Origin of the sequence: Prosthecobacter sp., from assembly GCF_029946185.1 — a bacterium.
In the GTDB taxonomy this organism is placed as follows: Bacteria; Verrucomicrobiota; Verrucomicrobiia; order Verrucomicrobiales; family Verrucomicrobiaceae; genus Prosthecobacter.
Window position 1 is genome coordinate 1 of sequence record NZ_JAQSEA010000294.1, and the last position, 57671, is coordinate 57671.

Annotated in this window: 49 protein-coding genes and 1 tRNA gene (1 of these 50 running past the window's edge); 23 read left to right on the top strand and 27 right to left on the bottom strand. The window is 58.3% G+C overall.

The genetic code is table 11. The features are described from left to right. Window positions 1-132: 132 nt before the first annotated feature. Entirely contained in the window at window positions 133-1284 is a 1152-nt protein-coding gene (locus tag PSV43_RS23800; RefSeq protein ID WP_300203613.1) for an LLM class flavin-dependent oxidoreductase, read from the bottom strand. A 68-nt stretch (window positions 1285-1352) separates the two neighbouring features. On the opposite strand from PSV43_RS23800, the gene PSV43_RS23805 reads away from it, so the two are divergent. Continuing rightward, window positions 1353-2486: an ROK family protein gene (locus PSV43_RS23805; RefSeq protein ID WP_300203615.1), complete on the top strand. Its 1134-nt coding sequence runs from the start codon at window positions 1353-1355 to the stop codon at window positions 2484-2486. A gap of 79 nt (window positions 2487-2565) precedes the next feature. Here the strand turns inward: PSV43_RS23805 and PSV43_RS23810 are convergent, their stop codons facing one another. From PSV43_RS23810 to PSV43_RS23840, 7 genes are all read right to left on the bottom strand, one after another. Then, a complete protein-coding gene (locus PSV43_RS23810; protein WP_300203617.1) occupies window positions 2566-2943 on the bottom strand; it encodes a rhodanese-like domain-containing protein in 378 nt (125 codons plus the stop codon). Window positions 2944-3225: 282 nt separating this feature from the next. Next, window positions 3226-4671: a cardiolipin synthase gene (gene cls / locus PSV43_RS23815; RefSeq protein ID WP_300203619.1), complete on the bottom strand. Its 1446-nt coding sequence runs from the start codon at window positions 4669-4671 to the stop codon at window positions 3226-3228. A 57-nt stretch (window positions 4672-4728) separates the two neighbouring features. Then, the gene (locus PSV43_RS23820; RefSeq protein ID WP_300203622.1) at window positions 4729-6357 is read right to left on the bottom strand and encodes a PrsW family glutamic-type intramembrane protease; all 1629 of its coding nucleotides are present in this window, start codon (window positions 6355-6357) and stop codon (window positions 4729-4731) included. A 7-nt stretch (window positions 6358-6364) separates the two neighbouring features. Further along, the gene (locus PSV43_RS23825) at window positions 6365-6547 is read right to left on the bottom strand and encodes a hypothetical protein (RefSeq protein WP_300203624.1); all 183 of its coding nucleotides are present in this window, start codon (window positions 6545-6547) and stop codon (window positions 6365-6367) included. Window positions 6548-6561: 14 nt separating this feature from the next. Continuing rightward, entirely contained in the window at window positions 6562-7035 is a 474-nt protein-coding gene (locus tag PSV43_RS23830; protein ID WP_300203626.1) for a GNAT family N-acetyltransferase, read from the bottom strand. 111 nt (window positions 7036-7146) lie between these two features. Next, entirely contained in the window at window positions 7147-9678 is a 2532-nt protein-coding gene (locus PSV43_RS23835) for an O-antigen ligase family protein (RefSeq protein ID WP_300203628.1), read from the bottom strand. Then, window positions 9675-10922 carry an MraY family glycosyltransferase gene (locus PSV43_RS23840; RefSeq protein WP_300203630.1) on the bottom strand — a complete coding sequence of 416 codons (1248 nt, stop codon included), beginning with the start codon at window positions 10920-10922 and terminating at the stop codon, window positions 9675-9677. Before PSV43_RS23840 ends, PSV43_RS23835 begins: the two co-directional genes overlap by 4 nt. Before the next feature lie 372 nt (window positions 10923-11294). Here PSV43_RS23840 and mnmE point away from each other — a divergent pair, with 372 nt between their 5' ends. Next, the gene (gene mnmE, locus PSV43_RS23845) at window positions 11295-12638 is read left to right on the top strand and encodes a tRNA uridine-5-carboxymethylaminomethyl(34) synthesis GTPase MnmE (protein WP_300203632.1); all 1344 of its coding nucleotides are present in this window, start codon (window positions 11295-11297) and stop codon (window positions 12636-12638) included. Between the two features lie 27 nt (window positions 12639-12665). Then, entirely contained in the window at window positions 12666-13550 is an 885-nt protein-coding gene (locus PSV43_RS23850; RefSeq protein ID WP_300203634.1) for a TIM barrel protein, read from the top strand. Between the two features lie 44 nt (window positions 13551-13594). Here PSV43_RS23850 and PSV43_RS23855 read toward each other — a convergent pair whose 3' ends face one another. The 7 genes from PSV43_RS23855 to PSV43_RS23885 all read right to left on the bottom strand — a co-directional run bounded on the left by PSV43_RS23855 (window position 13595) and on the right by PSV43_RS23885 (window position 18010). Beyond that, window positions 13595-14524 (bottom strand): class I SAM-dependent methyltransferase, encoded by a 930-nt coding sequence (locus tag PSV43_RS23855; RefSeq protein ID WP_300203635.1) that lies wholly within the window; start codon window positions 14522-14524, stop codon window positions 13595-13597. Continuing rightward, window positions 14521-15324, bottom strand: coding sequence for a fatty acid desaturase (locus PSV43_RS23860; RefSeq protein WP_300203637.1), 804 nt, complete (start codon window positions 15322-15324; stop codon window positions 14521-14523). Before PSV43_RS23860 ends, PSV43_RS23855 begins: the two co-directional genes overlap by 4 nt. 305 nt (window positions 15325-15629) lie before the next feature. Then, on the bottom strand, window positions 15630-15818 hold the full coding sequence (gene rpmF / locus PSV43_RS23865; RefSeq protein WP_300203639.1) for a 50S ribosomal protein L32: 189 nt from the start codon (window positions 15816-15818) through the stop codon (window positions 15630-15632). A gap of 27 nt (window positions 15819-15845) precedes the next feature. Next, on the bottom strand, window positions 15846-16325 hold the full coding sequence (locus PSV43_RS23870; RefSeq protein ID WP_300203641.1) for a YceD family protein: 480 nt from the start codon (window positions 16323-16325) through the stop codon (window positions 15846-15848). 18 nt (window positions 16326-16343) lie between these two features. Next, a complete protein-coding gene (gene coaD / locus PSV43_RS23875; protein ID WP_300203643.1) occupies window positions 16344-16826 on the bottom strand; it encodes a pantetheine-phosphate adenylyltransferase in 483 nt (160 codons plus the stop codon). 51 nt (window positions 16827-16877) lie between these two features. Next, window positions 16878-17249, bottom strand: a complete 372-nt coding sequence (gene acpS / locus PSV43_RS23880; RefSeq protein WP_300203645.1) for a holo-ACP synthase — start codon at window positions 17247-17249, stop codon at window positions 16878-16880. 5 nt (window positions 17250-17254) lie between these two features. Next, complete coding sequence (locus tag PSV43_RS23885) at window positions 17255-18010, bottom strand: pyridoxine 5'-phosphate synthase (protein WP_300203647.1); 756 nt, start codon at window positions 18008-18010, stop codon at window positions 17255-17257. A 159-nt stretch (window positions 18011-18169) separates the two neighbouring features. On the opposite strand from PSV43_RS23885, the gene PSV43_RS23890 reads away from it, so the two are divergent. Further along, window positions 18170-19078, top strand: a complete 909-nt coding sequence (locus tag PSV43_RS23890) for a hypothetical protein (protein WP_300203649.1) — start codon at window positions 18170-18172, stop codon at window positions 19076-19078. A 76-nt stretch (window positions 19079-19154) separates the two neighbouring features. Then, window positions 19155-19231 (top strand) — tRNA-Asp (locus PSV43_RS23895). 104 nt (window positions 19232-19335) lie between these two features. Here PSV43_RS23895 and PSV43_RS23900 read toward each other — a convergent pair. After that, window positions 19336-21084, bottom strand: a complete 1749-nt coding sequence (locus PSV43_RS23900) for a hypothetical protein (protein ID WP_300203651.1) — start codon at window positions 21082-21084, stop codon at window positions 19336-19338. Window positions 21085-21420: 336 nt separating this feature from the next. Here PSV43_RS23900 and PSV43_RS23905 point away from each other — a divergent pair, with 336 nt between their 5' ends. Genes PSV43_RS23905 through PSV43_RS23920 form a run of 4 tightly spaced genes read left to right on the top strand, consistent with a single transcriptional unit; the run spans window position 21421 to window position 26479 of the window. Continuing rightward, window positions 21421-22161 carry an ATP-binding cassette domain-containing protein gene (locus PSV43_RS23905; protein ID WP_300203653.1) on the top strand — a complete coding sequence of 247 codons (741 nt, stop codon included), beginning with the start codon at window positions 21421-21423 and terminating at the stop codon, window positions 22159-22161. A gap of 36 nt (window positions 22162-22197) precedes the next feature. Then, entirely contained in the window at window positions 22198-22956 is a 759-nt protein-coding gene (locus PSV43_RS23910) for an ABC transporter permease (RefSeq protein WP_300203655.1), read from the top strand. Window positions 22957-22998: 42 nt separating this feature from the next. Beyond that, window positions 22999-24954 (top strand): GldG family protein, encoded by a 1956-nt coding sequence (locus PSV43_RS23915; RefSeq protein ID WP_300203657.1) that lies wholly within the window; start codon window positions 22999-23001, stop codon window positions 24952-24954. Window positions 24955-25000: 46 nt separating this feature from the next. Beyond that, entirely contained in the window at window positions 25001-26479 is a 1479-nt protein-coding gene (locus tag PSV43_RS23920; RefSeq protein WP_300203659.1) for a DUF4340 domain-containing protein, read from the top strand. 105 nt (window positions 26480-26584) lie between these two features. Here PSV43_RS23920 and PSV43_RS23925 read toward each other — a convergent pair whose 3' ends face one another. Both PSV43_RS23925 and PSV43_RS23930 read right to left on the bottom strand, forming a co-directional pair. Beyond that, window positions 26585-27145 carry a cob(I)yrinic acid a,c-diamide adenosyltransferase gene (locus PSV43_RS23925; RefSeq protein ID WP_300203661.1) on the bottom strand — a complete coding sequence of 187 codons (561 nt, stop codon included), beginning with the start codon at window positions 27143-27145 and terminating at the stop codon, window positions 26585-26587. Window positions 27146-27345: 200 nt separating this feature from the next. Beyond that, window positions 27346-28335, bottom strand: coding sequence for a rhomboid family intramembrane serine protease (locus PSV43_RS23930; protein WP_300203663.1), 990 nt, complete (start codon window positions 28333-28335; stop codon window positions 27346-27348). A gap of 92 nt (window positions 28336-28427) precedes the next feature. On the opposite strand from PSV43_RS23930, the gene PSV43_RS23935 reads away from it, so the two are divergent. Next, complete coding sequence (locus tag PSV43_RS23935) at window positions 28428-29630, top strand: magnesium transporter (protein ID WP_300203665.1); 1203 nt, start codon at window positions 28428-28430, stop codon at window positions 29628-29630. A 32-nt stretch (window positions 29631-29662) separates the two neighbouring features. Beyond that, complete coding sequence (locus PSV43_RS23940) at window positions 29663-30589, top strand: hypothetical protein (RefSeq protein WP_300203667.1); 927 nt, start codon at window positions 29663-29665, stop codon at window positions 30587-30589. Here the strand turns inward: PSV43_RS23940 and PSV43_RS23945 are convergent. After that, the gene (locus PSV43_RS23945; protein WP_300203669.1) at window positions 30494-31408 is read right to left on the bottom strand and encodes a LysR family transcriptional regulator; all 915 of its coding nucleotides are present in this window, start codon (window positions 31406-31408) and stop codon (window positions 30494-30496) included. The genes PSV43_RS23940 and PSV43_RS23945 overlap by 96 nt on opposite strands. A gap of 90 nt (window positions 31409-31498) precedes the next feature. Here PSV43_RS23945 and PSV43_RS23950 point away from each other — a divergent pair, with 90 nt between their 5' ends. From PSV43_RS23950 to PSV43_RS24000, 11 genes are all read left to right on the top strand, one after another. Next, window positions 31499-32614, top strand: coding sequence for a CmpA/NrtA family ABC transporter substrate-binding protein (locus PSV43_RS23950; protein ID WP_300203671.1), 1116 nt, complete (start codon window positions 31499-31501; stop codon window positions 32612-32614). After that, window positions 32611-33960 (top strand): CmpA/NrtA family ABC transporter substrate-binding protein, encoded by a 1350-nt coding sequence (locus PSV43_RS23955; protein WP_300203673.1) that lies wholly within the window; start codon window positions 32611-32613, stop codon window positions 33958-33960. The genes PSV43_RS23950 and PSV43_RS23955 overlap by 4 nt, the downstream gene beginning before the upstream one ends. 34 nt (window positions 33961-33994) lie before the next feature. Beyond that, the gene (locus PSV43_RS23960) at window positions 33995-35134 is read left to right on the top strand and encodes an ABC transporter permease (RefSeq protein ID WP_300203675.1); all 1140 of its coding nucleotides are present in this window, start codon (window positions 33995-33997) and stop codon (window positions 35132-35134) included. 13 nt (window positions 35135-35147) lie between these two features. Continuing rightward, window positions 35148-36938 (top strand): ABC transporter ATP-binding protein, encoded by a 1791-nt coding sequence (locus PSV43_RS23965; protein ID WP_300203677.1) that lies wholly within the window; start codon window positions 35148-35150, stop codon window positions 36936-36938. Window positions 36939-36970: 32 nt separating this feature from the next. After that, the gene (locus PSV43_RS23970) at window positions 36971-38371 is read left to right on the top strand and encodes an alginate export family protein (protein ID WP_300203679.1); all 1401 of its coding nucleotides are present in this window, start codon (window positions 36971-36973) and stop codon (window positions 38369-38371) included. 177 nt (window positions 38372-38548) lie between these two features. Continuing rightward, window positions 38549-39754, top strand: a complete 1206-nt coding sequence (locus PSV43_RS23975) for an MFS transporter (RefSeq protein WP_300203681.1) — start codon at window positions 38549-38551, stop codon at window positions 39752-39754. A gap of 22 nt (window positions 39755-39776) precedes the next feature. Beyond that, a complete protein-coding gene (locus tag PSV43_RS23980) occupies window positions 39777-41408 on the top strand; it encodes a bifunctional protein-serine/threonine kinase/phosphatase (protein WP_300203683.1) in 1632 nt (543 codons plus the stop codon). A gap of 28 nt (window positions 41409-41436) precedes the next feature. Next, window positions 41437-43071, top strand: coding sequence for a flavodoxin domain-containing protein (locus PSV43_RS23985; protein WP_300203685.1), 1635 nt, complete (start codon window positions 41437-41439; stop codon window positions 43069-43071). 22 nt (window positions 43072-43093) lie between these two features. Beyond that, a complete protein-coding gene (locus PSV43_RS23990) occupies window positions 43094-44806 on the top strand; it encodes a NirA family protein (protein WP_300203687.1) in 1713 nt (570 codons plus the stop codon). 3 nt (window positions 44807-44809) lie between these two features. Then, entirely contained in the window at window positions 44810-46402 is a 1593-nt protein-coding gene (locus PSV43_RS23995) for a DmsC/YnfH family molybdoenzyme membrane anchor subunit (protein WP_300203689.1), read from the top strand. Between the two features lie 20 nt (window positions 46403-46422). Then, the gene (locus PSV43_RS24000) at window positions 46423-48597 is read left to right on the top strand and encodes a nitrate reductase (RefSeq protein ID WP_300203691.1); all 2175 of its coding nucleotides are present in this window, start codon (window positions 46423-46425) and stop codon (window positions 48595-48597) included. A gap of 10 nt (window positions 48598-48607) precedes the next feature. Here PSV43_RS24000 and PSV43_RS24005 read toward each other — a convergent pair whose 3' ends face one another. Together PSV43_RS24005 and PSV43_RS24010 are read right to left on the bottom strand one after the other, a co-directional pair. Then, entirely contained in the window at window positions 48608-51139 is a 2532-nt protein-coding gene (locus PSV43_RS24005; protein WP_300203693.1) for a DEAD/DEAH box helicase, read from the bottom strand. A 49-nt stretch (window positions 51140-51188) separates the two neighbouring features. After that, complete coding sequence (locus tag PSV43_RS24010; RefSeq protein WP_300203695.1) at window positions 51189-52124, bottom strand: YHYH protein; 936 nt, start codon at window positions 52122-52124, stop codon at window positions 51189-51191. A 161-nt stretch (window positions 52125-52285) separates the two neighbouring features. Between PSV43_RS24010 and PSV43_RS24015 the strand changes: the two genes are divergently transcribed. Next, a complete protein-coding gene (locus tag PSV43_RS24015; protein WP_300203697.1) occupies window positions 52286-53470 on the top strand; it encodes a DNA-binding transcriptional regulator in 1185 nt (394 codons plus the stop codon). A gap of 94 nt (window positions 53471-53564) precedes the next feature. Here PSV43_RS24015 and PSV43_RS24020 read toward each other — a convergent pair whose 3' ends face one another. The 6 genes from PSV43_RS24020 to PSV43_RS24045 form a co-directional block, all read right to left on the bottom strand. Continuing rightward, a complete protein-coding gene (locus PSV43_RS24020; RefSeq protein ID WP_300203699.1) occupies window positions 53565-54068 on the bottom strand; it encodes a hypothetical protein in 504 nt (167 codons plus the stop codon). Between the two features lie 329 nt (window positions 54069-54397). Continuing rightward, window positions 54398-54583, bottom strand: coding sequence for a DUF2127 domain-containing protein (locus PSV43_RS24025; protein ID WP_300203701.1), 186 nt, complete (start codon window positions 54581-54583; stop codon window positions 54398-54400). Window positions 54584-54912: 329 nt separating this feature from the next. Continuing rightward, the gene (locus PSV43_RS24030; RefSeq protein ID WP_300203703.1) at window positions 54913-55878 is read right to left on the bottom strand and encodes an FAD:protein FMN transferase; all 966 of its coding nucleotides are present in this window, start codon (window positions 55876-55878) and stop codon (window positions 54913-54915) included. A 75-nt stretch (window positions 55879-55953) separates the two neighbouring features. Beyond that, window positions 55954-56352 carry a hypothetical protein gene (locus PSV43_RS24035; RefSeq protein ID WP_300203705.1) on the bottom strand — a complete coding sequence of 133 codons (399 nt, stop codon included), beginning with the start codon at window positions 56350-56352 and terminating at the stop codon, window positions 55954-55956. Between the two features lie 21 nt (window positions 56353-56373). Next, the gene (locus tag PSV43_RS24040) at window positions 56374-57027 is read right to left on the bottom strand and encodes a GTPase domain-containing protein (RefSeq protein WP_300203707.1); all 654 of its coding nucleotides are present in this window, start codon (window positions 57025-57027) and stop codon (window positions 56374-56376) included. Between the two features lie 62 nt (window positions 57028-57089). Then, a protein-coding gene (locus tag PSV43_RS24045) for a hypothetical protein (RefSeq protein ID WP_300203709.1) crosses the window boundary here: on the bottom strand, window positions 57090-57671 show its end. 1182 nt of this gene lie beyond the right edge of the window; only the last 582 of its 1764 coding nucleotides appear in the window; its start codon lies off the right edge, out of view; it ends in the stop codon at window positions 57090-57092.

Below are 57671 nucleotides of genomic sequence, written 5' to 3' on the forward strand. Positions count from 1 at the left end.
CCCTGGCACCGAATCCGGCGAGGGCGAAGCGGATGGGTGGAATCAGGGGTTGGAAGAGAGGGAAGGGGAGGTCAACGGGTCTAGAGTCTTCTAGCACGGTCAAGACTCGACCCTTGACCCGTTGACCTCCGCTCATCTCCGCGGAGCGGTGGTGAGCGGAGTGACGGGTTCGGGGACGCGGCGGCCTTGGAGTTCGTTGAGGCGGCAGGTGGGGAGGTGGGGGAGGACGTGCTGGGCGAAGAGGTCACATTCTTCGAGGTGGGGGTAGCCGCTGAGGATGAAGGCGCGCATGCCGAGGTCCATGTAGCGGTTGAGCTTGGCAAGGACTTGCTCGGGATCGCCGACGATGGCGCTGGCGCAGCCGCTGCGGGCGAGGCCGATGCCGCTCCAGAGATGGGGCTCTAGGTAGAGGTCGGTGCTCTGAGCGCGGAGTTCGTCCTGGCGTTTCACACCGGCGCTTTGGCTGTCTTGGGAGCGGGCTTTGATTTCGGCTCCTTTTTCGGCGGTGAGTTTGGAGATGAGTCGGTCGGCGGCGGCGCGTGCTTCGGCTTCGGTTTCACGGACGATGACGTGCGCACGGAAACCGAAGTCGATTTTGCGACCGTAGGCGGCGGCTTTTGCGGACATGATGCGCATGGTTTCGGCGATGCGGTCTTCGGTTTCGGGCCACATGAGGAAGACGTCGCAGTGCTTGGCGCAGAGGTCCTGCGCTGCGGGTGAGATGCCGCCGAAGTAGAGGAGGGGGCCGCCGTTTTGCTGGTAGGGCTTGGCGGGTTCGGTGGTGGGGAGGCTGATGTTGTAGTAATCGCCTTTCCATTCAAAGGGGCCGTCGGTGCGCCAGAGTCCCTGGAGGATCTGGATGATTTCGCTGGCGCGGGCGTAGCGGACTTCGTTGCTTTCCTTCATGCCGGGCATGTCGGAGGAGATGATGTTGATGCAGAGGCGGCCTTTGGCGATGTGATCGACGGTGGCGAGGGCGCGTGCGAGCATGGGTGGCCAGACTTCGCCCATGCGCAGGGCGACGAGTTGATTGATCTGGGTGGTCAGCGGGGCCATGGCTGCGGCAAAGGCCAAGGCGTCTTGACCGGCGATCCAGCCGGAGGGGAGGAGAACGTTCTGGTAACCGAGGGCGTCGGCTTGTTTTACGATTTCGCCACAATGCTCAAAATTGGAGCGGATGGAGCCATCCGGAATGCCGAGGAATTCGTAATCGTCGGAGCAGAGAGCAGAAAACCATGCGACTTCACACTTGCGATCAGGGGTGCGGATGGGTAATTCACTCATGGAAAAAATGTTGAAGGAGGTGCATTGATCCTGCTGGACAGAAAGAGATCAACCGGCTTTTTATTCGAATGCGAAAAAACCCTATCGTTCAACGTGAAACACTTGGAGCTGCAGTGCTGCAGATCCGCAGCGGGCGTGCGACTTCGCGCACGACGCTGGCCAAGGCGCTGGGAATTTCTCCTTCCACTACCGGCTTGTATGTCGATCACCTGATTGCGGAAAAATATCTCAACGAATCGGGCTTGAACCAAGGGCCGATGGGGCGACCGCGGCGTCTGCTGAGCACGCAAGCGAATGCGGGCTGGTTTGCCGGGGTGGAGTTCAATGCCCAGCGCATTCAAGCTGTGGGCGTGGATTTTTCGGGTGGACTGAAGGTGTCCGAAGAAGTGATCCTGCCAGCCGATGTCATGGCGGACGAGGTGGTCAAATCGATCCTCGAGTGCGTGGCCAAGTTGGCTAAGGAGATGCAAGGTCCGCTGCTCTCGGTTGGGATTGGCGTGCCGGGGCTGGTGGATGCGCAGGCCGGGGTGGGATTGTACTATGCGTTCATCCCGGATTGGCAACTTGTGCCGCTGGTCGAGAAAATTGGTTCGAAGCTGAAGGTTCCGGTCATACTGCAGAATAATTTGCGAGCGATAGCACTGGCAGAACGCTGGTTTGGTATGGGACATAGTTTGAACGATTATGTGATTCTCGGACCTCGCAGCGGCTTTGGCGTCGCCATAGTTCAGGATGGTCGAGTGACCGAAGGTGCGCATCATGCGGCCGGGGAGGTGGGGCGCTGGCTGTGGCCGTTGATGGATCCGGCGGGTGGCGGGCAGGAACTGCACCATGCGCTGAGTGCTCCCGCGACATGGCGGAGACTGGCAGGAGTGGGTGAGAAGACCAATCTGCCCGAAGATCTGCGCGCAGGGCTTGCTGCAGTGGCTGAGTCGGCAGGGCCGCAATGGGACGCGGTGTGTGGGGACTACGCACGCGTGATCGGCCTGTTGCATTTGATCATCGACACGGGTGTCTTCATCCTGCACGGACCCCTGACGATGTTGGGGGAGCGTTTCTGCCATTCGATCACAGAAGCGGCGTGCGCCTTGATGCCCGCGCTGCGTGATGCTGGACTGAAGGTGGTGCCTTCGACGCTGGGTGATAACGCCGGGGCACTCGGTGCGGCAAGTCTGGCGATGGAAGCGTGGTCGCCGGCTTGAGCCTGTCAGGCTGCGGGCACAAAAAACCGGGTGGCAGGACTGGTTCCCGCACACCCGGCTGATGAATCTCTGAAGAAGATTACTTCTCGAGGGGTTCTTTGGCGGCTTTCCAGCCGGAGATGCCGGCGGAGAGATGCTTCACGTTGGTGTAGCCGAGTTCGCTGGCCTTGTTGGCTGCGGCCTTGTAGGCGCTGCAGGCAGGACCACCGCAATAGGCGACGACGAGGGCATCTTTGTCAGCTGGCAGAGCAGTAGCAAGGCTGGAGCCTTGGGACGCGAAGTCGATGGCGGTTGGCACATGGCCGGCCTTGTAGGAGGCTGCGCCGTTCACGTCGATGACGGTGACCTTCTTGTCGGCGATGGCCTGCTTGAGATCGGCAATGCTGATGTCCGGGAATTCGGCAGCGAAACCGGCGGAGGCGACGAGGGCAAAGACGAGTGCGATGAGTTTCTTCATGATTGGATCTGGTTGGTTTGAGTTAAGAGATGCGCGTTGGACTGTGCGCGGCAGCGGCCCCGTCTGCCGGAGCAAAGGTTTGAGGTTCAGGAGTATGATGACGTCATGCGTTCAGGTATGATGCTGGAGCCTGCGGATTTATTCCCGAAAAAAAGCGATTGTTACCATGCAACGGCAGAGACCGGGGCTGGGAAGAGGTGGAAAACCTAGAGGCATCATGACAGGTTGGGAATGTACAACGTTGCTAGATACGGTTGGTTTTGCCAAAAGATGCAAAAGTTCTTACAGCGCGGGAATGAACAGGCGCGCAAAACCGTTGCGCAGGCGATGCAGGACTGGCGCGTTTTCCAGCATTTCGTGGGTGATTTCACGGCTTTGGGCCAGCTTAGTGTCCATCTCCGCAGCGAGTCGCCGGCAGAGTTCAGGGTCGTGGCAGGCGAGGTTGAATTCAAAGTTCAGGCGCAGGCTGCGTGGATCCCAGTTGGTGGAGCCAAGGAAGGACCAGACGCCGTCGATGAGGAACAATTTGGAGTGATCAAACGGGGGGGCGGATTCAAAGATGCGGCAGCCCATTGAGAGCAGGTCGGGATACAAGGTCCGTGCGGCCCATCCTACAAAGGGGATGTTGTTCTCTGCTGGAGTGAGGATGATCACCTCCACACCACGCACTGCACACAACCGCAGCGCGGCTATGAGCACTGCATTGGGAAGAAAGTAGGGGGTGATGATCTTCACCTCCTCACGGGCGGCATTGAGCGCGGCAAAAAATGCCGCAGGCATTACCTCCATGTCTTCGTCGGGACCATCGACGATGCCGATGGCGCTGGTGCTGCCCGTGGCGGTGAGGTCGGGGAACCAGAGGGGGCCGTCCAGCGTTTCGTTGGTGCAAAAGGCCCAGTCTTCAGTAAAGACGCGCTGGATTTGAGCGACGCATGGGCCGGTGACTTGAAAGTGGAGATCGTGCACGGGATGCGGTGGCTTGCGGGCGACCATGTTTCCTTCGCGGATGTTCATCCCACCGGTGAATGCCGTGTGACCGTCCACCACGAGGATTTTGCGGTGATTGCGCAGGTTCATCGTGATCAGGCGCAGGAGCATCCGGCTGGGCATGAAGCGGCGTGCAGTCACTCCGGCCTGAGTCAGCGCCTCCACCACGGGGGGCCTGGAGTAGCGCGTGCCTGCATCATCCACCATGACACGCACTTGCACACCGCGCTTCACCGCCAGGGAGAGTTCGGTCACGAAGTCCGCGCCGATGCCGGTGGCCTCAAAGATGTAGCTGGCCAAGGTGATGCTTTGCCGAGCACCACGGATCGCCTCCAGCATGCGCGGCATGGCCTCGTCACCATTGTGCAGGATCTCGAGGTGATTTCCCAGCGTGTAGCTGAAGCGTGAGATACGGTCCAGCGTACGTGCCAGCTGCTGGTGCTCCTGCATGGCCCAGCTGTCGGTGGAGGAGATGGGCAGTGGCTGCTCCGGCACCGGATCGCGCCATGGTTCATTGATGCCGCTGCGGTAACGACGGCCGCTGCGACGCAAAATATTGATTCCCAGTAAAAGGTACAGCAGCGGGCCGATCAGCGGTGTGAAGACCACAAGTGCCGTCCAAAATGCAGCAGAACGGTAGTCGTGATGCCGCAGAAGCAGATGGATCAGCGCAATGACAGAACCGACGATCGAGGCGGTCGCCAGCACCATCGTCCAGAAATTGTGTTCGAACCAAGTCATGGCGGAGAATGCGCGAATCATGACGAAGTGCAAAGCACAACCCTGTTGCACGACGGTTCAAGCATTCTCAAACTTCCGCCAGTACAGCAGAGCAATGGGAACCATGCTGAGGCATTCCTGACCGGCCTTGGCGACGCCCGCCATGGTATGCGTGCTCCATGCTCCAATGATGAGGGAAATAGCGATCAAAATGGCGGAGCCAAAGAGGAAGACTGCCCGTGGTGCGATGGTGAGATGCACGGGGCGGGTTTCTTCGCCGAGGAGATCAATGAAACGTGCTGCGCATAGAATAAGTACAATGATGGAGAGCCAGCCGTTGTCATTGAGCCTGCCGGGAGAGAGGTAGTCGTAGGCACCGTGCGCAGTGACCGCCAGCAGGAAGGTGGCGATGAATTCATCTGCACGAGCGAAGCGTGTGTGCAGCATGCGGTAGAGACTGTGCGCGCAGATGCCGGTGAGGGAGATATGGAGAAAGTTGGCGGAGAGGAAGCGCGTCCAGGCGATGCTGCCGCCGAAATTTTGGTAGTAGCCGATGTTTTCTTCCAGCGAAAAACCGAGCCCGACAAAAGCACCTGTGAGCAGTGCCAGGCCCGGAGTGCGCCGCCACATCAACCATGGCAGGAACAGCGCAAAGAGCAGGAGCTTGCAGCCTTCCTCACGCAGTCCGACTCCCACGATGTAGTAGATCAAATCGTGAGGAAAGGGGGCGGCTGAGGTCATGCCCTGAAAAAACTCCTGGTAGGCGAGGATGCTGAGCGTGGGCCACACGCTGGCCACCCCGGCCATGAGAGCGGCGATGGGCCGCGCCCAGCGCCAGCGTTCGTGGTCGCTGTGCTGTACCAGGATGAAATACCACAGACCGGCCGCGAAGAGCGCGAGGCCGAGCATGCCATAGGGGATTTCATCGAGACGGTGACGCATGAGGCCATGCCACTGCATCCAGACGTCGCCGAGGAGAGAGCCTGCATGGTGTTGGAGCAGGGGAGGGCAATGCTCGATCCAGCCGGGCTGGGCGGCGATGGTGCGCAGGAGCTTAAAGTCACGCTGTGATACGGCCAGGTGAAGGGCTTCTTCGCGTGAGGTGGTGGCATCCACAAAGTGAAGCCCCTCGGTATAAAACGCCGTCATGGCCGCCGGGATATTGTTGCGGCGCTTTTGTACACTGCCGAGCAGCTCTGCGGCGAGCATTTCAGGTGGCGATGCCCGGGCATTTTGCTCCAGCTGCTCCAGCGCAACCGGATCTCCAGCGAGCGCTGCGGCAAGAAAACTCTGGAACAAACCGGCTGGGGCATCCGTGGAGGCATGCTGATGAATAAGATCTGCTACTTCATAGCCGCCAAGTTTCCCCGTCTCAGTGAAGATTTTAAACGCGCTTGCATCGTTTTCTTCCATCAATTGAGGGAGTTGTGGGAGAAGCATGCGCAGCCAGAGCGCGAACTGGCGTGGCTGTGGGGTGGTTTCATACCGGAGGCGGTGAAACTCTTCATGCACCCGGCTCAAGGCGGAGAGGTCAGACTGAGTCTGTTTTGGTTCTCCCTGTCTGACGCTGCCGATCACGATCACACAGGCGATGATCATTCCTGTTGCGATGATGCTGGCGGCGGTGCGCAGTAGGAAACGACGATTCCGCGTGAGGTAGTGGGTGCGCGCACGCCAGCCGTGAAAAAGAGAACGATGCTCGCTCATGCAGGATTCAAAGGTCCGGCTTCGTGGTACGCCGCCAGATAAGCCCGGCCCACATGGCAAACGCGCCCAGCAGAAAGAACAGAGTGTTGAGCGTGAAGAGCACGACGCAGTCGGAGGCCTCCCGCCACTCACGTGGGATTCTGACTGTGCCGCCTTCGGACCGGGGGAAGTAGGCGATGAGCGCGTGCATGAAGGCGGACCGGTTTAGAGATCGTTAAAAACGAGCCGCATCGGGATCATCTTGGAGAACTGGAAGTTGTGCTGCTGGAAAAAGGACTGCGAGTCGGCACTGATGCGGTCTGTGAGCAGGGTGATGCGGCGGAAGTGCTTCTCCCGAGCGAACTCGATGGCGTGTTCGAGCAGTCGTCCGCCGTAGCCTTGGCGGCGATGCTGAGGATGCACGATGACGTCCTCCATGATGAGCACCAGACCACCTTCTGCGGTGCTGATGGTGAAGAGCAGATTGATCATGCCGATGACCTTGTGTTCCGTGCGCAGCACAAAGATGCGGCCGCGATTGGGCTGCTCGAGAATGAGACGCAGGCCGTGCTCCTGCTTGGAGCGGTCTGGTTTGAAATCTTCTTCTTCACTGAACAAAGCGAGAAGCAGTTCCACCAACTGAGGCAGGTCTTCGATGGTTGCCGGTTCGATATGGGGCACAATGTCGGTGTCGGGCATGGGGCTTAGAATAACGGGCTCGTGGACAAAGGCAATGTGTTCAATGGAATGACTGCGGCACTTTTAGTCATGCTCACGCATCAGGGATGCAAAGGGCACAGCCTCAATTTGCTATTGCTTTTGCATCGCCTCCCGCAGGTTCTCCCAAGCACGGCGAAAATCCTGTTTCATCATGTACAAGGTGGCGATTTCCTGACGGACGTACGCAGGTGCATTGGGGAATGCGGCTACTTTTTCCAGTGTGCGCAGGGCCCCGTCCACATCTCCCTGGGCCTTCTGTGCTTGGAATAAATCGATGCCGCGTCTGGCATCGGTCGGATTGTAAAGCAGGGCACGCTCCAGCGCAGGGATGTCGGTGGTGGTTCCGGGAGGAGTGCGAATGATCGAGGGCAGGTAGGGGAAGGCGGTTTGACAGGCTCGCTGGAAATCGGAATTGCGTGCGTAGTGTTCCGCAAGGATGCGCCACCCGTCGTCCCGCCATTTGCGGTTGGTTTCCAGCGCGGTGATAAGCGCCTCTTGATTGCCGTATTGATACCACATGCTGAAGAGGTTCTCCCGATGCGAGGGCTCCAAGCCTTTGAGATCGGGTTGTTGAGCCAGCAAGCTTTTCAAACAGCGGTCGAATTCATCGCGGGTCTGAACACTCCTTAGAAACTCAAATTTTAATTCCGAAGTGGTGGCAAGCGTCCAGAGCGGCTCGCGCAGTTCAGGATGCTGATAGGAATAGCCGAGCATAGCGCGGTAATAACCGTAGTCCCCAGAGGCCGCTTCTGGATAGCGGCGTAGATACTCGCGCCAGGCGACGACTGCATACTGAGGGTGGTAGTCGAGCCAGACGAGTCCTTCTGTGTAACAGGTCACGGCGTAAGTCGGGTCGACCTCACGCGAACGAGAAAAATCAAGCAAAGCATCCTCCTTCGGCTGGCCGAGGCGAAGACGCAGACATGCCCTTTCGTAGTAGTAGCGGAAGTCCAGCGGCGTCATTTCAATGGCTTGATCTAAGAGAGGCAGAGCGCCAGCAGGAGAGCCGGAGTCGGCAAGTTTACCTGCCCGGCTTCGCAATGCTTCCGCGGCGCTCGTTCCCGGCAAAACTGGATGTCCCAGCGCTATGGCCGTCCACGCCGCACCAAGCGCCAGAAGCATGACTCCGCCAAGTCGGAAGACCAGACGTTGTGGCATGCTGGATGCGTTTGGTAGTCTCCTGGGCCGAATTGCGATTCCCGCCAGCAAGGCCATGAAGAGCGCATAACCGAGACCATGATTGGGCACATCAACCAGTCCATGGAATGTGCCGAGACCGAACACGATGGCTGCAGCATTGCGCAGGCGACGATCCTGCATGCCGGATTTGCGTTTCCTTTTCTTGCCATACCAAGGGCCGGTGGACAGAAAAATCCAAAACAGCACCAGCATGGCGGGCAGCACCGTTAGTAATCCGCCTTCAACTAGAAGCCAGAGCCAATCACTTTCAGGATGGAGGAAGCGATATGTTGTTGCCGGTAACGTGGAGAATTGGGGGAAAACAGCTTCGAAATTTCCCAGTCCGATGCCTGTCCAAGGGGAATCGAGGGTCATCTTGAGACATTCTACAAGCAGGGAGCTACGCTTGTTGTCTGAGACAAAATGTGCAATGCCACCTTCTGAAAGCCGCTTGGAAACATTCCCACCGGACAAGATTAGCAAAGTGGAGATGATAAAGATCAGAGAGGTGGAGACGGCCAGTTTCTGAAAGAACCCTCGCCGCAGGGCAATGGTGCCAAACCAAGCGGTCATGCCAAAAAACAGCAAGATCAGGCCTGCGCGCGAAGTGTTCATGTATAGGCAGATAACGGGCGGGATGAATCCCAGCAAACATGGGATCCATAAGCGAGACTTACGCCGATGAGCATCAAAGCCGGTCGCAGCACAGAGCACGCAGGTCATGGCGGCGATGCTGCTGATGTGATTGCGATTGGCAAAAGGGCCAAATGCAAAGCCCCATTCTTTGGTGTTGCGCGGCCACCAGGGAATGCTGATCGACTTGGTTCCCTCTAAAATGGAGACCACGCAAAGCAGGATGCCGCCAAAGGTGAGGGTCTGGACCATCGCCCGGCGTTGGCGATCTGAAAACCCCCGCGTCAAACACCACGCAAGCCAGGTGCAGCAGACGGCAAAAAAGAACCATGCCTCCATCGTGACAGCGGCTTGAGGAGTCAGGGTTTTGGACAGATGGATGTCCCAGTCTTCGACCAAGGCCGTTTGCCATGCAGGAGACTTAAACAGCCAGTTGGCGGGCAGAAACGAGAGCAGCGGGGCCAGCATGGTGCCCAGCAGAGCGAACAATGCTATCGGCGGCAGTTTGCGCCTGGGAGCAAAGAAGATCAGGACCAAGGCCAACAGGAGGGTGATGCCCCCTTTGGACCAAGTTTCGCGTCCTGCCCCAAACATGCAGGCAATTATCGGCAGTGCGGCAAAAACATATCCTTGCCATGCGGGACCCAGGACAACATCACTGCGCACAAGAACCGCTGTGCCGTCTTCGTCAAGGTCGTCTTCCTGTACCTCATCCGTTCGATGGCGTGAACCCACGTCATCAGTTTCATCCCCGGCAAGCAGCGGAAGCTGTTTCTCTGCCTTTACAGACTGGTCGGACTCCTTTTTCATGTCGTGACTGAGCGCTGAATATGGGGAGGGGTTGCTGCAGATTCGATTTCAGTGCTGGATGGCAGAGCTTTCCATTTTTCCAGACAGCGTTCGAGTGCAGGCACGAGTACATCAAGTCGGAGATGCCATTCCCCTTGTTCGATGTCATCCTGCAGGCGGTGGACAATAAAGCTCCGGCCCCCGCTCAGGGCAAATACTTCAGGCTGGCTGCCATCGCTGGGCTGCATGCTCAACTCCATTCGTTCCAGTCCATGCTGAAACATGACGGCAAAGCTCTGAAGGTCCGTGCAGCGCTCCACCTCGAAATCTAGGACGCGACCATAGGCCCGAAAAAATTCCCGCTGCCTGCGCCGTTCCATGGTTTCGTTGATCTGGGTGCGAAAATTGGACCAACTGCGCACGTATCCCAGATAGCGTGCAGTGCCCAGTGCCAGCAAAAATAAAAATGCACCCATCATTGGCAACGCGATCCCCTTGATCACCAAGATGCTTAATCCCACCAAGCTGAGTGCCAGACAGACGGCATACAAGGCAGCCAGTGCTCGCCCTTTGCTGTAACCCAGAAGAATCAACCGATGATGGATGTGTTCGGCGTCCGCGTTGAAGATGGAAACTCCCCGGATGGCCCTTCGAATGATGGCAAACAGGGTGTCCAAGATCGGCACCCCGAGGGCAATGATGATGACCAGCAGCGCGCCGATGATGGATCCTTTGTTCGAGGTGAACAAGGACACCGAGGCGATAAAAAAGCCGATCAAGTATGCTCCGCCATCACCCAAAAAAATCTTGGCTGGTGGGAGGTTAAAAATAAGGAAGCCCGCCAGTGCGCCCGCCATCGCCAGTGAGACAACCAAGACGTCAGGCTGACCGCTGTAATATCCGAGGAATGCCAGCGTCAGGCTTAAAAACAGTCCGAAACCACCCGCCAGTCCATCCATGCCATCAATCAGATTGACGATGTTTGGAATGCTCACGAGCCACAGCAGGGTCAGAGGGAGGCTCCACCATCCCAATGTCAGCGCACCTGCGCCGAAAGGGTTGCTGAGAATTTCGATCGACACCCCTAACGAATACAAAATCAACGCCGTGCCGATCTGGCCCACGAGTTTCACCCTGGCTCCCAGAGGCTTGAGATCATCCACGAAGCCCACGCTGAATATCAAGGCATTGCACACAGCTACAGGTAGCCAGCGGGTCCAGCCAAGTCCGCCAATGTAGCCAGCCACCAGCGAGGCCAGACCCACGGCTAGGAAAATCGGGGCGCCACCAAGCCGTGAAATCGCCTTCTGATGCAGTTTGCGCCGTGTATCCGGTTCATCCAGCCCGATTTTTCCATCGCGGTGGAGTATCCACCAAGTTCCAAACGCGGCCACCAGCAGGGCACCGCCAAAATAAACGACCATTTCAAGCCATGAGACATGCCTCGGAGCCCACGGGCCCATGGCGGTGTCTTGGATGGCAGGGATGAACATGCGTTAAATGGGAATGGGGTTGGAACTTGGGGAGCTTAAACGTTGCACATTCATGGAGCAAGACTTCAGCGTTGAAGAAGTCTTTTGTTGCAAGTTCGAAGAACCGCTTCTTGAACTTTTGCCGCACCCCTCTCACCATCGCCAATGCTCAACGACACCATCGCCGCCATTTCCACCGCCTTGGGAGAGGCTGCGATCAGTGTGGTTCGCATTTCCGGCCCGCAGGCGCTGCAAATTGCCTCCCAAGTCGCCCGATTGCCGGTGAATGTCACGCCACGGCAGGCTCATCTTGTTCCCGCTGTGGACGCGGACGGAGGTGCGCTGGATCATGGACTGCTGCTCTACTTTAAGGGGCCGGCGAGTTACACGGGCGAAGACATCATCGAATTCCACGGTCATGGGGGTGTTCTCGTCACCCAGCGTGTTTTGGACCGCTGGCTTGCCTGTGGTGCGCGTGCCGCTGATCCGGGGGAATTCACTCAGCGTGCCTTTTTAAACGGCAAAATGGACCTGACGCAGGCCGAGGCCGTGATGGATTTGATCCATGCGCAAAGCACGCTCGCGCTCCGTGCAGCCAATGAGCAACTCGGCGGTGCGATAGGTCGTGAAGCTACTGCGATGCAGCAGGAGATCATCCCCGTGCTCGCCCATATCGAGGCCTACATTGACTTTCCCGAGGAAGACATCTCGCCCGAAACCGGGGCGGATCTGCTGCGTCGTATCGATGCCGTGCTCGGGCGTGCGCAAAAACTCATCGCCACTTCCGAACAGGGCCGAATTTTGCGGCATGGTGCCCGGACGGTCATTTCTGGCTCTCCCAATGTCGGTAAAAGCAGCCTGCTAAATGTCCTGCTGGGCTTTGAGCGTGCCATCGTCAGCCCCACGGCAGGCACTACCCGCGATACCATTGAGGAGATCATCCAAGTGCACGGCATTCCACTGCGACTTGTGGATACTGCCGGTCTGCGTGTGGCCGGTGATGACATCGAGCGCGTGGGCATTCAACGCACGGAACGGGAACTGGAACGCGCCGACCTCGTCATTGAAGTCGTGGATGGCAGCCTGCCAGGTGCGAACGACAGGCTCAATCTATCGCCCGAACTCGCCCGCCGCCGCATTCTCATCCTGAACAAAAGCGATCTCGGTATTCACGCCGATTGGAGCAGCGAAGTTGGGGCCATCCCACTCTCATGCCATACCGGTGAAGGGGTCGAGCCGCTGCGTGATGCCATTCGTGCTGTGATAGCCACGGCGGGGCCACTCGCTACGGATCACCCCATTGCGATCAATGCGCGGCACAAGGCTGCCTTCGAGCGCAGCGCCGGGTGCCTGCTGGCTGCCAGGGCGGCCCTCGACGGCAATGAGGCCCCCGAATTCATCGCCCTCGAAATCCGTGAAGCGCTTCAGGCTCTTGGGGACGTGATCGGACAGGTCGATGTCGAGCGCATCCTCGATGTCATCTTTTCCACGTTCTGCATAGGAAAGTGATCTTGGTGCCGTTTGACTCCTACAACCATGAACCGCCGCCATTTCTGCGCCACCGCGCTTGCCGCCACTGCTGCCTCCCGTCTCAGCGCCCAGTCCATTGACAAAGCTGCTGCTGATGCTGCCTACGTCATTAAAAACCATGGGATCAAGCACACCGTCATGGGGTGGTGCTTTAAGCCGATGGACATGATGGTACTCGCCAAGCACTGCAAGGACATCGGTCTCGTTGGCATGGAGGGCATCGACCGCAAATACTACCCCGATGTAAAGGCGCTCGGCCTCGACATTTCCCTCGTCGGTTCGCACGGCTTCACCAATGGGCCGTGCAATCCCAAGTTCCGCGACGAGGTCATCACCAAGCTCAATGACGCCATTGATGTGGCAGCGGATGTGGGCTGCAAAAAGGTCATCACCTTCACCGGCATGAAGTTTGACGGCATGGACCGTGAGCAGGCCATCAAAGACTGCCTGGACACTTGGAAAGTCGTCCTGCCGCATGCTGAAAAGAAGGGCATCACCCTCGTGCTGGAGCACCTGAACTCACGTGATAGCTCCCACCCGATGAAGGGCCACCCCGGTTACTTCGGCGACGATGTGGATTTCTGTATCGATCTTATCAAGCAGGTCGGCAGCCCCAATTTCAAGCTGCTCTTCGACATCTACCATGTCAGCATCATGAATGGCGACATCATCCGCCGTCTGCGCCTTCATAAGGACTCCATCGGTCACATCCACACGGCTGGGAATCCGGGGCGTTGTGAACTCGACGAGCACCAGGAGATCAACTATCCCGCCGTGATGCAGGCGCTGCTCGAAATCGGCTACCACGACTTCGTTGCTCACGAGTTCATCCCAACATGGGATGATCCGATTCTGGCGCTACGGCATGCGGCGATGGTGTGTGATGTTTGAAGTGGTGTTCTTCGTGTGGGGAGGACCGGCTCAAGCGCAAGCTCTCATTCCTTTACCAAAATCATCTGCTGATTTGACGTCACGGCTCCGAGGGTGAGGGCAACCATGTCGAGAAGTGTGAAGAGAGTGAGGAAGATCACGTTGGTATCGTTAAGGCGCGTCCAGCGGGGCCAGCCTTGGCGTGACTGCAGAGCACGAGCCGTGCTCATCCAAATGAGCGGCGCAAGCAGGGGGCGCCACTGAGTGACTCGCATGCCTGTGCGTTCGAACTGGCGGAAGAGTCCTGCCTGGCTAAACAGGTTGAGATGGCGCGGAAAATAGTACCCACCCCACGCGCCCTTGTGAAACCAACTGGCGTCATAGCCCTCGGTGTTTGGAGTGCATACGCTCAGCACCCCACCGGACCTCAAACAGCCACGAACCTTCTGTAGGCAGGCTTCCACATCCCAAAGATGCTCGATCACCTGATTCATCACTACGAGCGAGACGTCATTGGGGAGCGGAGCGCTCTCCAAAGCTGACTCGATCACGGAAATGCCAGCCTTTTCCATGCGTTCCCGTTGAATTGCAGAAACGGCAAAGTCGACGCCGCAGAGCCGTGTGTCTGGCCTTTCCTGGCGCATGGCGAGAAGCAGTGAGCCATCACCACATCCAAGATCGACAATGCTGCCGCCTTGAGGGACTGCGTGGAGGAGGGGCCGCAGACGGCTGCGCACCACCCTGTCCTTCATTCGCCCCAGCAGGCGAAATCCATCAGGCTGATGGGAGGTGTTCAGCGTGTAATAGTCTGCGGGGTAAATCTCCGGTGCAGATTGCAGTGTGGGGCGCGGGTTGAGATAAACATGTCCGCACTGGCTGCAGCGCCCAAAATGAAACGCCACGGCTGTGGTTGCGCATTCGTAGTCAATTCCGACGGCCAGCGGGGTAACTTCGTCTGCACCACACAGCAGGCACTGTGTCTTTTCAGTGGTCATGGGCGGGGGCTCTTCTCAAGTTCCCCGATTTCATGCACCAGCCTCCTGAATGTGTGCAAGTAGCCGTGTGAATTCACGTCGTTACTGGCGAAATCGAAACGTTCGGCCAGGAAGCGATGCGTGAAAGCCAGGTCGTAATAGGGCACCTGCGGCAGCCAATGATGTTCGAGATGATGTCCGTAGCCATAGGGAGCGATGCAGAGATATTCCAGCCATCCCGTCAGCGAAGTGCGGTTCACTTGGATACCCTGAAAACCCGGGTAATGTTCCACGATTGTGCGCAAGCGATTCAAGCAAATCGCCACGGTCATCAACGGTGCCACCCAGAGGAGCAGCCAAGCGTACCACTTTCCAGTCACTCCAAAAAGGAGAAGCCAAAGGAGGAACTGCACGAGCAAAAAAAAAGGCAGGGCGTAGGTGGGATTGTTCATTCCCAGTTTTCCACTGCCAGCGCACACCTGACGTTTGAAAAACTTCTGAATGGCGCTGATGCCTGAGCAATCAATTAAAAAGCACCTGATCAAATGCTGCCTTGTCGGATATTCACCGTAGAGCTCGAAGTATGGATCTGTCGTTTCGCCTGAACAGCGGTGGTGCTCGAAGTGGGGTGTGCGATACCCTTGCACGGTGTTGAAAATGGGAAGGCATACCAACGCATCACACCAAAGATCGCTGGCTTTCTTGTTGTGATGGAAAAAGTAATGGCTGCCCTCGTGCATGAGTAGTCCGAGAGCATTCTGAGTGAAGCCGATGACCAAGGCCGCGAGCAGCCAGAAAAAAACCGAATGCGGCCAGCGCACCAGGAGGAGGCATGCCAGCACAAACGGCATCACGGTGAGTACCCAGGTGCGGAGGAACAGCGGAAAGGGATCTCTCTTGCGCAGTGAAAGGGCAGTCATCAGTTCCTCTCGGAAAGGTGTGAGTGCTTCCATGTTCATGGGGAATTCAAGATCATTATTTCGCTGAGCCTAAGCGATTACCGCTCAGTGAAAGGCGAGGATTGTCACAAAATGAAGGCCCTTTCGTCTATCCTTGGTCAGGGGGAACAAAAAAACCCCGCCGAGTGAACTCGGCAGGGTTGGAAAATAGATTAACGAGAGGGGGATCAGGCTTCGCCAGCGACTTTGCTGATCACCTGACGACCGCGGTAGTAACCGCAGGAGGGGCAGGCGACATGGCCGGGGACGGAGGTGCCACATTCTGGGCAGCTCTTGAGGGTGGGTGCCTTCCAGCGGTTTGCGCCTTGACGCATGCGTTGGCGGCTCTTGGATTGTCTGCGCTTCGGATTGGCCATGAGAGTATCGAGGTGAGGTCTGTTCTTCTAGTTTAACTTGTTCAAAGCTTCCCACACACCCGGACCCGCACTTTGAGGCTCGTCGGGCGCTGTTTCCAGTGCCGGTTCAAACCTGCCTTCGGCGGGACACTGACGGGGGCGGACATTGCCGTCCTCACAGCGTGGGTAGCTCGGAAGGGTGAGCAGAGTATCTTCCCTGATGGTATCCGTCAAGTTGATCGTGTCATCCTTTGCAATCTCGATCTCGGATTGGTAATCGGTCACTTCGACATGGTAGTCGAAGCGTTCCAAGCAGGCACCGCACTCCAAGCTGAAAGTGGCCTCCAACTTGCCGCTGATGAGGAGTTCCTTGCCGTCACGCTCCACGTGAAGGTCGTACTTCAGTGGGGAGATGGCCTGGACCGGGTCTTTGGCGTCGAGTGCAAAGAAAGCGGGGATTTCCTGTCCGGTGAGGTCATTGCCTCCTTCGGGCAGGGAACGTAGATCAATAAAAAAGGGACGGTGCATAGGGGGAAGGTGTGAAATTCAGGCCAGTTGCAGCTTGCTCTTGAGAGCGGTGACGACGTTGGGCGGGACGAACTGATCGACGTGACCACCGAGGCGGCAGATTTCCTTGACCAGCCGGCTGCTGATGTAGGTGTATTCTTCACGGGGCATGAGGAAGAGGGTTTCGAGGTTTGGTTCTAACTTACGATTCATGAGGGCAAGTTGGAACTCGAATTCGAAGTCGGACACGGCGCGCAGGCCGCGAACGAGGGCGCAGGCTTGGTGCTTGCGGGCGAAATTGACCAGAAGGCCGTCAAAAGGCATGACCTCGATGCCGGGGATCTCGGCGGCGGCGTTGCGGATGAGCTCGACGCGCTCCTCGACGGTGAAGAGGCTGTCCTTGGAGTTGTCGCGGGCGACGGCAATGATGAGGTTGTCAAAAATGCCCGCGGCGCGCTGCAAGACGTCGAGATGTCCGTTGGTTATGGGGTCAAAGCTGCCGGGATAGATCGCGCGTCGCATGAGGGTATGGCCTGACTGTAGCGGCGGGGTTGGTGTGTGAAAAGAGAAAGCTCACGCCAGCAGCACCTGCGCCATGGCAAGATCACGTGTGTGCGTGAGACTGACGAGGCAGGTGGAGCCAGCGGCGTGCTCTTTGGCCGCGCCATGCAGGAGGATGGAGGGCTTGCCGTTGTCGGCACGCACGACCTCGATATCCGTCCAGTTCACGCCTTCCGCCCAGATGCCGGTGCCTAGAGCCTTGGCCACGGCCTCTTTCGCGGCAAAGCGTGCGGCGTAATTCATGGCGGGCTCGGCGCAGGCATCACAGTAAGCGATTTCACCTGCGGTGAAGGTGCGTTCTTTGAAGCGCTGCCCGTGCCTTTCCAGCATATCGCGGATGCGGGGTACTTCCACGAGGTCTATGCCGATGCCGGTGACTTTCATGGGAATTAATTGTGATAGGTCGCCATGACGGCGAGCATCTCACGCACCGCGCCTTGCAGGCCGGTAAAGATGGCGCGTGAAACGAGGTGATGGCCGATGTTCAGTTCCGCGAGGTGCGGGACGGGCCAGAGATCAGGCAGGTTTTTAGTGGTGAGGCCGTGCCCGGCGTTGATCTGGAGGCCGAGGGTGTGGCCCAGTTCAGCTGCGGCGCAGAGGCGCTCGACTTCGGCGGCGCGTTCCGCTCCGGCGTGGTTGGCAAAGGTGCCGGTGTGCAGTTCGATCATGGCTGCGCCGATCTCGGCGCTGGCGCGCACTTGTTCGAGATCGGGATCAATGAACATGCTGACGCGAGTGCCGTTGTCGCTGAGGGCCTTTACAGTGCGGCGCAGCGACTCGCGCTGGCCGGCCACATCGAGGCCGCCTTCGGTGGTGACTTCTTCACGGTTTTCCGGCACCATGCAGACGAAGTCGGGGCGCACTTGGAGTGCGATGTCCAAAATTTCCTGGGTGTTACCCATTTCCAAATTCAACTTGGTGCCGATGCTTTTGCGGAGCAAATATACATCTACATCCTGAATGTGGCGGCGGTCAGCGCGCAAATGCACGGTGATGGAGTGTGCGCCTGCGGCCTCCGCAGCCAAGGCCGATGCCAGGACTGAAGGCTCCGCATGGGGAGAGTCCGGCAGGGTGCGGTAGCGTGCCTGCCGCAGGGTTACGACGTGGTCGATATTAACTCCGAGGAGCAGGTTGTTTTGTGACATGAGCGCTATGTAGCGCAGGCCTTCCCACTCGCAAGCTTCTGGTCAATGAGGCTTTCGACGTGAAATTTACATAAAAATGTAACTGCACGCCCAAGAAATTGAAGTACTCAATTGTGTTATCACGCGATGGAGTGTGAGTAATCACCTAAAAATACCCCCATGAAGTCTCTATTCTATACAATCCTTATTATTGGCGGTGCCTTTCTCGCCTATGACTACTTCGGGGCACCTCCTGGCAAAAAAATGGTCTTCAAAAGCCTCAATCCACCGGTGAAACCCAAGGTTGTGACGATGAAGCCTATTGAGGTGGAAAAACCGGTTATCAAAGAAATGCCCCCCGAGCCCATGAAGCCCGTCGCGGCGGAGAAGCCGGTGGAAAAGGTCCCTGCGCCAACGGCTGCCCCGGTTTCCTCTGGTCCGAAATTTGAACCCATCGAGGCGCTGACCGGCAACTGGTTGAAAATTCCGTCGTCCGCCTTTCCGCGTGAGGTGAAGCTGGTACAGGACGCGATGTTCAAGATGAGTGTGGGATCGAGCAAGATCGCTGCCGGTGGCAAGGTCTATGTGCTGGCTGCGGATAACGGGGTGCTTACCCTCGCTCCGACGGCATCTTCGCCAGCGCGTGCGCAACTGGCCATTGACGGCACTGACTTGAAGGATCAACTCAACGCGGCCTATGAAAAATGGAAGATCACACGTGCGGAAGAGATCAAGGTCATTGCTGCGACTAAAGTGAGGGCTCAATCCGAAGTGCCGGCGGTTGAGGCGGGACCTTCTAGCAGCGAGGCGGATGCTAGCGGCAAGCCCGTGCGTGATTCCGACGGGGGATATCCATTGCTGATCAACAGCATGAAGCGCGGGCAGATCACGGAGATCAAGGCGGAGAACATCACCCGCTGGCAGGATGCGCAGCCTATCGTGATTCAAGGCAAGCCGGGCTGGGCAGTGAAAGTGGAGTGCAATGTGAAGACGATCTTCGGGCTGCAGCCAGTGGAAGCGCAGGCGCTGGTGCTCAATGGCAAAATCACCGGCTGGTATTACACCGGGTCAGGTGAAGAGGTGCCGTGATAAAAATTTTCATACGAGCGTTTTTCCATTTGCCAGCAAGTGGAGAGCGTTTATTATCGCGACCCCAAACGGCAAAGGAGCGGTAGTTCAGTTGGTTAGAACGCCAGCCTGTCACGTTGGAGGTCACGGGTTCGAGCCCCGTCCGCTCCGCCAGTTGGGTTATAGGCCGCCTTGCTTTAAGCAGGCGGCCTTTTTTTTGGCAGTCATCTCCACCGCTCTGCGTGGGTCGCTCCGAACGGGACTTCGGGAAGCTTTGACTACTTCTTTAAAACACTCTCAAAACAGCGCTGCTCCTCGGGCAGCATGCTGGCCTTGGGATTGATGGCCTTGATCACCCCCAGTGCTTCGTTATGAAATCCTCCGCTGTTGGCAATGGCCGCAAACACGGCGCGCTGTCCCTCGGTGAGAGGATTGAGATCAATGTATTGCAGATTTTGCACCGCCTGTTGAGTATCTTGCAACCGCCAGCGAGCCAGGGCGACGGTGAGCTTGCGTTGATTGTCAGCAGGCTGAATTTTTAGCAAATTGACGGCGTTGCGCAGAGCAAGTTCGATGTTTTTGCCAGCCAGCAGGCTGACGTAAAGATAGGTTTCGACAAAATTTGTGTCATCCGGCCAGCGTGTCACGGCCTCCTGAGCAGCTTGAATCAGAGATTCAGTGCTGCGGTTGGCCCGACATGCTTTGATCAGACCTGTGAAGGCGTCGCGCTCGATGCGAGGGGAGGCTGAGGCACGCTGCGCAGCCTTGATTGCAAGGCGGTAGGCATCTTCTGCGATGTCAAAGTGGCCGCGGTCCTCACCATAACTGGCAATTTGCAGCAGGGCGGGATAACGTCCGTTGAACTGCGCAGCGTCCTTGGCTGCGATCAGTTTGGAGCGCAGTTCTTCGGCTGGTTTATTCAAAATGTAAGCCAGATGCGCACGGAACATCGCCACTGTCGTGGGATCCAGCACTTCTGCGACCTTGGGATCGTTGACGAGACGCTCCAGATCATCGAAGCGCTGCAGCATGGTGAGGGCGTTGAGGTAGTTTTCCAGCAGGCCTTGATGGGCTTTGGCTTCTTCTTCTGGCAGGACGGACAAAATTTGGCGAAATTCCCCCTCTTCAACCAACCAGCGGATGAATGGCAGCAATTGGTCACGTTTTTTGTCTCGATATTTTGTCGTGGCTGCCATGACGATTTCCTTTTTGTGTCCTGGCGACTGCTGAACTTCACGCTTCAGCGCAGTCACGTAATGTCTGTCGTCTGCCTTGGGATGTTTCTTGAGGCGATCAATCAACCGAGTGGTGTCTGCGGGGGGCAAAGAAGGCAGGCTGTTGATGTGCTCCAAGGTTTGCAGGCCGATAGCATCATCTCCAGAGGCGAGTTTCCAGAGCGATTCCATACCCAGGCCGACTTCCGTCGGATTCTCTGAGGTCAATTGCACTTTGGCGAAGCGTAGCGCCCCTTCCTTGTCATCTGGATGTGCCTGAGTGTATTTGCGCAGGACATTGAGCAGCGGTTTGTTGTTTTCACGCTGTCCCCAGACTTCCTCGGCAAGTTGAATCAGCGCTTCGCTGGGATGAGCCACCCGCATCAGTTGTTCCAGTGCCTGGGAGGCCTCCTTGGGTTTTCCCAGATTGAGAAGGCAGCGCACATAGAGCTGCTCGTCGGCAGGAGTGAGGGCGTCGAGATTCTTCAACTTGTCATAGAAATACTCGGCTGTGTTACGCTTCATCAGCGTGAAATATTCAAAATTCAGTCGGATGGCTTCTTCACTTTCGGGAGCTTTTGAATAAGCCTCCTGGGCTTTCATCACCGCATTCACGACCTGGCCGTTTTCCGCCATTTGTCGTGCTTCCTTCACCATGCTCTCCGCGCGCATGGTTTTGTATGAGTTTTTCAGCGGACGTGCGTAGACGATGCCGAGGATGAGCACCGAGGTGCAAATGCCCAGGATCACAGAGGCCGCCACCCAGCGCGCCAGCGGCGACTGCCGGTCCCGATGTGCCACGGTCGGAGGCACGAGCCATTCCCAGAGGGCAATGAAAGGACGCCACAAAACGAAGGGTTTTTTTGTGAGATCTTTGGTGGGATCTATGTTTTGGTTCCAAAGCATGGCGATTCGCGACTGGGGCGCTGAATGTAGGTGTGCAGAATGCATCGTCACGTTGAAATTTATTCTGCAACCTGATTGTTAGATTCGACGTTGAAGGCACTCTGCAACCCGAGAGAATTCAGTTGAAAAGACCTGTGTACCCCCTAAAGCAGCAATCCGCGATTGAACGTCCGGAGGAGGCGAACAACCAGAACCGCCTTTACGTGTCGTTCTGTTTCCCTAACCAACCGATCCAACGACGTTATGATCCAAGTTAAGAACCTCATCAAGGTGTTCGGCACCAAAGTGGCTGTCGATGATGTCTCCTTCTCCGTGGAAAAAGGAGAAGTCCTGGGCTTTCTCGGGCCGAATGGTGCCGGCAAATCCACCACCATGCGAATGGTCACCGGCTATTTCCGCCCTACCAGCGGCAGCGTGAGCATTTGTGGGATCGATATGCTTGAAGAGCCTGAACTGGCCAAGCAGCGCCTCGGTTACCTGCCAGAAAACGCGCCGCTTTATTCCGATATGACGGTGGCCAGTTTCCTCGGCTTTTGCGCCGAACTGCGCGGCATGCATGGGGCGGCGCGCACCCGGGCCATCGACCGCGTGCTGGACCTGTGCTTCCTCGACAGCGTGCGGAATCAGAGTGTGGACACGCTGTCCAAAGGCTACCGCCACCGCACCTGCTTCGCGCAAAGCATCATTCATGACCCGGATGTGCTCATTCTCGACGAGCCTACTGACGGTCTCGATCCGAATCAGAAGCATGAAGTGCGCAGCATGATCAAGCGCATGGGCAAGGATAAGGCGATCATCTTTTCCACGCACATTTTGGAAGAGGTCGAGGCCGCCTGCTCCCGCGCCATCATCATCGACCGCGGCAAAGTGGTGGCTGACGGCACGCCTGAAAGTCTCAAGAAACTCGTTCCCGGCGCGAACTCGCTCGACGAGGTTTTCCGCATCATCACCAATCCAGATACAGCTGTAAAAAAAGCAGCCTGAGATAATTGTTCTTTTTACCCCCAATCCAATCAACGCATGAGCAATCGAGCCATCCAAAACACTCTGGCCGTTTTTAAGCGGGAGTTTCTGGCCTATTTCAACTCTCCCGTGTTTTATGTCATCGTCGTTATCTTCCTGCTGGCGACGAACGGCTTCACGTTCTTCTTCTCCCGCCTGCTGGATAGTGACGATGTTTCACTGGCTACGCGTTTCTTTGTCTGGCATCCGTGGATCTACACAGTGCTGGCTCCTGCCGTCGGCATGCGCTTGTGGTCGGAGGAGCACCGTCTTGGTACCATCGAACTGCTGATGACCATGCCGGTCTCGCCCTGGCAGGCCATTTTGGGTAAGTTTTTTGCGGCTTCCGTTATCTGGCTGATTGCTCTGGCTCTGACCTTCCCAATCGTTGGGACGGTGGCCTACTTGGGTGATCCTGACAGCGGCCCCATCATCAGTGGTTATGTGGCCAGCTACCTTTATGCCATGACCTGTCTTGCGGTGACTTCAGCCATCAGCGCTTTCACCCGCAGCCAAGTCGTCTGCTTTATCATCAGTGTCGCCTTTTGTCTGGTCATCGCCCTCATCGGCGATCCTGGCCTGACGCAGACGGTGGTCAACGCCGTTCCAAACGGGATGGAGGGCGTGGTGCAGTTCATCAGCTTCTTTAGCTTCATGGATCACTTTTTTGAAATGACCAAGGGCATCTTCGTCCTTCGCGACGTGCTCTACTTCGTTTCGGTCATCGTTGTGGCGCTCCTGGTGACCGACCTGGGTCTCCGCTCCAAACGCGCCTGATTCACACCGAGCTTTCCTTTTCAACCAACCTTTTTTCTCATCATGAGTGCTTCCAACAAGAACGCCGCAGCCGGCGTCACCACACTGTTGATCATTGCCGTTATTTTTGCCCTGAATTTCCTCGTCGGCGGGGTGGGCTTTGGCAATCTTCGCCTCGATCTCACCGAAGACGGATTGTTTACCCTCTCGCAGGGCACAAAGAACATTCTCAGCCAGATCAAAGCTGGGGAGCCGGTGTCGATCAAATTTTATGCCACGAACGATGACCGGGTCATGCCGAACATCCTCAAGCCGCACGCCCGCTCCATTGAGGACCTGCTGCTGGAATATGAAAAGCAGAGCGACGGCGGCGTTTCCCTAGAGGTCATCCATCCGAATCCAGACACGGATGATGAGGACAAGGCCAAGGACGATGAAATCCGCGGCATGCAGGTCAATCAAGAGGGTGACCATATTTATCTGGGGCTCACCGTTCAGTGCCTCGACCGTAAGGAGATCCTCCCATTCCTCAATCCAGAAGATGCCACGGCGTTCGAATACGAAGTGTCCCGTGCCATTGCGAAGGTGCTCAAGCCTACCAAGACGGTCATCGGGCTCATGAGCGCCATGCCGATCGGCGGGGTGCCTTCCATGCCCTTCCAGCAGCAACGCGGACCGGAGGCATGGGCGATAGTTCAACAACTTCGGGCTGACTACGAGGTACGTGAGGTGCCCATGACGACCGATAAAATTGACAGCGACATCACCGTCCTTCTAATCGTGCATCCGGCAGATATCAGCGCGACGGCTGAGTTCGCTGTCGATCAGTACCTCCTCGGCGGCGGCAATGTCGTTGCCTTTGTGGATCCGCAGAGTCTCCTGGCCCAAGCGATGAGCAGCCAGCCCAATCCGATGACCGGCCAGCAGGGCAATATGATCAACACTTCCTCCGACCTGCCGACCTTGTTCAAGGCTTGGGGTATTAGCTATCAAAAGGACATGGTGCTGGCAGACATGAACTATCGCGGCAACCTTCAAGGACGTCTCATGGCGACGGCTCTGCAACTTCCAGGCAAAGCCATCAATCAGGATGACCGCGTGACTTCCGGTTTGCAGTCCTTCACCCTCGTTAATGCCGGTGCCTTGAACATTGACCTCAAGCAAGGACTGGACGTGATTACGCTCGCTTCGAGTTCGGAGGCTTCGGAGCTGATCGATATCGCTACGGCAGATAAACTGCGCCGAGAGCCCATGGTAAACTTTACCGCCAGTGGTAAAAAGCAGGTGCTCGGTGTTCGTATCGCCGGCAAATTTAAGACGGCCTTCCCGAATGGCAAACCTGCAGCTTCTGCTGTATCAAAAGAAACGGGCGGCCCCCAGCAGGACGCGAGTGCTCCAGGAGCCGTTGCGGCAGCGGCGAAGGCTCCTGAACAGAAGGCCGACAACTCGCTCAAAGAGTCCAAAGACAGTCAGAGCAATGTCATCCTCTTTTCGGACTCCGACATGCTCTATGATGCCTTTTGTCTGCGTCAGGGAGATCTCGGTGTCGGTCTCATCACCACGGGCGGCAACCTGCCCATGCTGCTCAACGCCGTGGAGGTGCTCGTCGGGGGGGGCGATCTCATTCAGGTTCGCAACCGCAAGTCCCCTGTCCGTCCTTTCACCAAGTTGAAGGAGATGCGTGAGACGGTTGAAGAAAAATACCGCCCACAGCTTATCGAGTTGGAGAAGGAACGTCAGGACTTGGCGGAGAAGCTCAGCAAAGCGCGCCCGCAGCTCGATTTGAAGAAGGGGGCATTGATCGTGGACCAAGGCACGATGAACAATATTAAAGAGATGGAGAAAAACTCAAAGACCATCGACAAGGAGGTGCGGAACATCCGCAAAGAGGTCAACAAGGAGGTGGAGTTCCGCAAGACTCTGATCAAGACACTCAATGTTCTCGTCGTTCCTCTTCTGGTGGGACTGGTGGGCCTGCTTTTCGCCATGCAGCGCCGCACCCGCACAGCGGCGGCCTGATTCTCATTTCAACTCGTTTTAAGAACCTGTTCTTTTCCTCAACAACATGAAGAAGATCATTATCCTTTTGGTTGTCCTCGTCGCAATCGCTGGCACCGCCTATTTTCAGTCCAACAAGCGCAATTCGCGCCTGAATCGTTCCGTCACGAACGTGAAATCGAGGGAGCTGTTGTTCCCCGATTTTGACATCAACGGCATCAAAAAAATCCGAATCAAAGAGGACAAGTCTGAGACTACCCTCGCCGTCCAGAATGACACCTGGGTCGTCCTTGAGCGTGCGGGGTATCCCTTGGAGAAAGAGAAGCTCCAGACCGCGCTGATGAGCCTCAAGTATGAAAAGATCAAAGGCAGCCGCCAGATCGGCAAGGATTCCTGGGGCAAGGTGGGGGTGAACTCTCCCGGAAATGCCACCGTCTCTGGCGCGGGTACTCTCGTTGAGTTATTCGACGACAAGGACGTTCTGAAATACTCTTTTGTGCTGGGCGGGCAGGTGACCAGTTCTGGCGGCTCTAACAACGACCAGATGCAAATGTTTGGCGGGCCTAAGGGAGACCGTTTCATCCGCATCCAGGGAGAAGACACCATCTGGGAGATCAATGACCAACTGCCCGATCTGGTGACCAAGCCAGACGCCTGGCTGGCGAAAGGTTTTTTTGACGTGCAGAAGCTAAAGTCTGTCGAAGTCACCGCCGCAAAACCGGCTGACTCGTGGAAAGCCGCCCGTGCAGATGAAACGGGAGATTTCACCCTCGAAGGCGCCGGGCCTGGTGAAAGCATCGATGCTGGTAAGGTCTCGCTGGGCACGTTGCTCTCCAGCCCGACTTTCAACGACGTGCTCCCCAAGGACAAGGCTGCCGCCATCATGAAAGACGCAGTGAAGGCAAAGCTGGTCACCTTCGATGGCTTCACCTACAATATCCAGGCTGTGAAGAAGGCCGGGCAGGGGGATGGAGACAAGTACCACCTCACCATGACTGTCAGTGCCGACCTTCCCAAGGAACGCGCCGCCGTGAAGGACGAAAAGCCTGAAGACAAAAAGAAAAACGACGAAGCTTTCGCCGAAGCAAAGAAGACTTTGGAGGGGAAACTAGCCAATGAGAAGAGATTCGAAGGCTGGGTCTATGAGGTTACTGAATACACCGTCAGCAGCCTTTTGAAGAAGCGCGCTGAAATTCTCGGCGCACCTATGCCGGCGAATCAGCAGGCCCCTGCCGCAAGTGGCAATGCCAGTCCTTCCGGGCTGCCCGATATCAAAAAGATGATTCCCGGCCTGAACTTGGCTCCGCCCACACCCGTGCCAAGCAGCCCAGCCGCTCCTGTTGCGAATTCCGCGCCTCCCATGAGCGTGACCACGCCTGCCGTTCCATTGCCTGCAGCGCCTAAAACGGAGATCAAGCCTGCCCCGGCACCAGAAGCCAATCCCATCACAGGTGAAAAACCTGCGGTACCAGCACCTGCTCTGGAATCTAGCAAACCAGCGGCACCTGCTCCTTCTGTGGAGCCTATCCAACCTGCGAAGCCTTAAGGCTCAAGCCGCCAGATTGTTTTCCCCAAAACGGAGTGATGCCTCGCATCACTCCGTTTTTTGCTTTAACTGTGCAGGAATAATTGTGACGTCTTGGCCGTAACATTATTTGGATTCTGTTTGTTCACCACTTTGCTCCTCCCATCGCGCCAGAAGCCACAGCACATCTGAAAGGCGGTTGAGGAACCTGATGAGTTCTTCATTAGGCACGTGATCGGCAGTGCCTTGCAGGTCGATGACGTTGCGCTCGGCGCGGCGGCAGGCGACGCGGGCGAGGTCGGCGTAGGCACCGCTCATGACTCCGGCCTCGCCGGGAAGCGCCCAGCCCTTGAACTTCAGCGCACCGCCGGCTTCCAGCTTTGCCACCCATTCATCCAGCCAGACGACGTTGGGGGTGGAAATGCGTTCGGGGTGGGAGGCTGCATAACGGGTTTCATCGCCGGGAGGGGTAGCCAACTCTCCCATGAGTTCGATGAGCCAGCGCTGCACCTGGGGGACGATTTCTTGTGTCTCTTTCCGCAATGCGGCGATGCGCAGCGGACCGAGGGCGGCGTTCAGTTCATCCACGGCACCGAGAGCGTGGACGCGGGGATGGGATTTGGCGAGACGACAGCCAAACAGCAGGTCGGTCTGACCTTGGTCTCCTTTACGGGTGGCGATGGACATGGGAAGGGGATGACGGGGTTACTCGTCGGGGAATGTGCTTGGCGGTGTATCGTTAGTTGGGGCCGCCCTGGCGGGAACTGGGGGCGGAAGGGCTGCTGTTTTTCCTTTTCGACAGGCGCGCACGGTCCACCCAAACAGAAGAGTTAGCAAGAGCAGGGCAGCTAGGCGTGCGGAACGTGTGGAAAGCATGTGACTTGGGCTCAGCCACCTTTGGCCTGGCGGTGGCGTTCCATTTCACGGCTGGCACGTTCTAAGGTGAGCTTCTCATCCGCAGTGAGGCTGTCTTTGCCGTGAAGGTTTATTTTATCCAGTAGCGGATTCACCACCTCTTCCATCCAGGCTTCCACCGACCCCAATGGCCGTTGGGCAACCGGGGGGTGGGGATCCCTTTCGAGATTGGTCGCTGGGCGAACATTTGTGCGTGCCATGGCTGGTTTGCGCTGTTGCTGGTACTTTGTGGGCTGCCACTGGCTGGCATAAGTCAGGGGTCTGCCTCCATAGCCGAGGCTGCGTGCATAAAACCATCCCAATGCGGCACCCCCAAGATGGGCGAAATAGGCGATATTCATCCCCTCGGGCAGGACATGAAACAAGACTCCGGCGAGACCGAAGACCAGCTGGATGATGAAGAGCCCCTTGGCCAGGGTCCAAAGCCGCAACTGCACGGGAATGATGAAGTAGATGAAAGCGGTGATTTTTTCATCGGGCATCACCATGGCGAATGCCATGAGCAAACCAAACACTGAAGCCGAGGCACCAATCAGCGGCGTGGTAAGGTCCCCTAGCACAAGGCCATTCACCGCCATCTCCGTCGCTGCTCCCACAACGCCTGAGAGCAGGTAGATCAGGGTGAAATGGCGGCTGCCGAACATCTGCTGCACTCCGCGACCGGCGAACCACAGCAGCATCATGTTTAGACCAAAGTGGATCACGCTGCCATGAACAAACATGTAGGTGAAGAGAGTCCAGATATTACCACGCATCAGTTCCTGCACGCTTACACCGCCCAACGGCATGTACATTTCTCCCGTCAGCGGGTGCCGGGCCCAGCCGGTCTCAAACACAAATTGGATGATGAATACTGCGACATTGATACCGAAGAACACCTGGAATGCGGTGAGCTCCCGCGCCATTCCTCCAATAGAACGGGGCGGTCCTTCACGCATGTAGTCGCGGTCATACAGGGCCATGGGTGAATGTGCCCGTCCGTGCGCCCTGTGCGAGGTTTTTTTCGCGTTGGCGATGACAAGCGCCTCGGGCAAGCTTACGCTTGATTCGCCGCATGAAACCGTCCTCTGACTCTCTGCTCGAAGCCGTGTCCCAAAGTGGTGCGCATGACGCTGCCGACCTGCTGGAACAGGCCTCGGGCGAGGATGCGGCGAAGGTACTGCAGCAACTCAACCCCCTGGTGGCGCAGCAAGTGCTGGGGGAGATGCAGGATGAGCAGCGAACTGCGGCCATGACGTTTGTCCCGCTGCGCAAGGCTAGGCAGTGGGCCAGCAATCGTGAGCACCCCGAAGACAGCGTCGGCTGGCTGATGGAGGAGCCGGTGGCGGTGTTCCGGCCTGATGCGACCGCACGAGACACCATTGAAGACGTACGCAAGCTCGCAAAGAAGGCCTTTATTACTTACGGGTACATCACGGATGAAGAGGGGCACCTGCTCGGTCTGCTGGTGATGCGTGACCTGATGCTGGCCAAGCCGGATGCCCGGCTGGCGGAGGTGATGCTGAAAGATCCGTTCAAGCTGGATCCTGACATGGAGCTGACGGAGGCGATGAAGATGGTCGTGAACAAGCACTATCCCGTCTATCCGGTGTGTAGCAAAGACGGCATTCTGCTGGGACTGGTGCGCGGACAGACATTGTTCGAGGCGCGTGCCATCGAAATTAGCGCCCAAGTTGGATCGATGGTGGGGGTTGAAAAGGAAGAACGCCTCTCCACGCCGCTGCTGCGTAGCTTGCGTTTTCGTCATCCGTGGCTGCAGATCAATCTGGTCACCTGCTTCATCGCTGCGACGGTGGTCGGGGTGTTTGAGGGGACGCTCGGCCGCTTGGTTATTCTTGCCGCATTTCTGCCGGTGCTTGCCGGCCAGTCGGGTAATACCGGCTGCCAGGCGCTAGCAGTGACCTTACGTGGCATGACTTTGGGAGATCTGAAGCCGGGGGATGAACGTCGGCTGGTGATCAAGGAGGGGCTGCTTGGCTTGTACAATGGCATGCTTGTGGGCATTTCCGCAGGCGTCGGCATGGGGATATATGCACGCATGAACCACAATCCCAACGCTCTCATGCTGGCATTCGTGGTGTGGGTCGCGATGACTTTTAGCTGCGTCGTCAGCGGCTTGAGCGGGGCTTTGATTCCGCTGCTGCTGAGGAAATTTGGCGCTGATCCTGCCACCGCATCCAGCATCTTCCTCACCACGGCCACGGATGTGATCAGCATGGGGACATTTCTGGGACTCGCGACGCTGCTGGTGCCATGATCGTGTGGGGCAGAGAGCAATGGCAGGCGCACATGCAGGCACATGCCGCTCGCGTGGCTGCGCATGCGGACGCATTTGTGGACCGCCGCAGTCGTGATGCCAAGCATCCGGTGCATGATTTTCTCTTCACGTATTACAGCTTTGCACCGGCGAAGCTCAAGCAGTGGGTGCCGCCGCATGGTGTAAGCCTGGCAGTTACCAGTGCTGATCTCGAAGCCTGCCCGTGGTGGCAAGGTGAACGATTCGTGCGGGAGAATGACCGGCTGCATCTCAACGCGCGGTTCTTCAAGCAGCGCGAGCGCGAATTTGCCGCATGGGTGGCCATGCTGTGCACGCGTATTCTCGGCAGGGCAGGGCGGTTTGCCTGCTATGGACTGCATGAGTGGGCCATGGTGTACCGCCAGACTGCGCAGCAGGTGCGGCATCAGGGGTATGAGTTGCGGCTGCCTCCGCACGAGCTCGCCGCCTTTGTGGAATCGCTCCCTGTGTGCTGCTCACACTATGACGCGTTTCGGTTTTTCACAGCGGAGGCGCGGCCTATGAATGTGCTGCAGCCCACGCTGGACTCACGGCCTGATCTCGAACAGGGCGCGTGTTTGCATGCGAACATGGATTTGTACAAATGGGCTTCCAAGCTCTGGCCCTGGACGGGTTCGGATCTGATTGGGGAGTGCTTTGAGCTGGCGCTGATGGGGCGTGATCTCGACATGCGTGCCAGTCCGTATGACCTGAGCGGCATGGGCTATGAGCCGGTGAGAATTGAAACCCCTGAAGGTCGTGCCGAGTATGAGCGTGAGCAGCGTGAGCTGGCGGTTAAGGCGGCGGAGCTGCGCCGGAGGCTTCTCGATCTGTGCTCGGCACTTTCACAGGTGGTCGTTGCTCATCCGCCGCCCCACCTCTTCACAGAGTCCGATGAAGGTGCGCTCGGGCAGGTTCAGCGGGCGGTTTTTGAGGGTTGAGACAATCCAGCGGCGCTTGAGTTTTGTTTTCGGCAACGGCAGCGCGATCAACTGGCCCGCTTCGATTTCGGTGCGTGCAATCCAGCGTGCGGCAATCGCCACGCCGATGCCCAGCTTGGCCAGCTCCACCGTAGCCTCGGAGCTGCCCAACTCGATGAAGGAGTGCAAGCGCACGCCGTTCTTGAGAAAGTACTCCTGAATCATGGAGAAGTTCAGACTGTTGCGGCTCGCCACGATGAAGGTTTCGTTTGCCGCATCTTTCAGCTTCGGGCGGGTTTGGGCCCAGCGGTGCAGCGGCGAGACGAGAAACTCCAGTTCATCATCAAAGATGGCGTGGCAGTTCAGGCGCGAGACATCCAGCGGCCGCAGGCTCACCGACAGGTCAATTTCGTTTTTTACCAGCCGGTCAATGGTGTCCGGTGTCTCACCGCAGACGACTTTAATTTCATATAGAGGGAAGGACTCCTTGAACTCACGCAGCACGGTGGGGAGGATGAACTGGGCGGCTGCTGTGGTGCAGCCGATGTGGAGCCTGCCGCGCGGGGTCTGATCCAACGTTCCCAGCACGGCGCGTGCATGAGACATGGACTGCAGAATCGTTTCCGCATGCGGCAGCAGCTCACGGCCTGCATGTGTGAGGTGCACGTGTTTGCCCTGGCGGTGAAACAGCTTGCTGCCGAGATCTGTCTCCAGGGATTTGATGGCGTGGCTGACAGCACTCTGCGTCAGGTGCAATTCGCGTCCGGTCTGGGTGAAGCTGCCGCTGCGGGCGAGGCGCACGAAGGCGCGGAGCTGTCGGGTGTCGATGGCTTGTTCCATGAATTTTATTCATACATCTATTGAAAAACATTGCGCTTTGTTTATAGCGAAATATTCGCAGATGGCCTCCGTGGTGCTGATAGGGAGGGCATGTCGCAGCACTCAACAGTTTCAAAAGTCTCTCTCGCTGGAGTCGTCAAGCCGGTCCGAATCGGGTTCATCCCCCTGGTGGACTGCGCTCCGCTGCTGGTGGCCAGGCACATGGATCTGTTCAGCAAGCACGGTGTCAGAGTTGAGTTAAATTGTGAGGTCGGATGGGCCACCATTCGGGAGAAGCTGCTCTATGGGCAGCTGGATGCGGTGCATGCCATCGCCGGCCTGGTGCTGGCGCTGCGGCTTGGGCTCAGCACTCCGCCCTGTCGAGTGGTGGCTCCGTTCGTTTTCAACCTGCATGGCAACGCCATCACCCTCAGCCGGGATCTCTGGAACCGGGGAGTGCGTGATGCCGCCAGTCTGAAAAAACTCATCCGCAGCGCATTCAGCCGCCGCTTCACTTTTGGCATGGTGTCGCGTTACTCCTCCCACTATTTTCTCCTGCGCCAATGGCTGCAGTCAGGCGGCATTGATGTCGAAACAGACGTGCGCATCGTCGCGCTGCCTCCTACGCAGATGGCGTCCAGTCTGGCAGAGGGTCTCATTGACGGATATTGCGTCGGTGAGCCGTGGAACTCTTATGCCGTCGAGCGCGGCATCGGCTGGGTCGCCGCCACCAGCGAACAGCTCGCTCCCGGGCACCCTGAAAAAGTCCTGCTCACGACCGAGCGCTTTGTCACCACTCATGCGGAAGAGTCGCAGGCGATCATCAATGCCTTGAAAGAGGCCTGCGAGTTCTGCGACGTCAGGGAAAACCGCCCGGAAGTCGTCCGGGTGCTGGCCGACAGCGGCTACTTCACCGGCCACGAGAAAATTTTGCAGCGCTCCCTCGTGGGGCCGCTGGATCTCGGCTCCGACAAATCCGCCGCCGTCGAGGATTTCCACATCTTCCACCGCCGTGAGGCCAACATCCCTACGAGTGATCGCGGCCGCTGGCTGCTCGAGCAGTTTATCGCTCACGGTCTGCTTTCAAGCACCCAATACACCAAAGCTGCCTCCGCCCTGAGTGAGGCGTGGACTGCTGAACTCTATTTTCCCAAAGCCAAGGCCGCCGCCAGCAACGACCCAAAACCTGCTAAATCCAACAAACGCTCATCAAAAACCAAAGTATGAAATTCACTCTCACTACACTCGCGCGACTAGCGCTTATGATCACCGCACCTGCATTTGCAGGCACCACGGAACTGCTCGATGTCGAAAAAGATCAGCTCAAGATCGGCTTCATCAAGCTGACGGACTGTGCACCTCTTGTCATTGCCAAGGAGAAAGGCTTCTTTGAAGATGAGGGGCTGATTGTCGAGGTGGAAGCCCAGGCAAACTGGAAAGTGCTGCTCGATCGCGTCATTACCGGCGAACTCGACGGCGCTCACATGCTGGCTGGACAACCCATCGGTGCCACGGTCGGTTTTGGGATCAAAGCGGAGGTCATCACCCCGATCAGCCTCGACTACAATGGCAACGCCATCACGGTCTCCAACGCTGTATGGGAGAAAATGAAGCCTGCGATCCCGAAGGATGCGGACGGGAAGCCCGTGCATCCGATCAAAGCCGACAGCTTCAAACCCATCGTCATGGAAGCCAAGGCCACCGGCAAGCCTCTGCAGTTTGGCATGGTATTCCCTGTCTCCACTCATAACTACGAGCTGCGCTACTGGCTCGCTGCCGGTGGCATCAATCCCGGGTTCTATTTCGATCCGAAAAGCGGTGAGGAAAACATTCCCGGAGTTCTGAATGGTGATCTGGTCATCTCCGTGACGCCGCCACCTCAGATGCCCTCCACGCTCGAAGCTGGCACCATTGTCGGTTACTGTGTTGGCGAGCCCTGGAACCAGCAGGCGGTCTTCAAGAAGATCGGCGTTCCGGTGGTCACCGATCATGAAATCTGGGCCTACAATCCAGAAAAAGTCTTCGGCATCACGAAGGCATTCGCGGAGAAAAATCCAAACACCACACTGGCGCTGACCAAGGCCATCATTCGTGCCTGTGCCTGGCTCGACGCGAGTCCTGAAAACCGCAAAGAGGCGGTGAAGATCCTCAGCAGGCCCAATTACGTCGGAGCTGATGAGGCGGTGATTGCCAACAGCATGACGGGCACCTTTGAATATGAGCCTGGCGACAAGCGCGCTGCGCCGGATTTCAATGTCTTCTTCAAGCATGACGCCACGTATCCATGGGCGAGTGATTGCGTTTGGTATCTCACGCAGATGGTGCGCTGGGGGCAGGTGAAAGAGCAGAAGCCGGATGCCTGGTATGCAGAGACGGCCAAGTCCGTCTATCGGGCCGACATCTATGAGCAGGCCGCGAAGCTGCTGATCAAAGAAGGCTTCTTCACCGACAAGGACTTCCCGCTCGGCACTGACGGCTTCCGCGAGCCGTCCTCCGAATTCATCGACGGCAAGACCTACGACGGTCACAAGCCGAACGACTACCTCAAGGCCTTCGAGATCGGCCTGAAATAAATCTCAATCACGTCCCTGAAAAGCCGCCGCCATCATGAACGCCACCACCGTCCATCCCCCCACCGTAGTTGCTGCGGTGCCTGCTCCGAAGCGTGAACCCCTGCGCCTGCTTGCGTTTGCCTCCTTGCTGGAAAAACTCGGCCTCGGCTATTTCAGCCCCTTTGTCCGCATGGCTGCCCGCTACGATGTGAAATCGCAGTGGCAGCAGGTGGTGACGAACACGGTTTTGCCCGGCGTCGTGATCATCCTGTTCATGGGATTTTGGACCCTGTGCTCAAGCATGGTGCATACGGACAGCCAGCGCATCCCGACTCCCACGGAAACCTGGAAGGCATGGCAGGGCATGCGTGAATTTGCCCGTAACGAGGCCGTCAAGAAACAGGAGTTTCTTGCCAGCATGTCCACGATTGCCGCCAAGTGGGATACGAAGGCAGCGGAGGCCAAGGCCGCAGGCAATGCGGCTTCGGCCACCAAGTTTGGCGAAAAGGCTGAGAGCTACCGCAGCAAATACTACGCTGGCCCTCCGACCTTCGGCACACAGATCATGACCAGCCTGCTCACCGTGGCGATCGGCATCGGTGCGGCCACCTTGATCGCCGTGCCGCTTGGCTTTCTTTGTGGATTGAGCCCGCGCTTCAATCTGGCGATGAATCCGATCATTCAGATCTTCAAGCCGGTGTCTCCGCTGGCCTGGTTGCCCATCGTGTTCGTGTTTGTGACGGCGCTCTATCAGCCAGCCGGGGATGCCAGCATCTCGCGGGCGCTGCTCATCTCCGCAGGCACGGTGACGCTGTGCTCGTTGTGGCCCACGTTGATCAATACAGCAGTCGGTGTGGCCGGGGTGGATCGTGACTACCTCAATGTGGCCAAGGTTCTCAAGTTAAACGCCTTTCAACGCATCTGGAAAATCATCCTTCCCGCCGCGTTGCCGCTGATCTTCACCGGCATGCGTCTTTCCATCGGCGTCGGCTGGATGGTGCTGATCGCCGCTGACATGCTGGCGCAGAATCCTGGGCTCGGCAAATTCGTCTGGGACACCTTCCAGAACGGCTCCACCGAAAGCATGGCGCAGATCATCGTCGCTGTGTTCGCCATCGGTTTCATAGGCTTCGTCCTCGACCGCATCATGCTGGCCCTGCAGCGCCTCGTCACCTTCGGCGGTCAGACACTCTAACCTCACCTGCGTCATGTCCTTGATTGAACTCAACAACGTATCCGTGGGTTTCGGTGCCGCCAGCACGCGCACTGAGGTGCTGCGTGACATCAACCTCACGCTGAATGAGGGCGAACTCGTTGCCATCGTCGGCTACTCCGGCAGCGGCAAATCGACCTTAGTCAATCTCATCGCCGGTCTGGTAATGCCTGACAAAGGCGCGGCATTGTTTGATGGAAAACCGATCACCGGCCCCGGCCCGGAGCGTGGTCTGGTGTTTCAAACCTACGCCCTGCTCCCCTGGCTGAGCGTGCGGGGCAATGTGGCGCTGGCAGTGAACCAGGTCTGCCAGAACGAATCGCTGGAGCAGCGCAATCTGCGCATCACCGATGCCGTGGATCAGGTCAAGCTCACGCCCGCGCTGCGCAAGCTCCCCAGTGAACTGTCCGGCGGCATGCGCCAGCGTGTTTCGGTGGCCCGTGCTCTGTCGTTCGCGCCGCGGGTGCTGCTGCTGGATGAACCTCTGAGCGCACTCGATGCCCTCACTCGTTCGGAATTGCAGGATCAAATCCTGGAACTGAAGCAGCGCACCGGCCAGACCATCCTGCTCATCACCAATGACGTCGATGAAGCCTTGTACATGGCTGACCGTGTCATTCCATTGACCATGGGCCCTGCCGCCACCTTTGGCCCGAGCGAGGAGATCCACCTGCGTCGTCCGCGTGATCGTGCAACCTATCTGGCAGAGCCGACCGTGCTCGCCGCGAGAAAACGCCTGCTGGATTTCCTCATCGCCCAGCGCGCGGACAATGCGGAAAACGTCTCCATCCGCGCGCTGCCGGATGCCGACCCGGTGGACATCTCCCAGTCACGTCCCACCTTTGCCTTTCGCTGGATTCGTGACCGCAATGAGCTGGAAACCGGCGAACCCGCCGTGCCGAAGCACAAGGAAAGCCACAAGCCCGCTGAAGGCTTCGTCACCATCAGCCAGCTCGGCAAAACCTACCCGACGCCACGCGGCGCAGCGGTGATCGTGCGAGACTTTGATCTGCACATCAAGCGCGGCGAACTCGTCTCCATCATCGGCCACAGCGGCTGCGGCAAGAGCACCGTGCTCAGCATGGTTGCCGGACTTTCGAGCATCACCGACGGTGGCGTCATCATCGACGGGCGCGAAATCGACGGTGCCGGGCCGGATCGCGGCATGGTGTTTCAAAGCCCGAATCTGCTGCCCTGGATGAGCGCCTTGGAGAACGTCATGATGGGCGTGCGCCAGGTGTTTTACCACCTCAACAAGAAGGAGCAGCGCGACATCGCCTGCCATTATCTGGAAACGCTCGGCCTCGGTGGCAGCTTTGACAAGAAGCCCGGCACGTTGTCCCAGGGCATGCGCCAGCGCGTCGGTCTCGCCCGCGCGTTTGCGTTGCAGCCGAAGGTGCTGCTGCTGGATGAACCCTTTGGCATGCTCGACAAGCTGACCAAACTGGAGCTGCAGGACGTGCTGCTCGACCTGCGTGACCGCACCGGCACCACGGCCATCATGGTCACGCATGATGTGGATGAAGCTATCTATCTCTCCGATCAGGTCGTGATGATGAGTGACGGCCCCGCCGCCACCGCCGGTGAAATCCTGCACATCTCCTTTCCGCGTCCGCGTGACCGCAAGGTGCTGATCGAAAGCCCCGAGTGGCATCACTACCGCGAGCACCTGCTCTCCTTCCTCGAAGAGCGCGCTGACGTGCGTGGGGTGACTACGCACCACAGTCGCGCTGCGGGGACACTGCTCCGTCGCCGCGCATCCCTTTCCCTGCAAGCCGCCGCTTAGCTGAATCAACAACACACCCACTCCACACACACATGAAAAGACTGCTCCCGCTTTTGCTTGCGACCACATCGCTCGCACTCGCCCAAACCCCCGCTCCCAAAACCACGGTGCCCGTCCCGGTGCCAGGCTTTACGCTCGCCCCTCCACCTTCCACGTACACCCCCATGAAGATGGGCAAGTTCACCTTCGATGTACAGGAAAAAATGCGCTACGAAGTCCGTGAGAACAACTTTGACTTCAACAGCGCGGTCAACAGTCCGCAGGACGACGCCTGGCTGCTCCAGCGCTTTCGCCTGGGCTTGGGCTATGACATCAACCCATGGATCAAGCTCTATGTGCAGGGCCAGGACGTGCGGGAGATCGGCGGAGACCGTGGCCACACCATTGGTGTCAATGGTGCCGAAGGAGATGACATCTTCGACATCCTCAAAGCTTACATTCAAATTGGAAATCTCAAGAAGGGCTTCAGTTCCGTCCTCGGCAGGCAGTTCCTGTCCTATGGAGATCAGCGACTGCTAGGGCCGCTGGAGTGGGCCAATCAGGCGCGCACTTTTGACGCCTTCAAGTTCCGCTACACGGCCAGCCAATGGTCCTTGGATCTTTTCACCGCCAGTCCGGTGAACTTCACCAACAACCAGTTCAACAAATCGGACCTGATCAACCAGTATGACCACCGCAATGCCTTCATCAGCGGAGCCTATCTCAGCACGCTCTTTGTCCCCTTCAACACCACCACGGATTTCTACGTGCTTCACAACCGGGATGACGGCACAGCAAACTTCGGCCCATCGAGAGGCGCGACCAGCTTTGTCACCCTAGGCACCCTTTGGAAAGGGGACCCTAAAAAGCTTCATGGCTTTGACTATGACACTGAGATGGACTTTCAGACCGGCAAGGTCGGCGGACGCTCTCTCACCGCTTACGCGGGCCACTGGGGTGCTGGCTACAACTGGCTCAAGCACGCCTGGAAGCCACGTTTTGGCTTGCAGTATAACTATGCCAGTGGTGACGGAGATCCCAATGACGGCAAGGTAGGCACCTTCCAGAATCTGTATCCAACGAATCATCTCTTCTACGGTTACATGGACACCACGGCGTGGATGAACGTGCACAACCCCCAGGTGAATTTCAGCTTCATGCCGACGCCCAAGATGAAGGTGATGCTGGACTACCATCTCTACTGGAACGCCAGCAATTCTGACGCTTGGTATCGCGCCAATGGAGCCACGAAGGTACGTCCTCTCAGCGCCGCCGCGAACAACGCCAGCAGCTTCAGAGGCCAGGAGTTTGACATCACGATGAGCTACAAGCTCAACCCCCACGTGGGCTTTCTGGCAGGCTACAGCTACTTCGTCGCCGGTGACTACCTGAAGCAGACCGGATCTGGCAGCAATGCACAGTTCGGCTACGTGCAGGTGCAGATCGACTTCTGATCTGCCGGACTCCCAGCGCCTGCCGCTGCAGGCATTCAAGTGGCAGGCGCCAGGGTTTTAGGCATGAAAGTTATTCATCAATATTATAAAAAGGATTCAAGGCGTTCGTTGGATGTCCTGGCACACTTGGCACACGGGCGGCTCATGGAAACAGCAGATCATCCACAAGCCCCCTCCATGAAAATAGCCGATCTCAAAACCTCCGGACACTGGCCGACGCTCCTCACCTCGTTTCTGTACTTTGATGTCAGTTTCATGGTCTGGACCATTCTCGGGGCGCTGGGGGCGCAGATTGGGACCTCGCTCGGGCTCAGCGCGCAGGAGAAGGGGTTGATGGTCGCGGTGCCCTATCTTGCGGGTGCGTTCATCCGCATCTTCCTCGGGATGCTGGTGGACCGCATCGGTGCCAAGAACACCGGTATCATGGCGCAGCTCATCGTCATCGCGGGCATGACCACGGCGTGGCTCACGGGGTTGCATCATTTTTCCCACACGCTCATGCTGGGCGTGGTGCTCGGGGTTGCCGGTGCCAGCTTTGCTGTGGCGCTGCCTCAGGCAGGGCGCTGGTATCCGCCGCACATGCAGGGCCTGGTGCTCGGACTCGCGGGTGCGGGGAATGTGGGCGTGGTCATTGATGCGATCATGGCTCCACGGCTCGCCGTCATCTATGGCTGGAATGCCGTCTTTGGCCTGGCGCTCATTCCGCTGGTCCTGGTGCTCGCCATTTACATCATCTTTTCCAAGGAAGCGCAGGTGAAGGTGAAGAAGAAGACGCTCAAGGATTATGTGAACTTGCTGAAGGAAAAAGACGCGCACTGGTTCTGCTTTTTCTACACCATCAGCTTTGGTGGTTTCTCCGGCCTCGCTGCATCCCTCATCATCTACTTCACTTCTGAGTTTCATCTCGCGCCAGTGGAGGCCGGCACCTGGGCGGCGATGTGCACGCTTGTGGGAGCCCTGGGCAGGCCAGTGGGCGGTGCGCTGGCGGACCGCCTCGGGGGCATCCGCGCGCTGCATGTCTTTTTCCTCGTCGCCGCGCTGGCGCTTGTGCTGGCGGCTTGTTCGGGAACGATCGGGATGTGCGCCTTTGGTTTCTTCCTGGCATCCTGCGCCTTCGGCATGGCGAACGGCTCGGTCTTCCAGCTACTGCCGCAGCGCTTTGCCAAGGACATCGGTGTGATGACCGGCCTCGTGGGCTGTGGTGGTGGTCTCGGCGGCTTCATGCTCGCCAGTGCGCTGGGATATTCCAAGGGGTTCACGGGCAGCTACCTCGCTGGGCTGCTCGCCTTTTCCACGCTGTGTATCCTCGCACTCATCGGGCTCAATTTCGTCAAGCTGCGCTGGCGCACCACCTGGGGCGCTCTGGCTGAGGCACGCATCTAATCCACTTACTTGATCTGAATCGATGAAAGTACTCACCACCAGTCACGGCATGGCAAGAGAAGAGGGGATTCCCTCTTCCGACGCCTTCGACGTGCGTGCGTGGGATCAAACAGTCATCGCAGTACTCAGTGACGGCGCAGGCACCGGCGCACCCGCACGTGAGGCGGCCCACCGCGCGGTGAGCTCGCTCATTGAACACTACAGCGCACGTCCGCGCTCGTGGTCGCCGCAGCAGGCACTCACCACTTTTGCCCGCATCCTTAACCAGTCACTGTATCAGGAGTCACAGGTGCGCTATGAGCGCACGGAGATGGTGGCCACGCTGGCGGCGGTGGTGATCGATGGCGACACGCTGCATGGCATCAATCTCGGAGACTCCGCCGTGTGCCTGTGGCGTGAGGGGCAGCTTAACACGCTGTCCACCGCGCACGTGGAGGCGGAGCGCAGTCACGTCCTCACGCGTGCGCTCGGAATGAGCGCGGAGATCGAGCCGACCTGCTTCACGCTGACTTTGCAGGACGGGGATGTGGCCTTCCTCTGCTCTGATGGTGTGTCTAATCATGTGTCAGAGACGGAGCTGGCTGCAGCGCTCTCCCGCCACAGTTCGGCCCGCAGCATTGTGCTGACTGCGCGCCAGCAGGCGAAGGAGGAGACGCTGGATGACATGAGCGCACTGGTGCTGGACATTCAGCAAACGGGCAGGCTGCACGCCATGAATGCACGCACGCTCACCATTCCTGCGGTACTGAACAAAGGCGACGAAATCGACGGGTATGAACTGATGCGCTCGTTTCATGGCACCAGCCGCGTGTGGCTGGCGGAAAAAGACGGCCACCGTGTCGTCATGAAATTTGCACCGGTGGAGGCCGTGGACAGCCCGCAGCACCTCGAAGCCTTCACGCATGAAGTCTGGAACGCCACGCGTGCGCAGTCGGTGCACTTCGTCCGTGCGTATGAGCCGCCGGGGCAGACCATGCGCTACTACCTCATGGAGTTTGTGGACGCGCCCAGCCTCGCGGCGGTGCTGCGTGAGCGCGTGCTCTCGGTGGACTCCGCCATCGCTCTGGGGAAATTTCTCGCGGAGGCCGCGCAGACGCTGCTGCGCCTGGACCTCGCGCATGGCGACATCAAGCCGGAGAACATCCTCTGCATCGGCGACTACACGCGGCTGACTTTCAAGCTGGTGGACCTTGGCAGCGCCGCCGCCATCTTCTCCATCTCATCGCGTGCAGGCACGGCGAGCTATCTGGCACCGGAACGTTTTCACAACGCGCCCATCAGCGAGCGCACGGAGATCTGCGCTATTGGCGTCACGTTGTATCAGGCGCTCACTGGCAGGCTGCCCTATGGGCAGATCGAGCGCTTTCAAACGCCCGTCTTCCATGCGGCGAAGCGGCTGTCCAAAATCAATCCCAACATCCCCTCATGGCTGGAGGCCGTCATTCACCGCGCCATAGCCATCAAGCCACAGCGTCGATACCAGCACTGCTCCGAGTTGACGCATGATCTCAATCATCCCGAGCGTGTGCAGCCTTTCTATGAGGCGGACACGCCGCTGTTCGAGCGCAATCCGGTCGCCTTCTACAAGGCCGGCTTCTTCATCTTTCTGCTCTCCACGATCTGGCTGGCCTTCAAGCTGCTTTCCCAGAAGTAAAGCCCCTCCTTTCCCCACCGCTGCCCCAATGAACTTAGTCCCCGTCATTCCTGACAACGCACCCTTCTCCAATGAACAGCGAGCCTGGCTCAATGGCTTCCTCGCGGGTGTTCTTAATCGCGGCTCAGGAGCCGCCGCCGTGTCTGCGCCGCAGGCGGCCATCACGCCGCTGCTCATCGCCTTTGGCAGCCAGAGCGGCAATGCGGAAAGTTTGGCCAAGCGGCTGGCCAGGGAAGCATCGGGTCGGGGTTTTACAGCGCGAGCTGTGGGCCTCGACTCGCTGCAACCCGCCGATCTCATCAAGGAAAAAAACATCCTCCTCATCACCAGCACCTGGGGGGAGGGAGACATGCCGGACAATGCGATCTCCTTCTGGGACAGCATCAATCAAAACGGCAGCAGCCCGAAACTGGATGGCGTGCAGTACAGCGTCCTGGCTCTGGGCGACAAAAACTATGGCGATACCTTCTGCCTCGCTGGCAAGAAATTGGACGCCAGACTCGAAGAGCTGGGGGCCAAACGCATCGTGGACCGGGTTGACTGCGATGTGGAATTTGACGCGCAGGCGAAGACTTGGAGCGCCAATGCCTTCACGGCCTTGAGCGGAGATTCAGCAACAGCATCCGTCGCGGTCGTGACAGCAGTGGAGGAAGAAGAGACGGGCTATTCCAAAAAGAAGCCGTTCCCCGCCAGGCTCATCGCCAACGTTCCCCTCAACAGCCGGGGCAGCAGCAAAGACACACGGCATATTGGTTTCTCGCTGACTGGCAGTGACCTGACCTATGAGGTCGGAGACGCGCTCGGCGTGTTTGTGCAAAACTGCCCTGAAGTGGTCGATGCGGTCATCGCTGCGCATGCGTTTGATCCGCAGGCGGTGGTGGCTCTGCCAGACGGCGGCAACGCATCACTGAGAGATGCGCTCATCAAACACTACGAGGTGAGAACCCTTTATGGAAAAGGGGCTGAGGACAATCTGACGCTCACGGCTTTCGTGGAAAATCTGCGCAAGCTGCAACCCCGCCTTTATTCGATCGCTTCGAGCATTAAGAAGCATGAGAATGAAGTGCATCTCTGCATCGCTGCGGTCCGCTACAGCACCGATGGGGTGGTGCACAAAGGCGTGGCTTCCACCTTCCTCGCGGATCGTCTGCCGCTCGAAGAAACGACGGGGATCTACTTCCACGCTGCAAATCATTTTCGCCTGCCTGCGGATCTCACAAGGCCGGTCATCATGGTCGGTCCGGGGACGGGCATCGCGCCGTTCCGTGCCTTCCTCGAAGAGCGCGAGGCGACGCAGGCTTCTGGAAAAAACTGGCTGTTCTTCGGCGATCAAAAACGCGTCAGCGACTTTCTCTACCACGACCAGATCATTGAGTGGGTGCAGAAGGGGCACCTCACACGCCTCGACACCGCCTTCAGCCGTGATCAGGAAGAAAAGATCTACGTGCAAACCCGCATGCTGCAGGCCGCCACGGAACTCTGGCAATGGCTGGAGGAGGGGGCGCACTTCTATGTGTGCGGCGATGCCAAACGCATGGCCAAAGATGTCGATGATGCGCTGCACAGCATCATTCAAACCGCCGGAGGCAAATCTGCTGATGAAGCCGCCGCTTATGTCACTCAAATGAAAAAGGAGAAACGCTATGCCCGCGATGTCTATTGAACCACCGCCCGTTGCTCCGCCAATGAACGCTGATTTTTCCAGCGAGCAGAAGCGCTACCTCGAAGGATTTTTTGCCGGCATCGCCGCTGGCGGAGTGTCGTTCGTCGATCTCGCTCCTGCACCCGCTGCTGCGGCACCCGCCGGACCCTCACTGGATGACCTCACCAAGGAGGAGCGCATCAAGCGTGAGCTGCACCCCTTTGATGCCATCGAGCAACTGGTCATGGATGCACGGTGGAACTCCAAGCCCGAGCCGGAGTCGATCTTCCGCTACAAATGGAACGGGCTCTTCTGGCTCAATCCCGTCAAAGACGGCTACATGTGCCGGCTGCGCATTCCGGGTGGCATCGTGAAAAGCTATCAGCTCCGCGAACTCGCCGCCATCGCCCGCGAGCTCACCACGGGTTACATTCAGATCACCACGCGGAACAATTTCCAGATCCGCCTCATCGAGCCGAAGAACTGCCCCGAAGTGCTGCGTCGCATTCAGGGCTGTGGTCTTCATTCCAAAGGAGCGGGAGCGGACAACATTCGCAACATAACGATGAACCCATGCGCGGGGTATGATCCCTATGAGATCATCGATGTGCGCCCGCTGGTGAATGAACTTGCCACGCTGATCATTGCTTCCAAAGAGTTCTACGATCTGCCACGCAAGTTCAACATCGCCTATGACGGCGGTGGTCTCATCTCAGCTGTAGAAGACACCAACGACATCGGCGCGAGTGCTGTGAAGATTGGTGAGAACAGCGAAGGCATCGAGCCGGGTGTGTATTTCCGCATCGCGCTCGGTGGTGTCACCGGTCATCAAACCTTCGCCAGTGACTGGGGAGTGGTTGTGAAGCCTGAGCAACTGAACGACGTCATGGTCGCCTTGCTGCGCGTGTTCATTCAATTCGGCGACCGCACCAACCGCAAAAAGGCGCGCTTCAAGTATGTCATCGAAGACAAGGGGCTGGATGGCGTGCTCGTCGAAGCTGAGAAGTTCCTCAAATTCAAACTCACCCGCCTCTCACCCACCGCACCCTGTCAGGCTAAGCGCGAGTTCTCGCAGCAGGGCCACTCGCATGTTGGGACCTTCCCGCAGAAGCAGGACGGCCTGGTGTACATCGGCGCGACGGTGCCCGTGGGCCAAATGACCGCGAAGCAACTCGACCGCATCGCCGATCTTGCCGACAGCTACGGCTCGGGAGAAATCCGGCTCACGGTTTGGCAGAACCTTATCATCCCTAACATCAAGAGCGCCTATGCAGTCACCGTGGCGAAGTCACTAAAGAAGCTTGGTTTTCCGAGTGAGCAGTCGAATCTCAAAAGTGGTTTCATTGCGTGCACGGGCAACAAGTACTGTAAATTTGCCGCCAGCGACACCAAGGGCCACGCCATCGCCATGATGGAGTATCTCGACAAGCGCGTGAAGCTCGACAAGCCCGTGAACATTCACTTCACCGGTTGCGCGCACTCCTGCGCCCAGCACTTCATGGGAGACATCGGCCTGCTCGGTACCAAGGTGAAGTCTGAAAGCGGAGAGGGCTACCACATCACTGTTGGGGGTGGCTTTGGCGAGAATCGCAAAGTTGGGCGCCAGATTTTCAGCGGGGTAGAATTTGAATCACTCGGCAGCACGCTGGAGGCGATGCTGAAAGGCTATCTGGACAAGCGCACTGCGGACGAAAGCTTCCATGCTTTTTGCAACCGGCACACGGTGGGGCAACTGCAGGAGGTGTTCAGTCTCTGAGCCATGATTCGTGATCTGGAGCGCTCGATCTCAGCTGGCGGTTCCTCCGTCAGCATCATCGACGCGGCCCTCCGCGAGCAGCAGACGCTGCGCACGCCTGTCGCGCTTTTTGCTGAAGAGTACGATGCCAAATCCGTCCGCGAACGCTTCACTCATCTCATTCCGCTCAGCAAGCCGAGTCCCGGTGAGCAGTATGGTTTCGAGGTGAATCTTGATGCCTGCACCGGCTGCAAGGCATGTGTGGCTGCCTGCCATTCGCTGAACGGACTCGATGAGGGCGAAAGCTGGCGTGATATGGGCCTGCTCGTGGGTACACGGAAGCAGCCCTATCTGCAAACCGTCACAACAGCCTGTCATCACTGCGCCGATCCTGCCTGTGCGGAAGGCTGTCCGGTGCTGGCCTATGATAAAGACGCCGTGACCGGCATCGTGCGGCATCTGGATGATCAGTGCATCGGCTGCAGCTACTGCATTTTGAAATGCCCGTATGAGGTGCCGAAGTTCAATCTGAAGCGCGGCATTGTACGCAAATGCGACATGTGCCAGGGTCGGCTGGCGGAAGGTGAGGCGCCTGCCTGTGTGCAGTCCTGCCCAAATGAAGCGATCAAAATCAAAGTGGTGAAACTCGATGCCGTGCCGGATCGCGGCAGCATCATCGCGGGCGCATTTGATTCGAGCTACACACGGCCCACCACGACCTACGTGTCGGCGCAACCAACTCCTGCCGCTGCCAGACCTGCGGATGCCGGACGGCTGGATCTCGATGAGGCGCATCACGATCCGCTCGCGTGGATGCTGGTGCTCACGCAGATGAGCGCCGGGGGATTCATCGGCTGCGCCATCGCCATGTGGTTGAATCTGCTGACACTCTCACAGGCCGCCATCACGAGCGCCGCAGCGCTCACCCTAGGTTTGATTGGTGTCGCTTTGAGCACGCTGCATCTGGGGCAGCCGCTGAAAGCCTGGCGTGCCTTTCTCGGCTGGCGCAAATCATGGCTGTCACGCGAGATCATGGCCTTCGGTGCTTTGCCGGCAGGTGGTCAGGCCATCTTCGCCACCTGGTGGCTGGGAAATTATGAGTGGATGAAGCTCGCCGTCACCGGCACCGCCGCCGCTGCCGTGATCGCCGTCTGGTGCTCGGTGATGGTCTATGTGGACACACGCAGACCGTTTTGGTCGATGCCCAATGTGGCCGCCAAATTCCTCGGCACCATGCTGCTGCTCGGAGCTGGATTGTGCTCTCTAGTCTGGAGTTGCATCGGCCTAGCGATCGCGGCATGGGCCATGGCATTCGCACTGATCTTTCGCTGGAGTTTGTCGATCTGGGAAATTTCCAGCTACCGCCGTGCCTTGGAGAATGAAGAATGCCTGTGGCACAAGTCGGCACGCATATTGCAGAAACATCTCGCCAAGCGGATCGAACTGCGTGGTCTGCTGCTTATCGCCACAGGTCTGGTGATTCCCGTTATTATTTCCGCCGGTGCTTCGGTGCCATGGATGTTCGGTCTTTCATTGCTGCTCATGTTTGGCAGCCAGTTGATGGAGAGGTTGTATTTTTTCACCGCCGCTGCAGGTTCAAAGATGCCGGGGAACTGACTATGATGAAACTCCCTGCCATGACCTTTCGCGAATGGGACGGACCACTCACGTCCGATCTCGTCCGCGAGCCCGCGAAGTTTGGCCTTGGACAGGTGCCGACGCATCTGATGCCGGATGCCACGACCAAGGCTATCTGCGGATTTTGCTCCACCGGCTGCGGTCTTAAAATTCATCTCAAAGATGGCGCGGCGATCAATCTCACGCCGGACCCCGACTACCCCGTCAATCTCGGCACCGCCTGCCCGAAAGGCTGGGAGGCACTCAGCGCGCTCGATGCACCGGACCGAGCGCGCATGCCGCTACTGCATGGCAAGGAGGTCGATTGGGACACCGCACTGCGCTACTTCTGCGATAAGATGCGCGAGATCATCGACCAGCATGGTCCTGAAGCCGCCGCTTACCTCAGCACGGGCCAGATCATGTTTGAGGAGATGGCCTTCCTCGGCGCACTCGCCAAATTTGGCATGGGTATGATTCATGGCGATGGAAATACGCGGCAATGCATGGCCACTGCCGTGGCTGCCTACAAGGAGAGCTTTGGCTTTGATGCGCCGCCATTTGCGTATTCCGATTTTGAAGAAAGCGATGTGCTCCTCTTCATTGGTGCGAATCCCTGTATCGCACACCCGATCATGTGGCAGCGCGTGCTGCGCAACAAGCGCAAGCCTGAGATCATCGTCGTCGATCCACGCACCACGGAGACAGCGATGGCTGCGACACAGCACTACGCCATCAAGCCCAAGAGCGACCTCACGCTGCTCTACGGCATCGCTCATTTGATCATTCGCGATGGTGGTCTGGACACCGCCTTCATCGAAGAACACACCAGCGGCTTCGACGAGTTCATGCTTTTCGTTGCAGCCTTTCATCCCAATCGCGTTGCAGACGAAACCGGTATCAGTGTGCATCGCCTGGTGCATCTTGCGCAGACCATCATCCATGGAACACCACGCGTTTCGCTCTGGTGGACGATGGGCGTCAATCAAGGTCATCAAGCCACCCGCACTGCACAGGCCATCATCAATCTCGCTCTGATGACCGGCAACATTGGCAAGCCCGGCACCGGGGCCAATTCCATCACCGGGCAGTGCAATGCGATGGGCTCACGCCTGTTCTCAAACACCACCAACCTCCTCGGCGGTCACGACTTCCGCAATCCACGGCACCGCGAAAAAGTCGCCGACGCCATCGGGATTCCCGTGGAGCGCATCCCCGATAGGCCCAGCCTCGCGTATGATCAGATCATCAAAGCCGCTGATGCAGGCACGGTGAAAGCACTCTGGTTCATCGCCACCAATCCGAGCCATTCGTGGATCGACCAGAATGAAATCAACCGCATTCTCGACAAGCTCGATTTTGTGGTCGTGCAGGACATGTATTGCAGCACCGAGACCGCCAAGCGTGCACATCTCGTGCTGCCTGCCGCTGGCTGGGGGGAGAAGGAAGGTTGCTTCATCAACAGCGAACGCCGCATTGGGTACAGTCCCAAGGTGCGGCGCGCGCCCGGTCAGGCGCTGGCGGATTTCCACATCTTCCGGCTCATTTCTCACTACTGGGGTTGCGATGATTTGTTCCGTGGCTGGAGCAGTCCGGAGGCCGTCTTCCGTGTGCTGCAACGCTGCACCGAAGGCCAGCCCTGTGACATCACCGGCATTGATGGCCATGAGATGCTGCAAAAATCCGGCGGTGTACAGTGGCCGCTTTCAAGGGAGCAGAGACCCAAGTTTGACGTTTCAGTCTCGAAGGAGCGACGCCTGTTTACCGATGGAAAATTCTACACGCCTGATCAACGCGCGAAGTTCATCTTTGATGAACCGCAAGCTCCGCCGGAGCAGTGCAGCAACGACTACCCGCTGATCTTGATGACTGGTCGTGGCACCAGCGCGCAGTGGCATACCGAGACCCGCACATCGAAGTCCGCCGTGCTGGCCAAGATGATTCCCGAGGAACTGATGCTCGATTTGAACCCACTCGATGCCTCCCGCCTCGGCGTCCGCGATGGCATGCAGGTGCGCGTCATTTCCAAGCGCGCCGAACTCACCGCCAAAGCCCGCCTCACCACCTGCGTCTCCCCCGGCGAAGTCTTCCTCCCCATGCACGACAGCCGCGTGAACCAGCTCACGCATGCGTCCTATGATCCGCAGAGTCGCCAGCCCAGCTACAAGCATTCGGCGGTGAGGGTGGAGAAGTAGCCTGGTTGCGCTACTCGATTTTCCGCACCGCCGTTAGTACCAGCGTAGGCTTCCCATCTTCACGCGCCTGCGCCAGATCTACACTGAATTCCGCCTGCCAGTCGTTGAGGTCTTCGGGGTCGATGAAGACCTGGCAGATGCGCCATGTCCCGTTGTCTTCGCTTGGCTCCACATAGGTGTGGCGGCCGTTGCGGGCTTCGTTGTCGAGGCGGATGCGCTCATGGTCGGCGTAGTAGGATTCCATGGTGGCTGCCAGGGCATCGGCATTCAGTGAACTGCTGACGGTGGCGATGGCCTGTGCATAGTTTTCTATCACCAGCGGACGCAGGAATCGGAAAATTTCCGTCCGAATAAGGGCGGTGAACTCGCGTTTGTTGCGAGTGATGTCAGGGGCTTCGGTGGGCTTTTCCTCCTGCGCATCTGGATTGAAATTGGGGTCGCGCATGCGTTCCCATTCGTCGAGGAGGCTGGAGTCCGTGCCTCTCAGCACGCCAGCGATCCATGCTTCCATTTCCTGCACGGTCTCGGTTTTGAAATTGTCAGGCACGGTCTGCGCGAGGACTTTGTGAACACCGGAGAGATGGCGCAGCAGCACGCCTTCAGCGCGGTGCAGTTCGTAGTCGTTGATGTAGTCGCTGAAGGTGCGGAAGTTTTCGAACATTTCGCGGGCGATGCTCTTGGGGCGAATGTTTTCCTGGCCGATCCATGGGTGCGCTTCGCTGAAGGCGTTGAAGGTGTTGTAGATGAAGTCGCGGCAGGGTTTCGGGTATTCCAGCTCTTCCAGTTTGGCGATGCGTTCTTCAAACGGCACGCCTTCATTCTTCATCGCCAGCATGGCTTCGTCCTTCACCTGATCAAGCTGCCGACGCAGAATGATGTCCGGGTTTTCTAGAATGGATTCGCACAGGGTCATGATATCCGCCGCATACGTGGGCGAAGCAGGATCAATGAGCGCGAGCGTATCGATGAGATAAAGCGAGAGCGTGTAATTCAGCGAGAAATCCTCCTGCAACTCCACGTTGAGCCGCAGCTTGGTTCCATCGGCAGGGCGTTGCGCGGTGGGAATGATCTCAATGATCTTGCGCTGCACCAGCGCGCGGAAGAGCTGCCATGCACGCTTCTCGTGCTGCTTTTTCGCATTGGCGGTTTCATGCGAGTCCGCAATGAGCTGGCGCATGGCCGCACAGGCATCGCCGGGTCTGCTGAGCACCTGCAGGAGCATGCCATGGGAAACCTGAAAGCGTGAGGTCAGCGGCTCGGGCGTGGCGCTTTGCAGCTTCTTGAAGGTGTCTTCATTCCAGCCCACGAAGCCCTCGGGTGCTTTCTTTTTCACCATCTTGCGCATCTTCTTCACGTCCCCTGCGGCCTTGGCCTCCATCTTGGCATTTTCCACGACGTGCTCCGGTGCCTGGCAGACGACATAGCCCACGTCGTCATAGCCACGCCGTCCGGCTCGTCCGGTGATCTGGTGGAAATCACGCGCGCTCAGAGTCGCCACCTTCTCGCCGCCATACTTGCTTAGGCGCGTGAGCAACACGGTGCGGATCGGCACGTTCACGCCGACGCCGAGGGTGTCCGTGCCGCAGATGACCTTAAGCAGGCCGCGCTGCGCCAGCTTTTCGACCAGCACACGGTATTTCGGCAGCAGGCCGGCATGATGAATGCCAATGCCATGGCTGAGGTATTTTTTCACTTCCTTGCCATAGGGGCTGGTGAACTTGGCACCGACCAGCTCCTCCTTGATCGATGCCTTTTCCGCTGCCGTGCAGAAATTCAGGCTCATCAAATCCTGCGCCGCCTGCGCGGCATCGTTCTGCGTGAAGTGGACGAGATACACCGGCGCTTTGTTTGCCGAGACAAGTTCCTGTAAGGTCACATCCACCGAAGTCTGCGCATAGCTGAACTCCAGCGGCACCGGCCGCTCATACGCGGCTACAATGGAGGTCTCCGCCTTCGTCAGGCGCGTGAGGCCTTCTTTGAAAAACTCCGTGCCCCCCATCGTGGCTGACATCAGCAGAAAGCGGGACTCGCTCAGGGTGAGCAGCGGTACCTGCCAGGCCACGCCGCGCTCACGGTCGGAGTAGTAGTGAAACTCGTCCATGATCACCTCGCGGAACGGAGCCTTCGCTCCGTCACGCAGCGCGTAGTTGGACAGAATTTCTGCTGTGCAGCAGAGGATGGGTGCGGAGCGGTTCACCGTGGCATCTCCGGTGGCCATGCCGACGTTGTCGGGGCCAAAGTCACGGCATAGCGCGAGGAATTTCTCATTCACCAGCGCCTTGATCGGACAGGTGTACACGGAGCGCTGCCCCTTGGCCAGTGAGCGGAAGTGCATGGCCAGTGCCACCAACGATTTGCCGGAGCCGGTGGGGGTGTTGAGGATCACATTGCGATCATCAAACAACTCTAGAATGGCTTCTTCCTGCGCGGGGTAGAGCTCCAGCTTTTTCTCTGCCACGTAATCGAGAAATGCCGCCAGCAGCTCGTCATTGGAGCAGTCGGTGGATTTGGGAAGTCGGCGCAGCAGCGGGTGGTCGGTCATTTGCCTGCACATCGCCTGCGGTCAGCACGCATGCAACAGCGTGACGAGATCAAAACGGAGGCGGACCGAAACCGGGGGGCGGTCGCATGCCTGGGCCGCCGCGCCTGCCGCGTCCCGGCGGGCCGAAGCCGCCGCCGGGTGGACCACGACGTGCAAAGCTGGCATCTGGCGTGCCGGCGAACTGACGCGGTATGTAGGGATACTCATCCGTGAGCACGTAGTAGTAGGTGCCTTGGGGAAATTCCGGGGTCACACCGGCTCGCCCGTTGCTGGCGTCGAGGTCGCCACTGCCTTCGATGTATTCGTAGTCCTGCACAAAGGCACCATCATACTTGCCGCCGGGGGAGCCAGTGGGGCGTGTGCCCTTCTTGATGGCGTAGCTGGGGGTAAGTTTTTTCAAGGTGCTGCCGGCATCTTTGGCATCGCTGTAGCCCGAGGGGCCATAGATGGGGAAACCATCCGCCGCCCAGCCGACGAGCACCATCTGCGACTTATCTCCGCCGATTTTTTCGAGCATGCCATTCGGAATGCCGTGGTAATGGTAGGCTCCGTTGGGCTGCACATGCGCGTTGCTGGCATCGAGTCCGAGATCGATCGCGCCGCCATGCGGTTCATACTGCCAGCCGCTGGCTGGATTGCCCTGCCACCATTCGGCCGCGAAGGGGTCAAACAAGACGCCGTTTACCGCGATGCCGAAGGGTTGCATGTGAAAGGGCACCGGCTTCTCCGCTAACTTGGGGTGCAGTGGAACCTTGTAGTCGTAGCTCTGCGGGGAGATCACATTGGGATTGTGCCGGTTAGGAAACTGGCCGGGCTCATGATTGGGAATACCGTTGGCCTGAATGCGACGGTAATTGCTCTCGCTGGTGATCTTCACTTCGCTTGTCGGCAGTTGAGATGAAGCGGCGAGGCAGGCGGACACGAGAACGGTGCTGCTCACTTTGAGCAGCATGGCAGGAGTGGCTGTGAAGCGGGAAAATCGCATGTTGTGGGGGGGGGAACCCGGTGGGAGGGGATTCGTTACAAGAATAATGCGCGGTGAGGCTCCGCAGCCAGAGTTCCAGAATCGGGGTCGAGTGACCCCGACACCTTGGGTGGGGCGATTCGCGCTTGCTTCTGGGCTTGAATTCCGGTTTGCATCTATTCATGCCGAAGGCCTCAAGTTCCAATCCCGCCCGCATCCCGCAGGTCGCTGTCCTTGTCGATACTTCGCGTTCGTATGGCCGTGACATCGTGCGCGGCATCCGGCGCTATGTGGCGGAGCATGGGCCGTGGTCGCTTTATCTGGAGCCGCGTGATCTGCACAGCCGATTCCCGGACTGGCTCAAAGACTGGCCCGGTGATGGTATTCTCTCACGTACCGTCGATGCCGCGATGCTGCACCAGCTCAAGGCGACGAAGCTGCCGGTGATCGAGCTTCGCACCACGGTGCTGCCTCATTCATTTCCGTTTGTTGGTATGGACAACTGCATCGTGGGCACGCGAGTGGCCGAACATCTGCGCAATCGCGGCTTTCAGCGATTTGCCTGCTACCTCGACACTGCCGAGGCTTTCTTCGTGGAGCGCAGCGAGTTCTTTGTGCAGACGCTGCGAGCGCATGGCTTTGAGTGCTCCGTGTTCAAGCCTGGTTTGGCAGGCAAGCAGCGGCTGCGCTGGGATGAGCACCAGCGTGCGCTGTCCGAATGGCTGACGTCTTTGGAGAAGCCGGTGGGGGTCTTTGCCGTGAATGACCAGCTCGGCTTCTGGCTGCTGGATGCGGCACGCCGTGCAGGCATCGCCGTGCCGGAGGAGGTGGCAGTGGTCGGGGCGGAGAATGACAACATGCTCTGTGATACTGCCTCGCCGCCGCTTTCCAGCGTGCGCTTGCGCGGTCAGGCCGTGGGGTATGATGCGGCGCGCATCCTGGATGAATGGATGGCGAAAAAGCGCATCCCCAAGGCTGGCGAAAAACATCTGCTGGCACCGGGAGACATCGTGGTGCGTCAGTCCAGTGACATCGTCGCGGTGGAAGATCCTCGCATCGCCGCCGCGCTGCGCTTTATCCGCCAGCATGCGACGGAGCAGATCGACGTGACGCGGGTCGCGCGGGAGACCGCGCTGTCACGCAGTGTGCTGGAGCGCCGCATGAAGGCTCTCATTGGCCGTAGTCCCGGGGAGGAGATCAATCGCATCCGCTTTGCTGCGGTGGAGAAGCTGCTCACGCAAACCGATCTCACGCTGGATGCCATCGCGGCGCGCTGCGGCTTCACACATCCGCAGTATATGGCCGAGGCGTTTCGGAAACGTGCAGGCATGACGCCGGGGGAGTTTCGTCGGCAACGCGCTGTCTGAGTTCAGGAATGTGGGGCTTCGGATTCAGGCACCCCCAAGAAAAAGGGCGGTCCCGGTGAATCGGAACCGCCCTAGGGAATGCTTCAATGACCCATTAAGGGACGGATTTCACGCTGGAGAAGATCTTGCCAAGGGTTTCCAGGCTCTTCTCGCTGTCGTTCTTGGAGATCCAGTAGGTGATGGTCAGAACCTTGCCGTCTCCCACTTCGGTGAAGAGAAAGCCGATGACGGCAGGCCCCCACTCCTTGCTTTCGCCACTCCAAGAGATGCGGCTCCACTTGCGGCCGGAGTCTTCAAAGTCTTTCGTTTCCTTGCTGGCGGCGTCCACCTTCACCTCATGGTCTTCAGTCAGCCATTTGAGGCTTTCCTCGATGACGCTGTCCATTTCCTTTTCGTCGGCAACCACTTCGAGGTAGATGGTGGCCACATTGTCAGGCGATTCAGCGAGGATGCCGTCGTCGGACTCTTCCGGCTCCCAAGAATCGGGGATACTGACCGTAGTCGCCGGTTTGTCCTCTGGCAGTTTGATCGTTCCGGCTGAGGCCATTACGGGGAAAAGGGTGAGTGCGAGGGTGGCGGCGATGAGGGTTTGTTTCATGAGGGGGTGTGGCGCTAAGCGCGACTCAGCAACGAGTAAGGATATTTAATCGCAAAGGAATTCATGCCTCATTTAGCGGTTGGATGGGACGGTAAACAAAAAACCGGGGCGGATCACTCGATCCGTCCCGGTTCTTCGAAGTGTGTACCAACAGCCATGCAGGAACCACTATCTGAAAATTGCGACTGGCGGTCTTGCTCCGCTCTCGTTGTCTGGTGGGATATTCGCACACTTTAAGAGTGATGTGTCAGAATAATGTAAAACCTTGGCAGGGAAGATGAAATTTCCTAAACCAAGGCGCCTCGAAAGGTGGTTTTTTCCTACGAAAATTAGTTCGCATGCGTATTTTTGCGCTTTTGAAGCAGGACGGTGAGGAGATTGAAGACCAACGCGGACACTCGCACCACCGTGACCTTGGCGTAGATTTCATACACCTCGATCGGCTGGTAGATGCAGCCGCCGGCGATAGCCAGCCACGCCGCCCAGGTTTTTTGCTTCCACAGACCGTAGGCCACCCGAGGCGAATGGTGGAATACAGCAGTGCCATGCCTGCCAGTGACCAAAGCCGGGTGTCATTGAGCGATGAGAGGAGGTCGATGAAATTGCGCGGATATTTTCTGGCCGGATTCAAAGGCATCTGCGCCACCAATTCCTCTCCCAGCACGTGGAGGTCCCGGTGCAGAAGTCCCAGCAGACCGAAATTTGCCAGAAGTACCATCACACCTTTAGCTGCTTCGATTGCGGACACGATGTCGAGACTTTTGCGCAAGCCAGAAGAAGTCATTCAGAAGCATGCGCGAAAGGTAGAGAGCGGCAAAGTGAAAACGGATGGATGCGTGGGCTGCTACTTCTGAGTTTGCGCCTGCTGGGCAAACCGCGTGGTCACTCCCTTGGCCTTCGCCGCAGTCTCTTCACCGCGCTTTCTGCCCAGTACACACATCGCTGTCGCCAGGGCATCACTGGTGGTGCAGTCCGGGGCAATGACGGAACAGGCGATGCGTTCCTTGAGGCCGAGGCCCGTGAAGGGAGAGACAATGTGGGAGTAGCGTGTGCCGTCGATTTCGGTGTACTGGTAGAGATCTCCAGAGGTGGATACGGCGCAGTTGTGCAGGCGCACGGTGGTGAGGTCTTCTTCTGCGTTGGCACTGGCAAACTGCCGCAGCTTGATTTCCCAGGCGTCAGTGCCGGGTGGGGGATCGCCGATGGCAATGTCGCCACCCGCCATGACGAGGGCGCGGGTGATGCCGTGCTCGCGCAGTAGACGCAGGCCTGCATCGGCGGCGTAGCCTTTGGCGATGCCGCCGAGGTCGAGCAGCATGCCGGGCTTCAGCAGCGTGATGGTGTGTGATTTCGCATCCAACTGAACGGCGTGCCAGTCGGTGGAGGTGAGCGCCTGCTGCAGGCGGTCGGCGGGCGGCAGTTTGTGGGTGCGTTTGGTGCGCCGCCAGAGGTGGGAGAGATTGCCGCAGGTGATGTCGAAGGCCCCCTCGGTGAGGCGGGAGAGTTCGAGGGCGCGTGAGACGATGCTGAAGAGATCCTCGCTGGCTTTGAAGGGTTTGTTGGGGCCGGTGTTGCAGAGCTGCATGAGCTCGCTGTTAGGCTCGTAGTCGGAGCAGACGGCGTTTAGGTCGGCGATGCGTTTGAAGGCGGCATCAGCGGCGGCACTTGCCTGTGCCTGAGTCTCCGCATGCACGGCAATGCGGAAGTTGGTGGCCATGAGGGGCGCGGAGAAATCGAAACGCTCCAATGCTTGTGCGGGGATGGCACAGAGGAGCAGGAAAAGGAGGGCAATGGAAGATACGGAACTCACGGCGGGAGGATCGTATCGACGAAAAACCCGGCCTTGGAAAGGCCGGGTAGGGGGCGCAGTCAGCGCTCTTCGATTTTACCAAGCCGGTTCGGCGTGCAGCGCGTCGGCGAGATTGAGGGAGGGAGTGGAGACGGGGCGGATGCGGGTCGTGATGGGCTTCGCCAGTCCCTCACAGGCAGTGCGGAGGGTAGGGATGACGTCGGTGTTTTGGCAGCGGACGAGGAGTACGCGGCGCTGCGGCAGACTGTGGAGGTAAATGACGCCGCCGTCGTGCTGCTGGATGATTTCCAGGCAATCGCCGCTGCCGGAGCGGCGGCCTAGCTCGGAGGCGGCAGAGAGCGTGGCATGCGCCAGCACGAGAATGGCGGCGGTGGGCGGCTCGGCAGCGCCAGCGCAATCGAGCAGCCGTCCGGCGTCATCGGCGATGGCGATCTGAATGACATCCGGAATGGAGGCGAGGGCGGTGAGTTCCATGGTTAAAGAAGCTACGATGATTTACGCTGCGAGAGCTTGGGTGGGAAACTCGTGAGGCGTGGCGGAGGTGCTGTCTGCAGGCGCGGTGCGGAGGCGGAACTGATGTAGCACGGCTTGGGAGATGGCGTTGAGCGTTGCCAGCACATTGCGGCCGCTGTGTGCGTCAGATTCGAAACTGAGGAATGGCGTGGGCCGGTTGTTGAACAGGTATTCAAGGTACTCGACCGGCGCGGCATTGGGCAGGTCCCGCTTGTTGTATTGGATGACGATGGGCAGGCGATCAAGCGCGCTGCCGTTCATGCGCAGATTGGCTTCCAGACTTTGCAGGGACTGCAGGTTGTCGCGCTGGCGGTCCATTTGTGAATCTGCCACAAAGACCACGCCGTCGGCCTGCCGCAGGACGAGCTGCAGTGTGGCATTGTAGGTGATCTGGCCGGGGACCGTGTAGAGGTGAAAGGTGGTCTTGTAACCGGGAAGCGCATCAGCCTCGACGGCGAGGAAGTCGAAGAAGAGGGTGCGATCTTGCGCGGTTGAGAGCGAGACGAGGTCGCTGCAGCCATTGGGGTCCAGCTTGGCGTGGATCTGCTGGAGGTTGGTCGTTTTCCCGCTGAGCGGACTGCCGCAATAGACAATCTTGAAGCTGACTGTGTGGTCGTCGTGATTGATGCTGGGCATGGCAGAGAGGAGTGACGAATGGAAGAAAATGGATGCCGCAGCCTGTCGCAGAACGCCGGGTTTTAACCCAGCATACGGGCGAGTTCGCGGGCGATGAGAGTGATCTTGTCGCGCATGCCGACGGAGGGTTCGGCATCGTGCAAGACGCCGATGATGGAGTCTCCGGGAAAGCAGAAAGTCAGCAAGCGTCCGCCCGCATTGAGAGTGAATGTTTCCGCGCCTTCAATGCCGATGAGCGGAGCCAGGCCACGCAACTGGCGGGCGATGTCTGGTGCCTGGCGCTGGAATTCCAGCGCATCCGCCTTGGTTGAGTCCGCGTGGCTGAGAACGTGTGAGCCATGCAGGCAGACGCAGGCACTCAGGCCATGCTGCAGAGCCAGCAGTTCGACGACCCGTGGCGCCGTAAGGTTCTCCTCGGTGCCCAGCAAGGCCCGCAGCAGGAGCTGATCCGTCTGAGTGTCGAGCGGGGAAAGGCCGAGGAAGGAATGCTTTGCCGCCGTCATTTTAGCAGGCGTCGCAGTTGGCGTAGCCTGAGCTGCGGGTGAGGGAGACGCAGCCGGAGCAGACTTGGGTTCTGGCCTAGCCTGAGGGGGAGCTGGCGCAGGAAACAGCGGCACTGCTTGCGCGTTGAACAATCCACGAGA

Bases quoted from the DNA above. Each gene is read 5' to 3' on its own strand.
- mnmE (WP_300203632.1), top strand. From the start codon at position 11,295: ATGCTCAACGACACCATCGCCGCCATTTCCACCGCCTTGGGAGAGGCT.
- PSV43_RS23945 (WP_300203669.1), bottom strand. From the start codon at position 31,408: ATGGAACAAGCCATCGACACCCGACAGCTCCGCGCCTTCGTGCGCCTC.
- coaD (WP_300203643.1), bottom strand. From the start codon at position 16,826: ATGCGACGCGCGATCTATCCCGGCAGCTTTGACCCCATAACCAACGGA.
- PSV43_RS24015 (WP_300203697.1), top strand. From the start codon at position 52,286: ATGCCGAAGGCCTCAAGTTCCAATCCCGCCCGCATCCCGCAGGTCGCT.
- rpmF (WP_300203639.1), bottom strand. From the start codon at position 15,818: ATGGCCAATCCGAAGCGCAGACAATCCAAGAGCCGCCAACGCATGCGT.
- PSV43_RS23955 (WP_300203673.1), top strand. From the start codon at position 32,611: ATGAAATTCACTCTCACTACACTCGCGCGACTAGCGCTTATGATCACC.
- PSV43_RS23980 (WP_300203683.1), top strand. From the start codon at position 39,777: ATGAAAGTACTCACCACCAGTCACGGCATGGCAAGAGAAGAGGGGATT.
- PSV43_RS24000 (WP_300203691.1), top strand. From the start codon at position 46,423: ATGACCTTTCGCGAATGGGACGGACCACTCACGTCCGATCTCGTCCGC.
- PSV43_RS23965 (WP_300203677.1), top strand. From the start codon at position 35,148: ATGTCCTTGATTGAACTCAACAACGTATCCGTGGGTTTCGGTGCCGCC.
- PSV43_RS24010 (WP_300203695.1), bottom strand. From the start codon at position 52,124: ATGCGATTTTCCCGCTTCACAGCCACTCCTGCCATGCTGCTCAAAGTG.
- PSV43_RS23835 (WP_300203628.1), bottom strand. From the start codon at position 9,678: ATGAAAAAGGAGTCCGACCAGTCTGTAAAGGCAGAGAAACAGCTTCCG.
- PSV43_RS23930 (WP_300203663.1), bottom strand. From the start codon at position 28,335: ATGGCCCTGTATGACCGCGACTACATGCGTGAAGGACCGCCCCGTTCT.
- PSV43_RS23915 (WP_300203657.1), top strand. From the start codon at position 22,999: ATGAGTGCTTCCAACAAGAACGCCGCAGCCGGCGTCACCACACTGTTG.
- PSV43_RS23960 (WP_300203675.1), top strand. From the start codon at position 33,995: ATGAACGCCACCACCGTCCATCCCCCCACCGTAGTTGCTGCGGTGCCT.
- PSV43_RS23885 (WP_300203647.1), bottom strand. From the start codon at position 18,010: ATGTCACAAAACAACCTGCTCCTCGGAGTTAATATCGACCACGTCGTA.
- PSV43_RS24035 (WP_300203705.1), bottom strand. From the start codon at position 56,352: ATGGAACTCACCGCCCTCGCCTCCATTCCGGATGTCATTCAGATCGCC.
- PSV43_RS23985 (WP_300203685.1), top strand. From the start codon at position 41,437: ATGAACTTAGTCCCCGTCATTCCTGACAACGCACCCTTCTCCAATGAA.
- PSV43_RS23800 (WP_300203613.1), bottom strand. From the start codon at position 1,284: ATGAGTGAATTACCCATCCGCACCCCTGATCGCAAGTGTGAAGTCGCA.
- PSV43_RS23950 (WP_300203671.1), top strand. From the start codon at position 31,499: ATGTCGCAGCACTCAACAGTTTCAAAAGTCTCTCTCGCTGGAGTCGTC.
- PSV43_RS23990 (WP_300203687.1), top strand. From the start codon at position 43,094: ATGAACGCTGATTTTTCCAGCGAGCAGAAGCGCTACCTCGAAGGATTT.
- PSV43_RS23855 (WP_300203635.1), bottom strand. From the start codon at position 14,524: ATGACCACTGAAAAGACACAGTGCCTGCTGTGTGGTGCAGACGAAGTT.
- cls (WP_300203619.1), bottom strand. From the start codon at position 4,671: ATGACTTGGTTCGAACACAATTTCTGGACGATGGTGCTGGCGACCGCC.
- PSV43_RS23925 (WP_300203661.1), bottom strand. From the start codon at position 27,145: ATGTCCATCGCCACCCGTAAAGGAGACCAAGGTCAGACCGACCTGCTG.
- PSV43_RS24040 (WP_300203707.1), bottom strand. From the start codon at position 57,027: ATGCCCAGCATCAATCACGACGACCACACAGTCAGCTTCAAGATTGTC.
- PSV43_RS23805 (WP_300203615.1), top strand. From the start codon at position 1,353: ATGCGAAAAAACCCTATCGTTCAACGTGAAACACTTGGAGCTGCAGTG.
- PSV43_RS23890 (WP_300203649.1), top strand. From the start codon at position 18,170: ATGAAGTCTCTATTCTATACAATCCTTATTATTGGCGGTGCCTTTCTC.
- PSV43_RS23850 (WP_300203634.1), top strand. From the start codon at position 12,666: ATGAACCGCCGCCATTTCTGCGCCACCGCGCTTGCCGCCACTGCTGCC.
- PSV43_RS24005 (WP_300203693.1), bottom strand. From the start codon at position 51,139: ATGACCGACCACCCGCTGCTGCGCCGACTTCCCAAATCCACCGACTGC.
- PSV43_RS23825 (WP_300203624.1), bottom strand. From the start codon at position 6,547: ATGCACGCGCTCATCGCCTACTTCCCCCGGTCCGAAGGCGGCACAGTC.
- PSV43_RS23970 (WP_300203679.1), top strand. From the start codon at position 36,971: ATGAAAAGACTGCTCCCGCTTTTGCTTGCGACCACATCGCTCGCACTC.
- PSV43_RS23975 (WP_300203681.1), top strand. From the start codon at position 38,549: ATGAAAATAGCCGATCTCAAAACCTCCGGACACTGGCCGACGCTCCTC.
- PSV43_RS23940 (WP_300203667.1), top strand. From the start codon at position 29,663: ATGCAGGCACATGCCGCTCGCGTGGCTGCGCATGCGGACGCATTTGTG.
- PSV43_RS23905 (WP_300203653.1), top strand. From the start codon at position 21,421: ATGATCCAAGTTAAGAACCTCATCAAGGTGTTCGGCACCAAAGTGGCT.
- PSV43_RS23935 (WP_300203665.1), top strand. From the start codon at position 28,428: ATGAAACCGTCCTCTGACTCTCTGCTCGAAGCCGTGTCCCAAAGTGGT.
- PSV43_RS23995 (WP_300203689.1), top strand. From the start codon at position 44,810: ATGATTCGTGATCTGGAGCGCTCGATCTCAGCTGGCGGTTCCTCCGTC.
- PSV43_RS23820 (WP_300203622.1), bottom strand. From the start codon at position 6,357: ATGAGCGAGCATCGTTCTCTTTTTCACGGCTGGCGTGCGCGCACCCAC.
- PSV43_RS23920 (WP_300203659.1), top strand. From the start codon at position 25,001: ATGAAGAAGATCATTATCCTTTTGGTTGTCCTCGTCGCAATCGCTGGC.
- PSV43_RS23810 (WP_300203617.1), bottom strand. From the start codon at position 2,943: ATGAAGAAACTCATCGCACTCGTCTTTGCCCTCGTCGCCTCCGCCGGT.
- acpS (WP_300203645.1), bottom strand. From the start codon at position 17,249: ATGAAAGTCACCGGCATCGGCATAGACCTCGTGGAAGTACCCCGCATC.
- PSV43_RS23870 (WP_300203641.1), bottom strand. From the start codon at position 16,325: ATGCACCGTCCCTTTTTTATTGATCTACGTTCCCTGCCCGAAGGAGGC.
- PSV43_RS23910 (WP_300203655.1), top strand. From the start codon at position 22,198: ATGAGCAATCGAGCCATCCAAAACACTCTGGCCGTTTTTAAGCGGGAG.
- PSV43_RS23830 (WP_300203626.1), bottom strand. From the start codon at position 7,035: ATGCCCGACACCGACATTGTGCCCCATATCGAACCGGCAACCATCGAA.
- PSV43_RS24020 (WP_300203699.1), bottom strand. From the start codon at position 54,068: ATGAAACAAACCCTCATCGCCGCCACCCTCGCACTCACCCTTTTCCCC.